Genomic DNA, 56,455 nt, shown 5'->3' with positions numbered 1-56,455 from the left:
GGCCTGGTCGATCGACCAGCCCTTGACCACACCGGACGGATCGAGGCGACCGGCGTAGCGGACGTCGAAGTACCCGCTGGTTCGATCCGCCAGCTCCGCACTCAGGTCGAGGATCCACGCCACCGTGTCGGGACACTCGTACGGGCTGATCTCCCCGCGGTCGAGCCGACTGATCGCGCTGTCGGACCGGTAGGTGCTGAACGTCGCGTCCACGGCGTGCAGCCACCGGGTCACGGCCGCGACCGCCTCGTCGCTGATCGACGGGTCGCGGACGTCGACGGTCACGACCGTGCCCATTACGTGCTCCACGTGGCGCGGGCCGCGCGGCCGGGCTTCGGACGTCACCTCAGACACCCGCCTGGTCGAGCGCCGACTGGAGCGACCGGATGTAGCCCTCACTGGTGTAGGTGGCGCCGGAGACCGAGTCGATCTGGGCGCTCTGCGCGGCGAGAGCTTCCTTGCGAAGCTCCGGAGCCGCGTACGACGCGATGTCCCTATCGCGCTGGTTGGCGTCCGGCAACCGCACCGCGGTGAGGTCGACGAGCTTCGTACCCTTCAGCGTCACCTTGACCTGCACGGGACCGTACTGCGTATCCACCAGCTCGCCCGTCACCGTCCGCTGGGGAATCTGCGTGGGGGTGGGACGCGGAGGGGTCGTTGGACGCCGCGTGGGGGTTGGCTTGCTGGTCGAGGTCGAGCGGTCTGTCAAGTGGGCCTTGCGGGTCGGGCTCGGGCTGCCGGTCGGGCTGGGGCTGCTGGTCGGGCTGGGACTGCTGGTCGGGCTGGGACTGCTGGTCTCGCTTGGAGTGCTGGTCTGGCTGGGGCTGGGGCCCACGGTCTGACTGGGGCTGATCGCCCGGCTGGGCCTGTTTGTCAGCGTTGGGTTGGCAGCCGGGGACTGGACGCCACTGGCGAGCGAGAGTCCACCACCCGTTCCCCCTTGGGTTTTGACGCCCAGCAGCAGGACCAGGCCGGCGATCGTCGACAGGACGGCCAGGGCGACGCGTCTCATCGCATGCTCCTCAGATTCATGGCGTACTCCTCAGATTCGCTTGCTAGAACGTGAAGTCCTCGTGGTGGATGCGTCGGATGGGTACGCCACACGTGCGAAGCGACTCGATGACCGTGTCCGTCATGCCGGACGGCCCGCAGATGTAGACGTCCCGCTCGGCGATGTCAGGGACGAGTTGACGCAACGAGCCCGGGTGGAACGGATCGCCGCGGTGTTCCTCCGACTGGCTCAGCAGGTAATGCACCGGCGCCTGCCGGGCGGCGGCCAGCTGATCGAGTTCGTGGCGGAATACCAGGTCGACCGGCGACGTCGCACGGTAGAGCAGGGTGAGCCGTCCTGGCGCGGCCGGCAACGACTCGAACAACGCGCGCAGAGGTGTGACCCCGACACCACCGGCCACCAGCAGGACACCGTGCCGGCTGCGGCGGCGGGCGGTGAGGGCGCCGTACGGTCCTTCGGCCAGCACCTTCGTCCCAGGACGGAGACCCTGCAACTGGCCGGTGTGGTCGCCGAGTGCCTTGATCGTGACGCGTAACCAGTGCGGGTTGGGCGCAGCAGACAGCGAGTACGGGTGCGACTGCCACCAGAAGCCCTTGCTCAGAAAGCGCAGTCGCAGGAACTGCCCGGCCTCGGCGTTCAACTCCGCGAGTCGAGACCCGGTGAGATAGACCGACACCACACCGGGCGCTTCGGCGCGTACGTCGGCGACGACCAACCGGTGCCGCCAGCTGTTCCGCAGGGGCACCACGACCCGGCACCACACCAGCAGCGCGGTCACCGCGGCGTACGCGGCGATCCATGCCAGCCGGGCAACCGGGTTCGTCACGAACTGCGCACCGGTTTCGATCTGGTGGAGGAACGCCAGGCCGATCCCGACGTACGTCAGCAGGTGCGGGAGGTACCACGCCTCGTAACTCATCCGGCTTCGCACGTTCCGGATCGAGAGCACCCCCACGAGCACGAACAACGCGCCACCGATGGCGGCCCACAGCACGTACGGGTAACCGGTGAGCAGGCTCAGCGCCTGGTGGACGAGCCCGGTGTGGCCGGTCGACGCGTACCCCACGAGGATCAGCAGCCCGTGTGCCACCACGAGGCTCACGACGTACCTTCCGGCCATGCCGTGCACCCGCGCCAACCGGTCGGCGCCAACCACCCGCTCGAGTACCGGAATCCGTGCCATCAGGGCGAGCAGGATGATGACGAGATAGCCGGCGTACAACCCGGTCAGCCGGCCGGCCTCGGTGAGCTCGCCGCCGACCGATCTTGGTGGGAGCGTGCTGCTCCACCACAACCACGTGATCGCGAGGCCGCCGACGATGATCAGGGCCCACAGGACGGACGGAGAGTGGCGGAGCAGGTACGCCCGGAGCTCGTGCCCGGGACCAGTCGCGAAGGGCGCCCGATGCCGGCGCCGCTTGACCGTGGACCTGCCGGCCACACCGGCGCTCGCAGTCTCACGCATGCTGCCAATCGTGTGGGTTTCGCCTGTGCGTACCCGGTGTCCAGCCTGTGGAGTTCCTGTGAAACAGGGACGGCCGCGTTCTTTCACAGCTCCCGCACAGCAAATCCACAGCGGCCGCTCAGAATCGGTACCCAAGGTGTTTCAGTAGGAACAGGCTGTCCACGGTGGGGCGCCGCTAGGAACCCTCACCGGAGATCTGGCAAACCTCGGGATCTCGGCCTTTCCATGAGGAGCAACAGGTGGCAATGGCGAGCAGCGACGAGCACGACATACGGGAATCAAACGGACGCGAGATTCTGGACGAAAACCTCGAAAAGGCCATCAGGATTCTCGTCATAGACGACGAGCGCTATCTCGCGGAGATGATCGCCTCCGCCTTGCGCTACGAAGGTTGGCAAACGGCCGTGGCCTCCGACGCGGACGAAGCGCTGCGGCAGGTACGCGAATTCGCACCGTCGGCCATCGTGCTCGACGTGATGCTTCCTGATATTGACGGATTCGAGCTCTTTTCTCTCATCCGGTCCAAAGGCGTCGATGCGCCGGTCATCTTCCTGACGGCGCGCGATGCCACCGAGGATCGGGTACGCGGCCTGACGATCGGTGGCGACGACTACGTGACCAAGCCGTTCAGCCTGGAGGAACTCGTCGCCCGGTTGCGCACCGTGATGCGACGTGCGACCGTCACGCCAGCCCGCGGGACCGGCATCCAGGTGGCCGATCTGGTGCTCGACGAGGACACCCGGGAGGTCCGCCGTGGTGACCGGCTGATCGAGTTGACGCCGACGGAGTTCGAGCTGCTGCGGTTCCTGATGCGCAACACCCGCACCGTGCTGTCGAAGGCGCAGATCCTCGACCGGGTGTGGAACTACGATTTCGGCGGCAACACCAACGTCGTCGAGCTCTACATCTCCTACCTTCGCCGCAAGGTTGACGTGGGTGCCGAACCCCTCATCCACACGGTCCGCGGCGTCGGTTACGTCCTGCGTCCATCCCTTTCCTGAGCCCTGACAGGTCAGCGGTGCGGGTTCTCGGACGGCGAAGTGGAGGCGACCCAGGTCGTCGGGCGTACCACTCGGTGCGCGCCCTCGTGGCGCGGCAACCCCTACGGCGGCGAGTACTCGCGCTCGTCCTGCTCCTTACCGCGGTCGTCCTCCTCGCCGGCGGGTTGGCGACGACGAACGCGCTGCAGACCTATCTGCTCAGGCGTACCGACCAGCAACTCTCGCAGCTCACCCACCAGACCGCGAGCGCACTGGAGCAAGGTGAGGTTGACGACGCCCGCCTGGGCCTGCCACCCGAAGGTGCACTGCGGTTCCTCGTCAGCGGCAACGGATCGACCTCCGCGCTACCGCCCACCTGGCGCGACCGGAAGGGGACGCCAGTCGAGCTTCCCACCGCGGATGCGCAGAAGATCGCGCGCGACCTCCCCGGGAGTGATCCCCAGACCCTCGACGTCGCGGCCCTTTGTGGGCCGTACCGCTTCGCGGCGATGACGTTGGGGGACGGTAGTCGCCTCGTGGTCGGCCTGCCGCTGCATGCCATGGAGGAAACCGTACGACGCCTGCTGATCATCGAGTTGGCTGTCGGCGAAGTGGGGCTCGTCGTGACGGCGGTCCTGGGATCGTTGCTGATCCGGGTGGGACTGTCACCACTCGCCAGGATCACCGCGACCACTGGCCGGATCGCAAGCGCGGATCTCACCGGTCCGGGTGCGGGTGTGCGCCTGCGGGTCCCGGAGTTCCCGCCGCAGACCGAGGTCGGCCAACTCGGCTCGGGCCTGAACCACATGCTGGATGCGATCGACGGGTCCTTCGATGCCCGCAACGAGGCTGAGAGCCAGCTGCGGCAGTTCATCGCCGATGCGTCGCACGAGCTTCGTACGCCACTCGCCACCATCCGCGGCTACGCCGAACTCTCCGAACGCTCACGCCGGAAGGGCGATCTCGACCTGGCGGAGATGTCGACGGCGATGCGCCGGATCGCCGACGAGTCGGCCCGGATGAGCCTGCTGGTCGACGATCTGCTCCTCCTCGCCCGGCTCGACCAGGGCCGGCCGCTGGCACACAACGAGGTCGACCTGTGCCGGCTCGCGGTCGACGCGGCCAACGACTTCCGGGTACGCGACGACCAGCGGCCCATCCGGCTTGACGTACCCGCGGAAGCCTTGATCGTCTCCGGGGATGAGGCTCGGCTCCGCCAGGTGCTCGCGAACCTCCTTGCGAACGTGCACTTCCACACTCCGCCTGGCACCGGTGTCGACCTGCGCGTCGTTCCCGATGATGGCGATGCGCTGGTGGCGGTCCACGACAACGGGCCGGGGGTACCCACGGCGTCGATGACCCACGTGTTCGACCGGTTCTACCGTGGCGACACCTCACGGAACCGCGCCAGCGGTGGGACCGGCCTCGGACTCGCCATCGTGCAAGCGGTGGTTGACGCCCATCACGGCTCGGTCGTGCTCGACTCGACACCTGGCTCGACCACCGTCAGCGTGCGGCTCCCCCTGGACCGCGCGGCCAGCCTGCCCTGACGCCCCGCCTTCCCCCACCCCCTTCTCGTGATCATGTTCGTTGTGGTGAAGGGTTTCGGGACGTATAGCCCTATCTGGCTTCATGATCACGGGACGGGGCCTGGCGGTGGGCGGCTGGCATCGCAGGGCGTGTCGTTCTGGGTCGGGGGCACCCTTGTACGGCTCTATTGGCCAAGGGCGCCCCCGATCCAAACGATGGCCCTATCGGATGGCGGATGCCCTTGTTTTGTTGGGCTTTCGGGACCGGGTCTTGTCGGTGGTCGCCGCTAGTGTTCGGGCATGGATTCGACCTCGGCGGATGCGGGCCGGCACCGGTTCTCGGTGTTGGTGGAGCGGATACGTGCCCGTCTCGCCGAGGAGTCCGGTGCGCTGTTGTGGTCGGTTCCCGGTGACGAACTCACCGACCTGCTCACGAGCCTGGAAGCTCTCTCGGCGCAGCTGGAGGCCCTCCAACTTCAGGTGATCCGCGAGGCGGACCGGCAAGACCTCGGCCGAACGGCCGGTGCGACCAGTACGGCTGCCTTGTTGTCGTCGCTGCTGCGGATGCGTCCCGAACACGCCCGGGCGGCGGTACGCCTGGCGAACGACCTCGACACTGCCCTGCCGTTGGTGCAGCTTGCGTTGAACGCGGGTGAGATCAGCGCCGACCACGCTCGGGTGATCGCGAAAAGCGATCCGTGATCTACCGAAGGAAGCCGGACAGGAAACCAGGGCTTAGGCCGAACAGGTGCTGGTGGAGCATGCCCGCGCGTTTGACCCGAAAGACCTTGCCGGTCTGGGCAAAGCCGTCTTGAACTCTGTCGACCCGGACCTTGCCGACAAGGTGCTTGCGAAGAAGCTCGCCGAGGAAGAAGCCAAGGCTGCCCGGCGGTGTGAGTTGTCGCTGTACGACGCCCCGGACGGCTCCGGCACCTATCTTCACGGGAAGCTCGACCCGATCGCGGCCGACCGGTTCCGCACCGCCATCGAACCACTCTCCAAACCACTCCCGACAACCGCCGACGGGTTGGACCCCCGAAGCGCCGCCCAACGCAGAGGCGAAGCGCTCGACGAACTCGTCCGCCGCTACCTCGACTCCGGGACGTCCCCATCGCAGGGTGGGGAGAAGCCCCACATCGTTGTCACCATCACCGACGAAAACCTGGTCAACGGCACCGGGTTGGGACGGCTGCTGCGTACCGGCACCTACGTCTCCGCCCGCACCGTCCAGGAATGGGCGTGTGATGCGAAGGTCAGCTGGTTCGGCAACCGCGACGGCGAAGTCGCCCTCTCCGACGGCACCAGATTCTTCACCGGCAGGCTCCGCAAGTTGTTGGAGCTACGGGATCGGGGCTGTTCGTTCCCCGGCTGCGATCGCCCACCCGCCTGGTGCCACGGCCACCACATTCGTTCATGGCTCAACGGCGGCCCGTGAGGTGCCCGGCGTTTCCTGGATACGAACGCAGATGAACTATATCAGGCCGCTATGTTCTTTGTGAACCATTCTTCGAGCACTTCGGATGGTGGCCGGTATCCGTTCGCGGAATGAAGTCTACGTGGATTGTAGAAGCCCTCGATGTATCTGATGATCTCACGCCTTGCCTCGGCGCGGGTGGCGAACGTTCGATGGTGGACGAACTCGGTTTTCAGTTTACCGAAGAACGATTCGGCCATGGCATTGTCGAAACATACCCCGGTCCGACCGACCGACTGGCGGATGTCGTATTCCGCGAGTTTCGTCGCGAAGTCGAAAGAGGTGTACTGGNCCGCCGCGACCAGTCCGGCCAGCGAGTCCCGCCCCAATCCAGGTAGTGGCTCGCTAGCGCCCCGGGCGCTCTTCACCCATCGGACGTTTCGGCATCAGGTCGCGCCGCAGGCCCTTGAGCGCCGACTCGTCGGCGATACGTAGGGCCGTCGCGGTGTCGCCACTCTCGCTCGCGACCACGCGGACCGTCGTGCCCTTCTTGACGGAGCCGATGCCGTCGCGGGTCGCGTTGACCACGGTGTCGGCCTTGACGGCGTAGGTCTTGGTGTAGCCGTCGTCGCTCTTCACGGTGATCGACGTGTCGCTGACGCTCTGGACCGCTCCCCGCTGGGTGAGCAGCGTCTGGTAGCCGCCGCCGTCCTTGGGGATGACGAACTCGCCGTGCAGGGCGCCACCCATGCCGATCCCGAACCCACCCTTGCGTTCCGCGAAGTGGCCACGCAGTCGAGCGTCCTTGACCTTGTCAGACGTCGAACCATCAGACTTGTCCGGTTGGGTGCTGGCCGTGGGTGTGGGTGCGGCCTGGGATCCCGTGCCGGCCGCGGCAAGGTTGTCGGCCAGCGCGATTCCCCCGATGGTCAGAGCTGTGATCGTAGCGGCGGACACGGACACGCCGACGACTGTCGAACGGCTGACCCATCGCCTCACTGGGCGCATGCTGCTTCTCCTTTCGACGCGCGTCTTCCAGATGGCATGCCTACCATCGCGCGTCGAACTGAGACCAGCCTGGGCGCCACCTGGAAATTCCCTGGGAGCCTGAGCGATGGTTGCTCAGCGCACGGTCGCCGGCCCAGTACGCCTCCACGGCCCCGAGGCAGCGAAGCGTCATCCGCAGGTCGAGCGGCGGCGTCGCCGGCAGGACCCCCGGGAGTCCGCGCAGCGCCGCGTCGTACCTCGCCAAGGTGTCGAAGTGCGCCGGCCATCCTCGTTCCGTCCCAGCGAGGAAGCGGATCGTGCCCGTCACGTGCTCGGCGAGTCCCGCCCACGCACGCGGCGGCGTCGCGCCCACCGACGCGACGCCGTTCGGGAAGAGGAGAACGTCGACGTCGTGGTACGGCGCACCCGCCGCCGCGGCGGCCTCGAGGTGGCGAGCGACAGCCTGGCGGGCCGGCTCGACTCCGAGAAGGGTCCAGTACGCCACGGAACCGCTGCGCGCCGCCGCCACCGGGTCGAGCAGCACCGACGACTCGACCAGCAACCGGTCACCGGGCGCGCCGGCCTTGCGCAGGCTGTCACGAAGCTGTGCCGCAACTGGTTCCGCCAACGCCTGCGGTGACGGGGTCCGTAACCGGATCAGCTCCTGCCCGGTCCTGCTCGTCCAGCGCGTCAACGCCTCCGCGAGCCCCGGGTCGAAGCCCCATTCGGCTTCCGGGCTGGTGCCGTCGGGCTCGGGTACGGCGAACGCGGTCAGAGTCGAACCCTGGGCCCGCAGGAACGCCGCGACCCGCTCCGAGCCGCGCAGGTACTCCTCGGCGGCGATCCCGCCAGGCGTTCCGGTCTGGAAGACGTGCCGTTCGGCAACTCGGGTCGTCGGCCAGGTGGAGGTGTCCTCGAGGAGCACGATCGGTGCGCCCGGCGCGAGGCAGTCGGCGAGGAACATCGCGTACGCCGCCGGCAGAGATGTCCACTTCAGCCGCAGGGACAGCGCCTGGCTGGTCCGCAGCCGGTCGTGGTTCGGGTCGTGCAGATGGTGGAGCTCGATGTCGGGGTGACGGTCGAGCAAGGGCGCCGCCGTCCGCGCACCGAACTCCATCGCACGGTCCGGCCGGTCAGGGTCGTTCCCCGGCCAGCGGACGGTGACTGGCAAGGTTTGCGGCAGCCACGGAACTCCCGCCGCCGCACACACGTGGAGCGCGGCGCCGTTGGCCGAGCCGATCACGACACCGGGGTACCTCCGATGGTCGTAGTGACCGACCACCCAGCGGGCCGCCGCCTCCAGGTCGAGTTCGGCGAGCCGGTCCGGTGGGAGACCAGTCCGGCCACCCAACACGGCGTACGCCTCCCGGCGGAGCTTCTCCGGCAGGGCGCCCGACGCGAGGACCGCGCGGGTACGAAGACCGCCGCCGCGAAGGTACGACACGCTCTGGTCCCGTAGCGCGGCAGAGGCGACCCGCAGCATCGCCGCGGTCGGGCCACCAGCACCGATCGCCTGCTGTAGGAGGGGATCCGCCGTGGAACTCATGGCACCTCTGCCCGGTCGCGGCGTACACCGTCAACCAACGCTTGCTTCACCTCCTGCGCCTACCCCACCGCCCCATCGGCAAACGGCCGCGGCGGCGTGGCCCGACCTCACCCGGACAGCGCTGAGTTGCAGCGATGAATTGTGCGGCCGGCATGCGTCATACCGATGACGGCAGGCCGACGGACACGGAGGGAGACCCGGCTCGTGAGCGGACGCGAGGACAAGCCCGCAAGGTCTGAGGCACTGGCGGACGACGGCGATGACCAGCAGCCGCGCATACTCGGCCGGCGCCCCGGTCCGGCGTTCACGACCAGGGTGACCACCCTTCCTCCCGGCGGTTCACTGGCGTACGACGAAACCGCCTGGCGGGACGCCCTCGTCATCGTGAGGTCGGGTGAGGTCGAGCTCGAGTGTGCGGCCGGCGGGCGGCGTACCTTCGCGGCGGGCGACCTTCTGTGGCTCACCGGTCTTGAGTTGCGGGTGCTCCACAACCACGGCGACCAGCCGGCCGTCCTGGTGGCGGTCGCCCGGCGGGGTCGGCGGCGCTCGCAGGCCTGACGGCGAGCCGCGTCCGCGAGCCGACCAACCCCCGCGGTGCGGCATGCTGCCCCTATGCGCGCGTTCCTCCTTCCGGGGTACGACAGTTGGGTCCGCTACCTCGAACTCCCGGGCTCTGCCCCCACCCACGTCTACCTCGCCGGCCTTGGTTCGGCCGCCACCGCGGACTTTCCCGCGCTGGTCACCAGCCCTGCCCTGCGGGGGCGTCGATCCCTGCTGATCGATCTGGTCGGCACCGGATGGAGTGACCCGGCCGAGTCGTTCGGGTACACCATCGAGGAGCACGCCGATGCCGTCGCGGCCGTCCTGGACTCCCACGACCTACGAGACTCGGTGGTCGTCGGTCACAGCCTGGGCGGCTCCGTCGCCATCGCGCTGGCCTTCCGCCGGCCCGACCTCGTGAGCCGCCTGGTGGTGTGCGAACCCAACCTCGACCCGGGCATCGGGACCCTCAGCCGGCACATCGCCAACCAGTCAGAGCACGCGTTCGTGAGTCGGGGGTACGACGCCCTGCGCGCCGTCGTCGACCGCGACGAACGCGCCGCGGGCTTCTCGGTCTTCCACGCGACCACCGGGCGCTGGTCGCCGCGGGGCATGTACCTCACCTCGGTGTCGCTGCTGGCTGACCGGACGCCGACCTTCCGCACGCAGCTCGCCGGGCTGGCGAAGCCCCGCGCGATCCTAGTCGGCGCCCGGTCCACCTACCTCGACCTGACCGGTCTGGTGCCCGCAGGCGTCACCGTGCTCCACGTCCCAGACGCCGGGCACGTCATGACGTACGACAATCCGCAAGGGTTCGCCGCCACGATCGCCGCGGCCACGGCCAGCGCCACCTCCGACGAACCCCGCGACCTCTCTCAGGCGGTTCGTGCCGGCGACTCGGCGTAGCGGCTGGACGGGCGCGGCAGGCCGTAGTGGTCGCGCAGCGTCGTTCCGGCGTACTCGGTCCGGAAGAGGCCGCGCCGCTGGAGCAGGGGCACCACCTGCTCGGTGAAGTCGGCCAGCCCACCGGGCAGGTACGGCGGCATGATGTTGAACCCGTCGGCCGCCCCCTGCGTGAACCACCGCTCGATGTGGTCGGCCACCTGCTCCGGCGTACCCGCGAAGACCCAGTGCCCCCGGCCGCCCGCGAGCCGGTGCAGCAACTGCCGGATGGTCGGCTTCTCCCGGTCGATGATGTCGAGGACCAGCACGAACCTGCTCTGCGCACCCTCCACCGACTCGACGTCACCGAAGGCGTCCGCGGGAACCGGCCCGTCGAGTGGGTGGGCGGAGAGGTCGACGCCGGTCAGTCCCTTGAGCTGGCGCAGGCCGTACGCCGGCACGGTCAGCTCGTTGAACTCCCGCTCCAGGGCGCGGGCCCCCTCCTCAGTACTGCCGATGAACGGGCTCAGGCCCGGCAACACCTTGACGTGTGCGGGATCGCGCCCGAGCGTCGCCACGCGCTGCTTGATGTCGGCGTAGAACTCCTGGGCACTCGCCAGGGTCTGGTGGGCGGTGAAGATCGCCTCCGCGTAGGTTGCCGCGAACCCGCGACCATCCTCGGAGGAACCCGCCTGCACCAGGACCGGATGTCCCTGAGGTGAGCGCGGCGCGTTCAGCGGACCCTTGACCTGGAACTCCGGTCCGACGTGTCCGACCTCATGGATCCGGCTGTCGTCGGCGTAGATCCCGGCTGCGGTGTCGTTGACGATCGCATCGTCCTCCCAGCTGTCCCAGAGCTTCAGGACGACGTCGACGAACTCCCGCGCCCGCTGGTAGCGGCTCTGGTGGGCGGGGATCGCGTCCAGGCCGAAGTTTTGGGCGGCGGCCAGACCCGCGGTTGTCACGATGTTCCAGCCCGCCCGGCCACCGCTGATGTGGTCGAGCGAAGAGAACAACCGGGCCAGGTTGTACGGCTCGTAGTAGCTCGTCGATGCCGTCGAGATCAGGCCGATCCGCTCGGTCGCGACGGCGACCGCGGTGAGCAGGGTGATCGGCTCGAACGCCGAATGGACCCGATGCCGTATGTCCTGGCGAAGCGCCGGGCCGTCGGCGAGAAACACCGCGTCGAGCTTGGCGCGTTCGGCGAGCTGGGCGAGTTCCTGGTAGTGCCGGATGTCATGCGCCCGCTCCGGCTGGGTCTTCGGGTAACGCCAGGACGCTTCGTGATGGCCCGTCGTCATGAGGAACGCGTTGAGGATCAGCATTCGGCATTCCCTTCGTCGTCTTGCGTAATACCGACTCCGAGCGCGGCGAGCAGGATCTCCCGGTGCTCGATGAAGCGCGGGTCGCGGTGCGCTCGCGGTGTGGGCAGGTTGTTGGGGCGATCCAGCACGATCCGGCCCTCGTCGAGGACCAGCACCCGGTCGGCGAGGACGACCGCCTCGTCGACGTCGTGGGTGACGAGGAGCACCGCGGGACGGTGGCGTTCGCAGAGTTCACGAAGCAGGCCGTGCATGCGGATCCTGGTGAGCGCGTCCAGGGCGCCGAAGGGTTCGTCGGCGAGGAGGAGTTCGGGCTCACGGACCAGGGAGCGGGCCAGCGCGACGCGTTGTTGTTCACCGCCGGAGAGCTCGGTGGGCCAGGCGCGCTCACGGCCGGCCAGTCCGACCTCGGCGAGTGCCGCGACGCCGCGTTGCCGTGCGCCGGGACCGCCGCTCAGGCCGAGGACGACGTTCGGCAGGACCCGCGCCCACGGCAGCAGCCGGGAGTCCTGGAAGACGACGGAACGGTTCTCGGGAACGTCGATGTCGCCTTCGCCCGCGACGTCGTGGTCGAGTTCGGCGAGCGCGCGGAGCAGGGTGCTCTTGCCCGAGCCGCTACGGCCGAGCAGGGCGACGAACTCCCCCGGCTCGATCGTCAGGTCCACCCGGTCCAGGACCGTCCGGTCGCCGAACCGCCGGGTCAGCCCGGTCGTCCGCACCGCGAGCCGGGCGATGTCGGGTGCTGGCGGTGCGCTCAGCCGGCCAGCGTACGTCGCCATGACAGCACCCGCCCTTCCACGAAACGTACGAACGTGTCGGAGGCGAGCCCGAACAGCGCGTACACCACCAGGCCGACCACGATCACGTCCGTCTGCCCGTAGTTGCGCGCCTGCGACATGAGATAGCCGATCCCGCTGGTGGCGTTGATCTGCTCCACGACCACCAGGGCGAGCCACGACACGGTGACGGAGATCCTTAGTCCGGTGAAGAAGCCCGGCAGGGATCCGGGCAGAGCCACCCGCCAGATGAACTCCCAGCGGCGCAGGCCAACGGTCTCGGCCAACTCGGCATAGCGGGAGTCGATTCCGCGCAGGCTCGCGTGCGTGTTGATGTAGACGGGTACGAAGACGCTGAGCACGATCATCGTGACCTTCATGCCTTCGCCGATGCCGAACCAGATGATGGCGAGCGGGATCAGCGCCAGTGACGGGATCGCGCGTTTGATCTGCACCGGACCGTCGATCAGGGCCTCACCGATCCGGCTGAGGCCTGCCGCCAGGGCAAGCACGACGCCGGCGGCCACGCCGATGACGAGGGCGATGACGGCCCGGGTCAGCGAGGTGGTCAGGTTCGACTGCAGCCGTCCGTCCGCGATGAGCTCACCGGCGGTCGTGACCACCGTCCACGGTGGTGAGAGCGTGCGCGCGTCGAGGATGCCGACCGCTGAGGTGACGACCCAGGCCGCCAGGAGGAGTACCGGTCCGAGCAGGCGGTAGCCGGGGATCGGGCGGCCGGGTGCGAGCCGTCGGCGGGTGCGCCGCCGCGTGGTCTGGCGCTGGTCGGCCTGAAGGTTGGTCGCGGCACCGGCGTTGGACTTCGTGGTGAGGTGGCGGGTGGATTCGGTCGAGGTCGCACTCATGGGTGGGCCTCCGTTGACGTCGGAACTCTCATGCTCAGCGCACATCCTTCGGCTCGGTGCGCGCACCGATGTCGGTCACGACCTTCTCGATCACGGGATCGAACCGCAGATCGAACTCCTTGGCGGCGTCGAGCGGTTTGGGGAGTTCACCGGCCGCTTTGATCAGGTCGATGGTGCGTTGCTGGGTTTTGACGAGATCAGCGAGTTTGGGAAATCCGGGAATGCCATTGGCGGCGACGATGCGATCCCCGTCGGCCTTGCTGATGTGTTGGTTGCGGACGTAGTAGGAGTCCACCCATTCCTTCGGGTGGTCGCTCACCCATTGCTGCGCGCGGATCCAGTGCTCGACGTACACCCGTACCGCGGCTGCCTTGGCGGGGTCTTCGAGCACCTGGCGCCGCGCGTAGACATAGCTGAGGCCGGTGGACAGGTCATGGGTCTCGCTTTCGGAAATCACCTCGCCTCCTTTTGCCTTGGTGGCTTCGATAAACCGGGTGAGGTTGGGTTCGCCGAGCGGAGCCACGTCGACCTGGCCGGTGCGGACCGCATCGAGGAAATCTCCGAGCTGGAGCCGGGTGAGCTCGACATCGGTCGTCGTCAACCCCGCCTTGTCAAGGGCGCGCAGGACGATCGCCTGCTGGGCCGTGCCTTCGGCGTACGCGATCCGCTTGTCCTTGAGGTCAGCCAGCGTGCGGACGTTCGCCCCGGGTGCCACCGCGAGCCGGGTGTTGCGGCTGGAACGCTGGACCGCGGCGACGATCGGCACGTCCTCACCAGAGGCCTGTGCCTGGATGGGTGGAGTGTCCCCGACGCCGGCCACGTCGGCCGCACCGGCACGGAACGCTTCGAGAATCGCCGGACCACCGGTGAAGTTGGCGAACTCCACGGTGAAAGGAAGTTTGTCGAGTTCCCCGGATGCCCGCAGCGCGCTCTGGGTGTTCTCGCTCTGGTCGGCCACCACCAGCTTCGTTCCCGCTGGCACCTTGCTGGGAAGTTCGCCGGCGCTGGGCACCGCTCGGGTGCCGTCGGGTTCGGTGGCCGCTCCGCTGTTCCCGCAGCCGGCCAGGGCCGCCAACGCCAGCGCGAGCACGGCCGACGGGATGGCGGCACGAAAGGTGCGCTTCATGTGAGGTCCTTGAGGTTCTTGGGATTCGTTCTTGGTCGTGCGTACGTCAGATCGGCTGGATACCGGCGTAGCTGCCGGAGTGGTACGCGAGCGGCGGATAGTCACGGTGCAACGTCACCTTGACGACGCGGGCGACAACGAGCGCGTGGTCCCCGGTGGGCTGGCGATGCTCGATCGCGGCAACGAGGTGACAGGGGACCTCGTCCAGCACCGGCTCGCCGCTTTGGAGCCGCGACCACCGCAGAGGCGCGGCGAACCTGTCGATCCCACTCGTCGCGAATCGTCGCGCGATGGGATGTTGGTCGACGCTGAGGAAGTTCACCACCACGGTGTCGGCCGCGGCCACGACTGGCCAACTCGACGCCGTCGTCGAGAGGGCGAACGCCAGCAGGGGCGGGTCCAACGACACTGACGCCAACGACGTGGCGGTGAATCCGGCCGGTCCGTTTCCGGCATCAGCGGTGATGACCACGACTCCGGCGGCGTGGCGCCTGAACGCTGATCGGAAGCCCTCGGTAGCCGAAGTGGTCTGAATGTGGGCGGTCGAAGCTACGGAAATCGTCATGCCAACCTCCTCCTGGGAAGGTGGAAAGACCGCAGGCAGACACAAGGCTTCGGGCCGCATGGAAACGACCCGTGCCTTCAGGTGAGCGTGGGGAATGTGGAGTCGGGGCACCCTTGCCCAGAAGAGCCGTTCATGGGGTGACCCAGACCCACGACGGCGAAGCGTCCGGCAGGTTCCCCCACCCGCGCGGCAACAGGATCAGAGGATCAAAGACACAGGTCGCTGGCGACGCGCTTGAAGTCAATCGCGCGGCGGGAGGTGAGAACGTCGACCCCGGGCATAGTCCTACTATTTCAATAGGAATTGGCTGGAGCCAGCGGCATCTTGCCATCCGGACAACGCGCGTCGCCCGGAGAACCGGACCTCAGGTGAGCTCAGGCCACAGCTCCCGCAGAGCCGAGGCCGCATGGAGGAAGCGGTGATATGTGTCGGCGAGTACCTCGCGCCGGCCCGGGTCCGGAGCATGCCGGCGGGCGATCGTCACCATCTCGGCCAGCTCGTCCAGCGAGGCGTACCACCCGACGCCGAGCCCGGCGAGCAGCGCGGCCCCGCGCGCACCTGTCTCCGCGCAGTCGGGGATCTCGACCTCCAGGTCGAGGGCGTCGGCGTACATCTGGGACCAGACCACGCTCCGGGCAACACCACCAGACAGCCGGGCCACGCCCGTCACCGCGAACTTCTCTCGCAGCGAGTCCACGTGCACCCGGTGGCCGAGGACCACGCCCTCCATCAGAGCGCGTACCAGGTCGCCGCGCTGGTGCCAGCCGCGTACGCCGAGGAACGCCGCACTGGCGGATTCGCCGTACGGCGAGCCGTAGAGGAACGGGTGGTAGAGCACCTGGCTGGGTCCGTCCAGGGCGGCCGCGGCCTCGCGTTCGAGTCCGGCATAGTCAGCGTCGTCGGCGCCCAGCCCGAACATCTTTCGCCACCAGTCAAGGTTTGTCGCCGAGGACGGGGACGTCGACATGTTGAGCCAGCGGCCAGGTTGGACGAAGCTGCGCGCCTGCCAGCGTTCGTCCACGACCACGGAGGTGCTCACGACCTGGTTGATGCTGAACGTCCCACCCACCAGGCTCAGTAGTCCGGGGTGGACGACGCCGGTGCCGACCGCCGTACCGTCGACGTCATGCGCGCCGGTCACGACCGGCGTGCCCGCGACGAGACCGGTCGCTCGAGCCGCCGCCTCGGTCACCTCACCGGCGATCGCGTGACTGGGCAGGATCGGCGGCAGCCGGTCGGCGAAGCGTTCCAGACCATAGAGAGCGAGGGCCTCCCCGGCGTAGTCCTGCGTGCGGACCGAGGTGAACGCCGAACTCGCCTCGCTCGCGTCCGTGGCGATCGCCCCGGTGAGCCGGAACCGCAACCAGTCCTTGCAGAACACCACCCACCTCGCGCGGTCGAGCACGTCCGGCTCGTAGCGCGCGAACCACGCCAGGAGCGCCGACGGTGAGCCCGCGAACGGCACCTGCCCGGTCAGCTCCAGCGCCCGCGCCCACATCGCCGAACGCCGCCACTCCGCGAGCACACCACCAGCCCGGGTGTCCATCGCGGTCACGGCGGGCCGCACCGGCGCGGCGTTCTCGTCCAGGAGGTACAAGCCGTCGTTGTGGCCGACGATCCCGGCCGCGGCGACCCTTTCACCCGTGACCTGCGCGGCCGCGAGCGCGCGGCGGATCGCGGTCGCGGTCGCCTGCCAGACCGCCTCCATGTCGCGTTCGACCCAGTGCGGCCGGGGAGTCGACAGCTCGACGCGGGCACTGCCGGCCCCGAGCTCACGCCCCTTGCGGTCGAAGACGCAGGCCTTCGTGACGGTCTGCCCCGCGTCGACGCCGAGCAGGAGGTCGCGGACTCCGCTGCCCATCGGCCTCAGGCCCAGCCGAGAGCGGGCGCGTTGACAGCGGTCGCGATCCGGCCGGTGCGGTCCAGCTCGGCGATGGCTTCGGCCACCAGCCGGGCCGAGCGAAGGTTGGTGGTTGTGGTGTCGCCGCCGAAGTGCGTCGTGATGGTCACGTTGTCGAGGGTGCGCCACGGGCTGTCGGGGGGCAAGGGTTCGGTGTCGAACACGTCGAGGGCCGCACCGGCGATCCGGCCCTCCGCGAGGACGGCGTACAACGCGTCGTAGTCGACCAGTCGGCTGCGCGAGGTGTTGACGAAGTACGCCGTGGGTTTCATCAACGCGAAGTGCTCGGCTTTGATGAACCGCTCGGTCTGCGGCGTCAGCCTGGCCAAGACATGAACGAAGTCCGACTCCCTGAACACAGTGTCAAGGTCGACTTGCGTCGCGTCGTACGACCGCAGGATGTCGGCGTCGACATACGGATCGCTGACAAGGAGGCGTACGTCGAAACCCCGCAGCCGGCGGGCCAGCTCGCGCCCGACATGACCGAAGCCGACCATGCCGACAGCGCTTCCGCCGACCTCATGGCCAGGCCCACCGAAGTCCTTACGCCATCCGCCGGCCTTCACCGACGCATCAGCACGGGCGATGTCGCGGGCCTCGCTCAGCATCAGGCCGATCGCGAGTTCGGCCACGGCCGAGGCGTTGCGGCCGTAGACCGGGACGACGGCGATGCCGCGGGCGGTGGCCGCTTCGACGTCGACGTTCTCCAGGCCGGTCCGGGCGAGGACGACCGCCCGCAGAGCCGCGCCAGCGTCGAGCACCGCGGCCGGGACCGGCGCGAAGTGCAACGCCAGCGCCTCCGCGTCGCTGACCGCCGCGACCACCTCCGCTGGGATGGGTACGGCATTCGGGCCCTGGTGCTCCATCACCTGCTGGGCCGCGTGCTGCTCCCCCTTGGCGCCGCGCCAGTCGACGGTGCGAACGTCGGCGGGCAACATGCCAAGGTCGACGAGCTGGTCGAGGTAGGCCGAAGCCGGGATGAAATGGTCACCGATCACCAGTGTGCGCATGGCGCCCTATTCTGCTGGCCTTCTCAGCCGTAGAGGCGTTCGGCGTACTGCGGGCCGTAGTAACGCTCGAGATCCTCAAGGCTCTCGTCCTTGCGGTCGAGAGCCTTGGAGATCCGGGCCCGAGACGGCACCGCCTCGGTGTCCCAGGTCTCCGGCTTCCACAACGCCGATCGCAGGAACGCCTTCGAGCAGTGGTGAAAGACCTCGTCGATCTCGACGACGAGCGCGAGTTGCGGCCGGTGGCCCTTGACGACCATCTGGTCAAAGAAGGGCGCGTCCCGCACCAGGCGGGCGCGGCCGTTGATTCGCAGGGTGTCACTTCGACCGGGGAGGATGTAGAGCAGGCCGACGTGTGGATTGGCCAGGATGTTGTGGAAGCCGTCGACGCGCCGGTTTCCGGGACGGTCGGGGATCGCGATCGTGGTGTCGTCAAGCACCAACGTGAAGCCGGCCGGGTCACCCTTGGGCGAGACGTCGCACGAACCATCCGCACCCGCCGTCGCCATCAGGCAGAACGGCGACTGTGCCAACCACTGCTTGTCAAGCTCGTGAAGGTACGTACGGACCTTGGTCGCGGCGTTCGGCTGGACCGGGCCCACCAGCTCCCGGAGTTCGCTTTCGGAGGTGATCTCCACCATGCCGTCGACCTGTGCCATCTCGCCCTCCCCTTACGCGAACCTCAGCGTTGATCCTACGGCACCCAGGGGTCAGCTGACTCAGAGCCGAACGCGGCGGCAGCGCTCCCAGCCGGCCCCACTTCCGTGATCATGATCTCGTTCATGGAGGGTTTCGGGACGTATTACCCTTTCTGCCTTCATGATCATGGAACGCGGGCCTGGCGGTGGGGCGGTGGGCGGTGGGCGGCTGGCATCGCGAGGCGTGCCGTTTTGGGTCGGGGGCACCCTTGTACGGCTCTATTGGCCAAGGGTGCCCCCGACCCAAAACGATGGCCCTGACGGATGGCGGATGCCCTTGTTTTGTTGGGCTTTCGGGACCGGGTCTTGTCGGTGGTCGCCGCTAGTGTTCGGGTATGGATTCGACCTCGGCGGACACGGGCCGGCACCGGTTCTCGGTGCTGGTGGAGCGGATACGTGCCCGCCTCGCTGAGGAGTCCGGTGCACTGTTCTGGTCGACTCCCGGCCAGGAACTGATCGACCTCCTGGTCAGTCTCGAAGCGGTCAAGGCCCAGCTCGACGCGCTCCAACTTCAGGTGATCCGCGAGGCGGACCGGCAAGACCTCGGCCGCACAGCCGGAGCGACCAGTACGGCCGCCTTGTTGTCGTCGCTGCTGCGGATGCGTCCCGAACACGCGCGGGCGGCGGTGAAGCTGGCCAACGATCTCGACACCGCCCTCCCGCTCGTGCAGCTTGCGTTGAACGCAGGCGAGATCAGCGCCGACCACGCACGCGTGATCGCGAAAGCGATCAGAGACCTGCCCAAAGAAGCCGGCCAGGAAACACGCGCCGAAGCCGAACAGGTCCTGGTCGAACACGCCCGCGTCTTCGACCCGAAAGACCTGGCCGGGCCTAGGCAAAGCCGTCTTGAACGCGGTCGACCCAGACCTGGCCGACAAGGTGCTTGCGAAGAAGCTCGCCGAAGAAGAAGCCAAGGCTGCCCGGCGGTGCGAACTGTCGCTGTACGACGCCCCAGACGGATCCGGCACCCACATCCGCGGGAAGCTCGACCCGATCGCGGCCGACCGATTCCGCACCGCCATCGAACCCCTCTCCAAACCGCTCCCCACCACCGCGGACGGGCTGGACCCCCGAAGCGCCGCCCAACGCAGAGGCAAAGCGCTCGACGAACTCATCCGCCGCTACCTCGACTCCGGGGAGTCCCCGTCGCAGGGTGGGGAGAAGCCGCACATCGTTGTGACGATCACCGACGAGGATCTGGGGAAGGGCACCGGGTTGGGACGGCTGCTGCGTACCGGCACCTACGTATCGGCACGCACGGTTCAGGAGTGGGCATGCGACGCCAAAGTCAGCTGGTTCGGCATCCGCGACGGCGAGGTCGCCCTCTGCGACGGCACCAGATTCTTCACCGGACGCCTCCGCAAACTCCTCGAACTACGAGACCGAGGCTGTGCGTTCCCCGGCTGCGACCGCCCACCAGCCTGGTGCCACGGCCACCACCTCAAATCCTGGCTCAACGGCGGACCCACCACCCTCGCCAACGGCACCCTCCTGTGCGGTTATCACCACCGCCTGATCCACCAAGGAGCCTGGAAAGTCCAGGTTGCGGCGGACGGCATACCCGAATTCACCCCACCCGAATGGATCGACCCCAACCGCAACCCCAACCGCAACCACCGACTCCGAACCTGACAGACCAGGAGCAGCAGAACTTCACCCGCCACCGGCCGGCGCGGCGGCACCCACGATGCGTCAGACCGCGCGGGACAGGTCGGGCCGTGGGTGAACCACGACCGAACGCCGGTCGTCCGGCGTGATCGGACGGGCCAGGCTGCGCTGTGACCGTACCGCCGCCGTGCCCCATGCGACCGCCTCCCGAACGCACGCGGCCCGGTCCCCCGCGCCGGCGAGGAACCCCGCGAGCAGGTTGTCGCCGGCCCCCACGCTGCTGCGTACCAGCACGGGCCCGCGTACCTCGGCATGCACCGGAGACTCGCCGTCGACCAGCACCGCGCCCGCGGACCCGAGGCTCACCAGCACCGCACCGCCGGTCGTGCCCCGGACCTCCTCTGCCGCCGCGATCACGTCGCCAAGAGTCGGCAGCGGCATCCTCGCCAACTCGGTGAGCTCGTCGAGGTTGGGCTTGACCAACCGGGGTTGCCCGTCCAGGCCGCGCCGCAACGCGTCCCCGCTGGTGTCCAGGACGAACCACCCGCCGGCGTGGCGTACCCGCGCACCCAACTCGGCGTAGAAGTCCGCGGCGACCGCGCCGGGCAGGCTCCCCGAGGCGACCACCCGATCGTTACGCCCCATCGTCGCGAGCACCGCCTCGACGAGCGCCTCGGCTTCGCCCCACGACAGCGCCGGGCCAGGTTCGTTGACCTTGGTGACGACACCTCCGCGGGTGGCGATGGAGATGTTGACCCGGACCGAGCCGGCGATGGGAACGGCGACGTAACTCACGCCCTCGTCATCGAGCAGGGAACGCAGCTGGCCGCCCTCCGCTCCACCAATCGGGAGAACCGCCGTCGACCGGACACCGTTGGCGGCCAGCGCCCTTGTGACGTTCACGCCCTTGCCACTGGGCTCGACATGGTGCGCCCGCGCGCGGTTGACGTCACCGAGCGCAAGGGTGGGTAGCTCGAGGGTACGGTCGATGCTGGGGTTCGGGGTGACCGTGATGATCACGCCCGGACCACCGCGGGTCCGCAGGACTCGATCTCGGCGACGGTGTCGTCGTCCACCTCGCTACCGGTTACCACGACGTCGAGCTCCTCGATACTGGCGAAGCGGCAGAAGCTGTCCCGACCGAACTTCGAGTGGTCGGCCAGCAGTACGCGTCTCTTACCGGCCCGCACCATAGCGGCCTTGACCGCGGCCTCGGTCGGCAGCGGCGTGGTGAGTCCGCGGGCGACACTCAGACCGTTCGTCCCGAGGAACGCCACCTCCACGGAGATGTCCTCCAGCTGCCGCCGGGCCCAGTCGTCGATCGTGCTGTGCGTCCGGGCGCGGACGAGACCGCCCAGGCTCCACACGGCGAGGTTCGGCTTGCCGGCGAGCAGCATGGCGATCGGCAGGGAGTTGGTGAGCACCGTGAGTTCGCGGTCGGTCGGCAGTCGCCGGGCGAGGGCTTCCGGAGTGGAGCCGCTGTCGAAGAGGATCGCCCCTTCGTCGGGCACCTCGGCCAGCGCGGCCGTGGCGATCCGGAGCTTCTCCGCGGTGCGTTGCTCCCGCCGGGTGGCGAGCTTCGGCTCGTAGTCCAGGCGTTCGACCGGGATCGCCCCACCGTGCACCCGCTTGAGCAGGCCGCGGCGTTCGAGGACGGTGAGGTCGCGGCGCACGGTCTCCTGGGTGACGTGCAGCTCCCCGGCCAGCCCCGCGACGTCGACCCGGCCCGCGGCACGCGCGCGGCTCAGGATCTCGAGCTGGCGTTCCTCGGCGTACATTTCCTGCCCGATCATTTCCGGCTCTGCCCGGCGCGGAGCTATCGGGCCAAGAATGGCAGCGCGATCGCGCGTTCCACAAGGAGTCCCCATCTTTGTTTCGCTCTGAATTTGACCGATTCTCTTGACTTACCTCAGTTGCTCATCCCGATCCGACGCCGCCGGTGGCTCGTCGCTGGACTGGTGACGGCGGAGCGGTGACAGGAGATTGACTTCTCCCCTCCCTAAAGGGAGGGGATTCTCGCCCTCGCGGGAGAGGTTTCCTGCTTCACAGCCGACTGCGGAAGGGCGGACCCTTGCCGTCTGACACCGGCTCCACAGGCATCACCCGGACCGCTCCGGGCTACGGCTTGACCAGCCGCAAGGATGTTCTTCGCCGCGTTGATGTCCCGGTCGTGCCGGGCGCGGCATCTCGGGCACGTCCAGTGCCGGGTGGAAAGGCTCAGCTCGGCGAGCAGGTTCCCACAGCTGGAGCAGGTCTTGGAGGACGGGTACCAACGGTCGATCACCACGAGGCGGCGTCCCGCACGTTCGCACTTGTACTCGAGCTGGCGCCGAAACTCGCCCCATCCCGCGTCACTGACGGAACGGGCGAGGAGCCGGTTCTTCACCATGCCGGACACGTTGAGGTCTTCGATCACGATCGTGTCAGCCTTGCGGACCAGGGCGCTGCTAGTGCGGTGCAGGAAGCCAGTGCGGGCGTTGCGGTGGGCGCGGGCGACTTTCCTCTTCGCCTTGCGCCGGTTCACGCTCCCGCGTTGGCAGCGGGCCATACGCCGCTGGTACCGGGCGAGGTTGCGTGCCCTACGTTCCAGCATCCGGGGGTTGGCGATCCGCTCCCCGTCCGAAGTGACGGCGAAGTCCTTCAGGCCCAGGTCGACGCCGATGGCGTGCCCGGCCTCCTCCAGAGGTTCGGGCGCTCCGGCGTCGACCGCAAATGTCACGTACCAGCGGCCGTCTGGGTCCCGAGAGATCACCACCGTGGTCGGATTAAGCGCGGCTACATCCACGTCATCCCATGTCCACACGAACCGCAAAGGGCTGGAAGTCTTAGCGACGAACAGCTTGCCGTCACGCATGCGGAACGCCGAGCGGGCGTAGTGCGCGGACTGCCGGGCGTTGCGGTTCTTGAACCGCGGGTACCGAGCCCGACCGACGAAGAAGTTCGCGAAGGCGGTGTGCTGATGCCGCAACGTCTGCTGCAACGGCACGGAAGAGACCTCGGACAGGAACGCCAGATCCTCGGTCTTCTTCCACACCGTCAGGGCTGCGTCGGTCTCCCTGTAGGAGGTCTTTTTGCCCTCGGCGTGCCAGGCGCGGTGCCGCTCAGCGAGCGTCTTGTTCCACACCAAGCGCACACACCCGAACGTACGGCTGAACATTGCCGATTGTTCGGGGTCCGGGTATGCCCGGCACTTGTACGCGCCGTCCTCATGATCCGCAGCTTACATACCGTATGGAGCTGTGTAAGGCTTCTGGCAGGCAGACAGCGAACTCCGTTCTGGGACCGCCCGGCTTCGCCGGACTGCTCCGTGCGGAGTCCGAATTCCTCCCCGGTCTGAAGACCGGGGCCTCCTTCGGAGAATCAGGTGACCTCGATGACGTCCGACTCGGTGTCCTCGACGATGCGGGTTCCGACCACCATGCGCGCCGCGGTCCTGCGCGGGGTGAAGGATCTGGTGCTCGAGGAGCGGCCGGTGCCGACGCCCGGGCCGCGGGAGGTGCTGATTCAGGTACGCGCGGTGGGCGTGTGTGGGTCTGACGTCCATTACTACCAGCACGGCCGGATCGGCGACTTCGTCGTCAACGCGCCCCTTGTACTCGGTCACGAGGCGAGCGGTGTCGTCGTCGCGTGCGGTCCGGACGTGACTCGGCACTCGCCCGGGCAGCGGGTGTCCCTCGAGCCGGGCGTCCCCTGTTTCACCTGCACCCAGTGCCGGCTCGGGCGCTACAACCTCTGCCCGGCCATGCGGTTCTTCGCGACGCCGCCGATTGACGGGGCGTTCTGTGAGTACGTCGTCCTGCACGAGGAGTTCGCGCACGCGGTGCCCGACACGCTCTCCGACGACGCCGCCGCGCTCCTCGAACCCCTTTCGGTCGGGGTGTGGAGCGCCCGCAAGGCACGGATCGCGCCCGGCACCCGGGTACTCATCACCGGGGCTGGACCGATCGGCCTCGTCGCGTTGCAGACCGCTCGGGCGTTCGGTGCGAGTGAGGTGGTGGTCACCGACGTACGCCCGCACCGCCTTGCCCTGGCTCGCGAACTCGGCGCCACCGCGACCGTCGACGTGAGTACGACATCCCTGGCCGAGGCGGGCGTGGAGGCGGACGTCCTGATCGAGTGCTCGGGCCATCCACCCGCGATCGGCGGGGCGATCCGGCGGGTCGGGCGGGCCGGACGCGTGGTGCTGGTCGGCATGGGCGGTGACGAGATCCCGCTGCCGCTGGCGCACGTGCAGGGGTACGAGATCGAGGTGACCGGGACCTTCCGGTACGCCAACACCTGGCCGGCCGCGATCGCGCTGGCCGCCTCGGGTCAGGTTGACCTCGACCGCCTGGTCTCCCACCACTTCGGTCTCGCTGACAGCGAGCGTTCCCTCACGGCGGCCGTCGAGGACGCCACCACCATCAAGCCGGTCGTCCGGCCTCAGGAATGATCGACGCGTAAAGGGCCGTCATGTACGCGAGAGAAGGGGATTCACGGTGAAGGCTGCCGTCATCAGCGCACCCGGCGAGGTCAGTGTCGAGAGCGTTCCCGACCCGACGCCCGGGCCGCGCGACGTGGTCGTGAAGGTTGCCGCCTGCGGGCTGTGCGGCACCGACCTGCACATCCTCGAGGGCGAGTTCGCACCCACCCTGCCGGTGGTGCCCGGCCATGAGTTCGCCGGCGAGGTCGTCGCGGTCGGCTCGGGCGTCACCGAGGTACGGGCCGGCGACCAGGTAGCCGTCGACCCGTCCCTGCACTGCGGCGAGTGCCACTACTGTCGCCGGGCACGCGGCAACCTCTGCGAGAACTGGGCGGCGATCGGGGTCACCACGTCGGGCGGCGCGGCGGAGTACGCTCTCGCCCCGGTCAAGAACTGCTACCGGCTCCCCGAGGGCATCTCCACCGCCGACGCCGCGCTGATCGAGCCGCTCTCCTGCGCGGTCCGCGGCTTCGACGTACTCCCCCGCATCCTCGCCGACCACTACCTCATCTACGGCGCCGGCACGATGGGGCTGATGATGATGGAGCTGGCCAAGCGGTCGGGCGCGGGCAGTGTCAGCGTCGTCGACCTCAACCCCGCTCGGCTCGAGACCGCGCGCGAGCTGGGGTGCTCGGCGACCGCGACCAGTGCGGACGACCTGGCGGGCGCCTACCCGCGTGGCTGGGACGTCGTGATCGACTGCACCGGAGTCGCGGCGGCGATCCGTGACGGGCTCACCCGCGTCGGCCGGGGTGGGACCTTCCTGCAGTTCGGCGTCGCCAACTACGACGCGCGGGTCGAGATCGCGCCGTACACGATCTACAACCAGGAGATCACCATCACCGGCTCGATGGCGGTGCTGCACAGCTTCGAACGCGCCGGTGACCTCTTCGTCAACGGCGTACTCCGGCCCGAGGTGATGATCAGCGACCGGTTCCCGCTGGCTGACTACGCCACCGCCCTCGCGCAGTTCAAGGCTGGAGTCGGCCGCAAGATCCAGGTCATCCCCTGACCCAACGGCCGCACCTCGTTACCTCGAAGGCACCGCACGTGATGATCTTCGCTGGTACCGTCCGGCAGTAGGCGCGTGAGAAACCACCGCAGTCCCTACTACGGAGGTAAACCAATGGCATTCACGGGCATCAGAAAGGTCGCCGCCGTCGGCGCGGTCGCGGCGGGACTCGTGGCCATGACACCGGCCGCGGCGAACGCCGGGATCTACACGTGGAAGTTCTACAAGACCTACCCCACGTCGGCCGAGTGCCACGCAGCCGGTCAGGAGTTCGTTACCAGCGGAGAGGCGGACACCTACCGCTGCACCGGGACGTCCGCAAGCGACCTCTACGTCGGCTACATCTGGTAGGAGCCGGCAAGAAGCGGGTGGAGGGCTGCCGATCCCCCCGGGCACCGACAGCCCTCCGCCGCGCCGCGATCGAGAGTGCCGGACAGGGGCTAACAATCGGCTTACGGCCACCTTCGCGTCGCCCCACCACTCACGCAGTTGTCATAGGTTTCTCGGCCAAGAGGCCGAGAAACCTATGACAGCTTGGGGTTACCCCCTTCGTGGGGGGATGCCGTTGGCGCAGCGGAGCACCGGCGCGCCACTCACCTCTTCGACCGTCAAGGGTCGGTTGACACCCTCGACCCGGAACGTCTGGCTCTCCCCCGGCAGCAGGGTGACCAGCATGTCGTCGACGCTGGCGGCGGGATCAAGCCGGTCGGCGAAGAGCGCGAGATCGCGCACCAGCGTCCGGGCAGTCACCTGGACCTCCTGCGCGGACCCAGCGGGCCTGACCTCCACCTCGAACTCCGGCGCGGGGTAGTCGAGATCCTTGTCCTCGGCGTAGAACCAGGTGGTACGACGATCCCCGGCGGTAACGACCAACATCTCGAGGTCGGCACCGGTCGTGCCCGCCACGTCGACCGGGATCCGGACCGACGCCGCCTCGCGGGCCGCCACCTCGACCGTGGTCGTCCACTGCGCGAAGACCTCGCCGGTGAAGGTCCGGCGTTCGACGACCACGTCAGTCGCCCAGCTCTCCACGCTGTCGTTGACCGCCACGAACGCGAGGCCACCGTCGCGCGGCTGGACGGTGAGCAGGCGCTCGTCGTAGACCTTGCGCAGGGCGTACCACAGCGGCTTGCGCCGCGCGTCACCGTCGACCGCCGCCCAGGAGGTCACCGGCCAGCAGTCGTTCAGCTGCCACACCACGGTCCCCATGCAGCGCCCCCGGTGGGACCGGAAGTGCTCGATGCCGACGGTCAACGCCCTGGCCTGGTTGAGCTGGGTGAGCCAGTGCCAGTCCTCCACCGTGGCCGGCTCGGCGAAGTGCGCCGCGAGTCCCTTGGCGAGTTTCGTGTTGCCGTCGGTGGCCTTCTGGTGGCTGAGGACGCCCGGCGAGTCCGGCGCGAGTGGGTCGTCGTGAACGGCGCGGGTGAGGGTCGCCCAGGTCGGCGGGCCCTGGTAACCGAACTCCGCGACGAACCGCGGGACGTAGGCGCGGTAGAGCGTGTAGTCCTCGGCGTTCCACACGTCCCAGACGTGCTTGCAACCGTAGTCATCAGCGTTCGGATGGATGTCGAACGAACCGGAGTACGGGCTGCCGGGCCAGTACGGCCGCGTCGGGTCGATCTCGCTGACGATGCGCGGCAGCAGGTCGACGTAGTAGCCCTTCCCCCACGTGCGGTCGCCGACCGTGGGCTGCCAACCCCAGTCGAACCAACCCCAGATGTTCTCGTTGTTGCCGTTCCACAGGACGAGGCTCGGATGCGGCATCAGGCGGGCGACGTTCTCCCGCGCCTCGGCCTCGACCTCGTCCGCGAGCGGTGACTCTTCGGGGTAGGCGGCGCAGGCGAAGAGGAAGTCCTGCCAGACAAGAATGCCGAGTTCGTCGGCCGCGTCGTAGAACTCCTCCTTCTCGTACAGCCCGCCACCCCACACCCGGAGCAGGTCCATGTTCGCGTCTTTTGCCTGCTGGAGCCGCGCGCGGTAGCGGTCGGCGCCGACCCGGCTGGGGAAACAGTCGTCAGGAATCCAGTTGGCGCCGCGGGCGAAGATCGGTACGCCGTTGACGACGATGGTGAACGCCGATCCGGTCCCTGACTCGTCAGGGGTGGTGTCAAGCTCGACCTGACGGAAGCCGATCCGCCTCGACCAGGCATCAAGTGCGGCTCCCCCGGCGTCAGTCAGATCCACCTCGAGGTCGTACAACGGCTGCTCGCCGTACCCGTGCGGCCACCACAGCGCCGGATCCGCGACCTCGAGCTCCAGCGTGCCGGTCGTCTCGCCGGCTGCGATGTCAACCGTGGCTTGCACGCCTGCGACCCGGGCGGTGAGCTTGACCGGAGCAGCCGGCGATCCGCCGTTCGATCCTTCGACATCGACGAGGACCTCGACGGTGCCGACACCCTCGCCCACCTGGACCAGCGGCCGGACGCGGGCCAGCCGGGCAGCGTTCCAGCTGTGCAACCTGATCGGCTTCCAGATGCCCGCCGTGACCAGGACGGGTCCCCAGTCCCAGCCGAAGTTGCAGGCCATCTTGCGGATGAAGTTGAACGGCTCGGGGGTCGCGGAGTTGGGACCTGGCAGGTCGCCGAGTCGGTCCCGCATCTTCTCGGCGTACTCCTGCGCTGATCCGAAGGTCACGACCAGTTCGTTGTCGCCGTCGCGCAGGGCCGAGCGCGCATCGAAACGGTAGGACCGGTGCATGTTCTGGGCCGTGCCAAGCTGGACGCCATTGAGCTCGACCGTCGCCACGGTGTCGAGCCCGTCGCAGACGAGATCCATGCGGTCGTGGTCGCCGGCCCGCCACTCGAACGTCGTGGCGTAACGCCAGCGGGTACGCCCGATCCAGCGCAGGTCATGCTCGTTGCGGTCGAGATAGGGATCGGGTATCAGGCTCGAGTCGAGCAGGTCGGTGTGCACGCAGCCGGGCACCGTCGCCGGCACCAGCGCCGACGCGACCGCACTCGGCACTCCCTCCGCGTCACCCGCCACGCTCAGCACCCAGCCGTCGTGCAGATCGCGCCACTCGCCCATGTCCTTCTCCCTGCGCCCTGTCGGCTTCACCGCACCATGCTGGTACGTCATTGGTACGTCGGTACGTCGACCGGGCCTACCTTCCCGCACTGGCCACGGTGACACCCACGCTGGGTACTTGCGCGCCGGTGTCGGCCAGCGCATTATTGTGTCAACTGGTCGATACAAAAGGGGGGATGGCGGTGCCCGCTATCGGCATGACAGAGCTGGTGATGGTCGGCATCTTCGGACTGCTCGTCGCGATCTTCGTGGTCAGGGCGCTCAGACCCACCCCGAAGCGCGGTCAGGCGGTCCTGCGCGTGTGGGGTATTCCGGAGCCCACCCAGGCCCAGGGCGAAGCAGCGGCGGGTTATCTCCGTGAGCGTCGTCGGTTGTACCCGGTCGTCCTGCTCGTGGTCACGGTGGGTATCGCCGGCGCCTTCGCTCTGGCTGGCCAACCAGTCGAGGACTGGGGCGGCGGTGTCCTCGGCGCTGTGATCGCCACCCTCCTTCTGGCCGAACTCGTCGCGATGCTCCGCCGGCCGAAGCAGCCCACCCGGGTCGCGCTGCTGGTACGGCGGAGCCTTCGGGATCTCGTTCCCAGGCTGGGTCTGGTCGTGTACGGACTGGTGGCGGCACTCGGACTCGCGGCTGCCGCCACCGCCCTCTCCGCCCAGGCGTGGGCCCATCGCATAGGCGCGTGGCACACCCGTCACGCCGACCTGATCGGGCCCAACAGTCCAATCGGAGTCGAGAGCCTTGGTCGACCACCCCAGGGTTGGGGGCCAGTGTGGCTTGCTCTCTGCATGCTCCTTCTCGTCGTCGGTGCGACCGGCGCGGTTGTGTGGCTCACTCTCGCGCGAGGTCCGATCGACTCCGATCCGCAGGTGGACTCGGCACTTCGGATCCGGACCGCTCGGGTGGCGGTCGGTGTCAGCATGGTGCTGATTGTCGGGCTGTACCAAAGGCTGTACGAACGGGTCTTCCTCATCGCCGGCTTTCATGGCGATCCCGACGGAACGTCGCTGGCGAGGCTCCCTGACGTACTCATCGGGGACTTCCCTCCCCCGCCCGGCTGGCTCCCCATCGCCAATATCGCTCTAGGCTACGTCGCGATGTTCTTGTTCCTCGGGGCGCTCGTGTCTTGGGCGGCGCTGATGATGCCGTTCCGCCGGCTGCGGCTTGTGGAGGCGAGCAGGTGACCGCAGCATCCCGGATCGTCGTCGACGTCGGCAGCGGCGTCCCGCCCTGGCGACAGGTCCGCGACCAGATCATCGGGCTGGTCGAACGCGGCCAGCTACCCATCGGCGCCAAGCTGCCCGCGATCCGCCAACTGGCGGGCGATCTCGGTTTGGCACCCGGCACCGTGGCCCGGGCGTACAAGGAACTCGAAGCAGACGGCATCCTCGAAACCGCCCGCCGGCATGGCACCGTCGTCGCGGCCGCTCCGGCTGGCGCCGCGGATCCGCTCCGGACCGCCGCCGAGGAGTACGTCAGGACGGCCCGCGATCTGGGCGTCGACGTGCGCACCGCGACGGCCATGGTGCAAAGGATCTACGACCGCCCCGAAACCTCAGGTTGACAGTCACGCCCGGAAGTCGACGCCCAGGTTGTGCTGCAGGTGCGCGATGGTGGCGTCCTCGAAGGGCTGCGGCCACGTCGCGCCGGTGCGTACGGCAAGTGCCTTCCCGCGACGGGTGAACTCCCGGGTGAGTACGCGAACGGCGTCGCTGATGGCGGCGGTCGAGGTCGCCGCGGCCGGGATGGCTTCGAGGAATGCTCGTTGCTCCTCTGACAGGAAGGGGTTGAGCCGCTTGTTGCCGCCGGAGCGGTGGATGCCGCGCTCGGCCAGCATCAGCTGGATGAGGCAGTTGCGAAGCGTCGATGCCGCCGTGCGCGACCACGAGCTCGCGACGTCCGAAGGTCACCACAAGATTGCCGAGGAAGTAGAAGTAGTGGTTGACCGCCGACGTGGGGAAGTACGGCTCGCCCTGCGCCGGCGCACGCGGCACCACGTCCGTCGGGAGCAGTTCGCCGGTGGAGTCGTACAACAGGCTGAGGCCACGCACCTCTCGCGGGTCGAACTCTGAGCGCGGGTGAAGGATCAGGTCGAGGTGCAGCCAGTCCTCGGTGAGGGCCACCCCGCCCAGGAGGCCGGGCAAAGCATCAGCGAGCACCAGCGGGCCGGCGATCCGGGTGGCGACCTCAGACCAGTGCCGCCGGAACCACTCCACGCTCTCGTCCGTGATCAGGCAGTGCAGGTCGACATCGCTGTAGGCGTCGGCTTCTCCGGTCGCGAAGCTGCCGATGAGCCAGGCGGCAAGGATCCGGTCATCCGCGGCGACTATGGCCCGCGCGCGTTCGATGAGCATCCGCTGCGGCTCGTCGCTGACCTTCATGACGTCAGACCTTGCCACATTGTGCTTGGCGCAAGGTTGCGTCGCGGCTTGTTGGGTTGTCGCGCCCCTGGGGCAGACTGTCCGCCGTGACCGAACTCCGCCAGACGGCCCCGGCCCTGCACGCCCTGGAGCCCTCGCTCGCCCCGATCCCTGGCACCGTCTCGGTGTGGTGCGGCCGGCCCGGCAGCCCACCGGCGTACTCCCGTGACCCCCACGCGACCCACTACGCCGCGAGCACGATGAAGGCGGCCGTCATGGCGGCGGCCTACCGGCTCGCCGAGCTTGGTCAACTCGACCTTGACGCCGAGGTCCCGGTCCACGACGAGTTCGCGTCGGCGATCGGCGGAGGCGCCACTTACCACTCGACCGCCGACTACGACAGCGACCCCGAACCCTGGGACCGGCTCGGCCAGAAGGCACCCCTGCGCTGGCTGATCCGCCGAATGATCGTCCGGTCGAGCAACCTCGCCACGAACCTCGTCCTCGAGCAGACCGGTCTCGCCCCCGTCGCCGAGGTGTGGGCGCTGGCCGGAGCGCAGCGGTCGATCGTCGCCCGTGGCATCCAGGATTACGTGGCCGACGAGGCCGGCCGGTCCAACCTTGTCACCGCAGCGGACCTCGCCGCGCTCCTCACCGCGATCCAGGTCGGAGCGGCCGGCGCGAGTAGCCCCGACGGGAGGCCGGCGCTCGCGTCGGCCTCCGCCTGCCAGGAAATGCTGGACGTGCTTCTTGCCCAGGAGATGGACCAGGATGTCGTCCAGGGTCTCCCGGCGGGTACGCCGGTGGCACACAAGAACGGCTGGGTCGAGGGCGTCCGGCACAGCGCCGCGCTGATCCTGTCGGGCGATGCTCCGGCGTACGTCCTGGTGACCTGCGTGAGCGCGCCGCTCGACGAGGCAGCGGGGTGCGCGGTCGTCGCTCGCGTGGCTGCCGCGAGTTGGGCGGACCGGCACACGTTCGACAGCTGAATCGAGCCGCTTACCCGGCCGACGATGTCGCTAATCGTGATCAAACCGATTCACAAAGATATGCCAATGCCATTGCGCACCTTCGTGCACTGTTGGTAGTCGTATGTGCACGAACAGTGTGCAAGACACCAGCAGAGGGGGCATCTGTGGGTGGCGCACCACACGACGGCACGGACCTTCGCTCACGGGACGGTGGCCAACGACGGCCACGCGACGTCCGTTAGGTGTGCGCGATGACGATGCACCGAGAGGGTGTGACGCCAGTGCCGCACAAGGGCGATCTGGCCGCCATCGTGTACCACCTGCTCGCGTGCACCAAGGGCCGGCGGTGGCGGGTCCGCACGGGTACGCGGTGGCACACGGCTCTCCCTCCGGAGACCGGCGGCCTGTCCTCAGAACACCACCATCGACGCCAGGGCTGGCAGATCCAGCTCTCGGCCACACCGAGATCCGCCGAAACTCTGGTCACCCGGGTCGTCCCCATCCTTCGCGACCACCAGGTGCCGTTCACGTTCGCACCCACGTCAGAGGTCGTTCGCTGGCTTGGTAGCCGGGCCTGTGGCCGCGTCGACGCCGGCAAGGTCCTCACCGCGTACCCACGTGACGACCTCGGGTTCATCCGGCTTGCCCGGGAACTCTCCGCCGCCACCCGGGGCCTCGCCGGACCACGCATCCTCTCCGCACGCCAGTCCCAGCCGGGAAGTGTCGTGCACTACGGGTACGGCAGCTTCGACGGCGACCGCGACGGCTTCGACACGCTCGACAACGACGGCCTCGCCCGCAAGCTTCTCGTCGCTCCCGACGGCACGACGGTGTACGAACGCCGCGAGCCGTGGTTCACCCCGGCCCCGTGGGCACCGGCGCCGCCAGCCGACGACGAACGCGCCGCCGCGGTGCCGCCGAGCTACGACCGGGCAGCGGTGCGGCTCCACGATCGTTACGTCGTACGCCAGGCGCTGGCGCACGGTGCTACCGGTGGCACCTACCTCGCGCGCGAGGAGCGGGCGGGTACGACCCCTGGTCCGGACGTGGTGATCAAGCATGCCCGGGCCCACACCGACACCGACCCCGACGGTGCTGACGCGCGGACCCGGCTGCTGGACGAGGCGCACCTGCTGCGCCTGATGGACCAACGGCTGCCGACTCCACGGCCATTCGGCGTCTTCGCCCAGGCCGGTGACCTCTTCCTCGTCGAGGAACGCCTCGCCGGCCAATCCCTGCGGCACTGGGTCGGACACCAGACGGGCGCCGGCGCCGGCGTACCCCTGGAGCCGGCCCTCGCCATGGCCCGACGGCTGCGCGACCTGATCGCCCGCGCCCACCAGGCTGGCCTCGTCCTGCGCGGCCTCGATCCGGCGAGCATCCTCGTCACCGCCGACGGCTACCCAGTGCTCACAGGCCTACGTGCCGCCGCACCGATCGGACAGCCTGGCCGCCGGCCCCATCCCTCCAGCTACACCGCACCCGAACTCCATGCCGGCCAGCTGCCGATCGCTGCGGCCACCGCCGAGGACGCGTACACCCTCGGCGCCCTGATGTTCCTGCTTGCCACGGGGAACGATCCGGTGCTTCCGGACGACGACCCGCTCGATGCCCGTCCGGCACGCGAACGACTCGCCGCCTGGCTTGCCATCGTCGCCCGCTACGGCGACTCGGCCAGAGCGCTCGGTCCGGCGATCATGACCCTGCTGGCCGACCACCCGCGCGAACGCGGCGACCTGGCGCTGGTCGAGCGGCTCCTGGCCGCCGAGGAACCCCGGCCCGCCGGTCTCGCGGCCGGCCAGCCGACCGGCGAGGAGTTGCTCGCCGACGGTCTGGAGCACCTGATGGCCACGATGCGCCCCGACGACGAGCGCCTGTGGCGGCCCGGCACGTACGGCGCGAGGACCGACTCCCGCAACGTCCAGCACGGTGCCGCCGGCGTGCTCGCGGTTCTCCTGCGTGCGCACGCCAGCGGCGAGCCGTCCGACGTTCCGTGGGGTGCCGTCGACGCGGCCGCGCGGAAGGCGGCCGGCTGGTTGTCTGACCGCTGCGAACGCGGGGACCGGGTCCTGCCCGGCCTTCACTTCGGGCGCGCCGGCGTGGCATGGGTGCTCGCGGACGCGGCCGTCGCGCTCGGAGAGCCGCACCTGCTCGAGCAGGCCGAGCGTCTCGCGCTGGCGCTGCCCACCAGCTGGCCCAATCCCGACATCGCGCACGGGCTGGCCGGCGCCGCCCTCACCCACCTCCACGTGGGCCAACTCGCCGGTCATCGCGGTGATGCCGAAGACCGAGGCGACGCCCGCCGGCGAGACGCCCGCCGGGGAGATGCGGGCCGCCGCGGGGACGGGCCCTACCTCGAACGAGCGGCTGAGTACGCCGCGGCCCTGCGAGCGGCGGCGGTGCCCGGCGCGAACGGACCCACCTGGCCGATTCCCGCGACCTTCGACTCACAGTTGGCCGGTGCCACCCACTACGGCTTCGCGCACGGCGTCGCCGGCATCGGCTACGCCCTCCTCGCTCTGGGCACGGCGCTCGGCGAGCAGGCGTACGTCGACCTGGCGAGTGAGGCTGGGTACACGCTGTGCCGCGCGGCGCGTACCGACGACGGCGGCGCGGCCTGGTGGCCGGTTGGCCCGGCAGACGCCACCCGCCTGCCGCACTGGTGCAGTGGTTCGTCCGGTGTCGGGACCTTCCTGCTCCGACTGTTTGCCGTAACCGGTGAGCAACGCTTCGGCGAGTACGCCCGCGCGGCGGCGGGTGCCGTCCATCGCGCGCGCTGGCAGTCTTCCCCGGCCGTGTGCCATGGCCTGGCCGGCGACGGCGAATTCCTCCTCGACGCCGCCGAGATCCTCGCCGACCCGACCTACCGCGCCTGGGCGGAGGACCTGGTGCCGCTGATCGCCGTACGGCACTGCCGGATGGGCGGGCGAGCGCTGATCCCTGACGAGACCCTGCGGTCCGTGGTCGCGGACTACAACGTCGGCCTGTCGGGAGTGCTGGCGTACCTCATGCGGCTGCGGTACGGCGGCGCCCGACTCTTCCTCGTCGACGACCTGTTCATCGAGGAAGCCCAGGCCGAGCCCCGAACCCTCCCCGCCGACTGGCGACCGGACCCGCACGTACGTGGCGTGGGGTAGCGTCCTGCCGTGCCGAGCATCACGCAGGTCCGCTGCCATCCAGTCCGCGCGTCATTGCACACGCCGTTCGTCACCGCGCTCCGCCGGGCGGATGCCGTCGAGTCATTGCTCGTCGAGGTCGTCGACGATGCTGGCCACAGCGGTTGGGGTGAGGCGCCGCAGGTGTGGCGGGTGACCGGCGAGTCCATCGCCGGAGCGCAGGCCTGCGTGTCAGGACCCCTCCAGGACGTCGTACTCGGCCGCGATCCCGACGACCTCGCCGCGCGCCTGCGTGAGGTCGCGACGGCGGTGGTCGGAAACCTCAACGCCAAGGCGGCGCTCGACGTCGCACTCCACGACCTGGCCGCTCGCCGGCTCGGCGTGCCGCTGGCACGGCTCCTCGGGGGTACGGCCCGCGAGGTCCACACCGACGTCACGCTGTCCGCCGGCGAGGCCGCGGACCTGGCCGCCGCCGCCAAGGCACGGGTCGGCGAGGGGTTCGACGTCCTCAAGGTCAAGGTCGGCGTCCGGTCAGAGGCCGGGGCCGCGGCCGACATCGCACGCGTGAAGGCGGTCCGCGAGGCCTCCGGTCAAGACGTACGCATCCGCCTGGACGCCAACCAGGGCTGGACTCCACGCGAGGCGGTGCGGGTGATCCGCGCCCTGGAGGACGCCGACCTGCGGATCGAACTCGTCGAGCAGCCGGTCGCCGCGGCCGATCTGGACGGACTCGCCTGGGTCTCCGAGCGGGTCGACACGCCGATCCTCGCCGACGAGAGCGTCTACGGCATCCGGGACCTCGTCGAGGTGATCCGCCGCCGGGCCGCCGACCTCGTGAACGTCAAGCTCGCCAAGTGCGGCGGGCTGGGACCCGCGCGTACCCTCCTCGACCTGGCAGACGCCTACGGCCTCGGCACCATGGTCGGCTCGATGATGGAAGGCCCCGTCGGAGTCGGAGCCGCGGCCAGCCTGGTGGCCGCCAGGGGGACCACGCTGGTGAACGATCTCGACGCGGCCTGGTGGCTGGCTGACTCGCCCGTGCGCGGTGGCCTCGCCTACCACGGCGCGACAGTCGTCCTGCCCGACGCGCCAGGGTTGGGCGTTACCGGCCCCGCCGACTGATCCCCGGAGGTAATGCGGCGGAGGGTGCTGCGGCGGAGCACGATGTCACGGATCCGCCGCGGGTCCCGTCTACACGGGTGAAAGCCTCGCTCCCGACCGGCCGAAAGGGATGCCAGCATGCCACTCGAAGGCTCGCCGTTCGCGCGGTTCACCGACCAGAAGACCGTTCTCCTCACGACCTTTCGCAGGGACGGCACCCCGGTGCCGACTCCGGTCCACATCGTCGTCAACGGCGACCACGCCTATTTCCGTACGTACGACCGGGCGGGCAAGACGAAGCGCCTCCGCCGGAACCCCCTGGTGGAACTCACCCCGTCAACTTTTGGAGGCACGCCTCAAGGGGTGAGCATGCGGGCCCAGGCGCGACTGCTGCCAGACGCAGAGGCCCGTTGGGTGCGCGGCGCCCTCGCCGGCAAGTACCCCTTCCTCCAGCGCCGACTGGTCCCGCTCTTCCATCGGCTGAAGAAGTACAAGACGCTGCACTACGAGCTGACCGCCGAGCGCTGACCGGGCGCCGCGCCCGCGTGGTGTGCTGGAGGTTATGGGCACGACGGATCGAGGATGGCCGGTGGACCCCGAGGAACTCGCCGCCGTCCAGCGCGAGGTCGCTGCCCTCACCGCTGAGCCCTGGCGGCCGCCGACTGACGGGCCGGTCCGGATCGGTGGTTGCTTCTGCTGCTTCGAACGCGGCATCGAGGGACCGGGCAGCGCCGGCGACCAGGTCTGGGTGGCCGCGGTGACCGTGCGATCGAGTGGACGCCGGGTGGCGTCGACGGTACGCCACACGGTGGCTGGCGCGTCGTACGCGGCCGGGCTGCTCGCGCTGAGGGAAGGCCCCCTGCTGGAGGAGGCGGTTCGAGGGCTCGGCGTCGTACCCGACGTCCTGCTCGTGAACGCGACCGGCCGCGACCATCCCCGGCGGGCCGGCCTCGCCCTCCACCTGGGCGCCGTTCTCGACCTGCCCACCGTTGGTGTCACCCACCGGCCCCTGCGCGCCGAGGGCCCGTGGCCGCCGGACGTCGCCGGAGCGGCCAGCCCGATCCGGCTGCCCGGCGGTGATCAGGACCGTGATCTTGAGGAGAACGGCGAGGTCGTGGGCGCGTGGCTGCGGACCCGTGCCGGCCGCCGCCCGCTCGTCGTGCACGCCGGCTGGCGGACCGACCCGGAATCCGCCGTCGAGGTCGTACGCCAGGCGACGGGCCGGGCGCGCACGCCGATTCCGCTGCGCGAGGCCCGCCGACTGGCCCGGCAGGCTCGCTCGGCCGCGACCCGGGACTGACCTCAACCGTTACCCGGTCGTGACCCCAGCCAGCGGCGTAGCGTCGATGGAAGTACAGAAAATCACCCGGCACGAGGGGGGGAACCAATGTTCATCCAGGTCATCCAAGGACATGTCGACAACCCCAACGCTCTGTACACGGCGGTAGACCGCTGGATGCGGGATCTCGCTTCGGGAGCGCCGGGCTGGCTGGGCGCGACGTGCGGGGTCGGATCCGACGGCACGGCGATCATGCTGGCGAGGTTTGAGTCAAAGCAGGCGGCCGTGGCCAACAGAGAACGGCCCGAACGCACCGCCTGGTGGCGGGAGACCGAGAAGCTCTACACCGGAGACGTGAAGCTTTACGAGTGCAGCGAGGTAATGACCCTTATGGCCGGAGGTTCCGACCAGGCCGGCTTCGTCCAGATCATCCAGGGCCGCATCGCCGACCCGATCCAGGCGCGGGCGCTCCTGGCCGAGAGCGAGGACGTACTCCGCAACGAGCGTCCCGACGTCATCGGCGGGTTGCTCGCCGTCCACGACGAGGATCCGTCGCGGTTCACCCAGGCGGTCTACTTCACCAACGAGGAGGCCGCGCGCGCCGGTGAGCGCAAGGGGCCGTCCGCCGAGGTGAGGAACCTGCTCGAGCGCGAGAAGGCGCTGTTCACGGACCTGAGGTACATCGACGTGCGCCAACCACGGTTGCTGTCACCCGGCTGAGAGGTCGCGGGCGCGATCTCTTTGGCCCTGGGCACGGTCGGGTGGCGGGCCCTGTCGCCAGGCCCCGGTCGGCGGGCTCCGCTACGGTGACGCCATGCCCGCTCCTGACCTGTCCAGCCCAACCACCTCGGCGATCTGTGTCAGCGCCACCACGTTGTGGACCGATCCCGAGGCTCCGCGGGAGATCGACGGACCCATCCTTGGTGCGGTTCCGGATCCGCGCCGCTGGCCGGCCGTCCTCGACGTCGAGGCCCGCCTTGACCTCACGAACCGGATCCTCACCCAACTCCTGCTCGGGGAGCCGGTCGAGGTGGTGGAGGAACGCGGCGACTGGCTGCACGTCATCGCGTTGTGGCAGCCGTCGGAGCGGCACCCGCGGGGCTACCCCGGATGGGTGCCGCGGGCGCATGTCGCGGCAGGGGCCGCACCAGCCGAACGCGAGGCGGTCATCGCCGTCGAGGCCGCACCATTGCGGGCGGAGGCCGGGCCCGAGGCCGCCGTGACCGGCGAGGTGTCGTACGCCACGATCCTGCCTGTCCTCGACGAGTCCGCGGCGGGTGTGCGGGTCGGCCTCCCGGGCGGACGCTCCGGTTGGCTGGACCCGTCGTCCTGCGTCGTACGCGCGACGGGCGCCGACCATCCGGTCGACGGCCACGCCGTGCTGTCCGCCGCCCGCCGCTTTGTCGGACTCGACTATCTCTGGGGCGGGATGAACGCCTTCGGCCTCGACTGCTCCGGGATCGTGCACCTCTCGTTCCGGGCGCTCGGCCGGGTCGTCCCCCGCGACGCCCACGATCAGGCGGCCGCCGCTGCCCGCCTCCCGGTGGCGGAGGCGAAGGCGGGCGACCTGCTGTTCTTCGCGCGTCCCGGTAAGTCGATCCACCATGTCGGCTTCGCGACCGGCAAGGAACGCTGGATCCTGCACGCACCGAAAACCGGCCGGCAGGTGAGCGAGGAGCCCATGGACGACGACCGCGACACGACCCTCGTCGACCTCGCCGGCCGGCTCGCCGACTGACCTTCCGCCACTGAGGCGTCCAGGCGGCCTGGAGCCTCCGGCCTACAGATCTGCCCGCGATATGAGACCGGGCCCTCCGGGCTTGCCGGGTTGGCGCCTGGTTTCGCAGCATCCGAAACAGTCAGGTGTGCGCCCTAGTGTGTCTTGGCGGGCTGCTCGTCCTTCTGTGTCCGCCGGCTCTTCAGCAGGCTGGCGACCGTCGTGACCACCAATGTCCCGATGATGACGGTCAGCGAGAACGTGATCCCGATGTCGGGCACCCCCTTGAGGGGCTCACCGCCGTTGATGAACGGCAGGTTGTTCTCGTGCAGGGCGTGCAAGATCAGCTTGACACCGATGAACCCGAGGATGACCGCCAACCCCGCGGAGAGGTAGACCAACCGGGTGATCAGTCCGCCGAGCAGGAAGTAGAGCTGGCGTAGGCCCATCAGCGCGAAGACGTTGGCGGTGAAGACGAGGTACGGCTCCTTGGTGAGGCCGTAGATCGCGGGGATCGAGTCGAGGGCGAAGAGCAGGTCGGTGGTGCCCAGAGCGATCATCACCAGCAGCATCGGGGTGACGAGGCGCTTGCCGTTCTCGACGATGGTGAGCTTCACGCCGTTGTAGGTGTCCGTCGCCGGGAGGTTGTTCTTGGCCCAGCGGATCAGGGCGTTCTCCTTGTACTCGGAGTCCTCCTGCTCGCTGTTGCGGACGAACTGGATCGCCGTGTAGATGAGGATCGCGCCGAAGATGTAGAAGACCCAGGCGAAGGCGTTGATCGCGGCCGCACCGACGGCGATGAACACCGCCCGCATGATCAGCGCGAGGATGATGCCGATCAGGAGCGCCGTCTGTTGATATTTCCGCGGCACCCCGAACCTCGTGAGGATCACGAGGAAGACGAACAGGTTGTCGACTGACAGGCTGTACTCGGTGATCCAACCCGCGTAGAACTCCCCGGCGAACTGCGGGCCGGAGAAGATCAACACGCCGATGCCGAAGAGCACCGCGAGACTGACGTAGAAACTGATCCACAACGCGCTCTCGCGCATGGACGGCTCGTGCGGCCGCCGCCCGATGATGAGGATGTCGATGGCAAGGATCGCCACGAGGACGGCAACGGTGACAAGCCACAGCCACGGGGCAATGTTCACTGAGTAACCTCCGAGAGAAGATAGCGGACTTCCCCGGAGGTCTCTTCCGCCTCAGATCAGAGGCCGACGGCACCGGGCGCACGGGCTAGTAACCCGGCATCCGTGATGACGGCGCCGCCGCGAAGGAATACTCCCCTCCACAGTGCCGGATCATTGTCACCTATCCCCTGGCCGCCTGCCTACCCGGGTCGAGGTCGATCAGTCAGTCGATGCCGACGCTGCGTGGCCCGGAGGGTGCGGCGCCGGCGTCGTGACCGGGACCTTCCGCCGAACACCGCCTAAGGTGAGTTCATGGTCGCTACCTTGCTCGAGCTCGACCTCAGCGTTCCTCTTCTGGAAGCGCCGCCGCAGGATCCGCTCGGTGCCGCCCTCGCCCGGCGCCGCCCGCTCATTCGTACCCTCATCGACGGCCTCCGCCTCGCGGCCTTCGATCCGGACGTCGCGGGACTTGTCGCCCACATCGGTGGACACACACCCACGCTCGCCCAGGCACAGGAGCTGCGCAGCGCCGTACGCCTCTTCGCGACCAGCGGCAAGCCGACTGTGGCCTGGACGGAGACCTTCGGGGAGTTCGGGCCGGGCACCGTGCCCTATTACCTCGCGACGGCGTTCGACGAGATCTGGCTGCAGCCCTCCGGCGACGTCGGCCTCACCGGGATCGTCGCGGAGGCGGTGTTCGTCAAGGACGCGTTGGCGAAGCTCGGTGTGGTTCCGGAGATGTCGCGCCGGTATGAGTACAAAAACGCCGCCGACACTTTCCTTGCCAGCCAGATGAGCGACGCGCACCGGGAGGCGGCGGGCCGGCTGGCCGAGTCCGCGATGGAGAGCGTCGTGGCCGGGATCGCCGAGGGGCGCCGACTCGCCCCCGAGGACATCCGCGCCCTTGTCGACCAGGCACCCCTGTCCGCGGACGACGCCAGAGAGGCCGGCCTGGTCGACCGGCTCGGCTACCGCGACGAGGTCTACGCCGACCTGCGCCGCCGGCTTGGCGAGGTACGCCTGCGTTTTGTCCACCGTTACCGCCGGGCGAAACTGCTCGAACCCCGCCATGCCCTCGCGCGGTTCGCCAAGGGGCCCGCCGTCGCGGTCGTCCACGGTGCCGGAGACATCCACCTCGGTCGCTCCGGCCGCAGGGGCTTCGGCGCCACGTCGATCGGGTCCGACACTCTCAGCGCGGGGCTCCGCGCGGCCGCCGCCGACCGGGACGTCCGAGCCGTGGTGCTCCGTATCGACAGTCCCGGCGGCTCCTACGTCGCCTCCGACGCGATCCGGCGCGAGGTCATCCGGGTCCGCGAGACGGGCAAACCGGTGATCGTCTCGATGGGAAGCGTGGCCGCCTCCGGTGGCTACTTCGTGTCGATGGCCGCCGACACGATCGTCGCCGAGCCGGGCACCCTGACCGGTTCGATCGGGGTGCTTGGCGGCAAGGCGGTGGTCCGGGATCTGATGACCCGCCTCGGCGTCACCCGCGACGGTGTCGCCGAGGGGCGCAACGCGTGGATGTTCTCGGCGTACCGAGGGTTCTCCGAGGAGGAGTGGCAGCGCCTCGAAAGCTGGCTCGACCGGGTGTACGACGACTTCACCGGCAAGGTCGCCGCCGACCGCGGGCTCACCCGCGACCATGTCGAGGCGGCGGCCCGGGGACGCGTGTGGACCGGCGCCGACGCACAGGGACGCGGCCTGCTCGACGAACTCGGCGGCTTCGAGCGGGCGGTCGAGATCGCCTGCGCCCGGGTCGGTGTCGATCGTGAGGAGGCGGAGATCCGCACGGTGCCCCGGCTCGGCCTGGTCGAACGCCTGCGCAGCCCCGAGTCCAGCGAAGACCTGCCGGCCGCGGCGGCCGGAGCGGCGTTCGGCCTGGCCGGGATCCGCGGGCCGGCCGAGTTGCTCGCCACCGCCTTGGGACTGCCACGGCAGGCGGGAGTCCTCACCACTCCCGTCCTGTGGCAGCTGCGCTGAAGAGGGTTCCCGCCAACCAGGACTGACCGCAAGGATGGTGGCATGGGCCCGGTCATAGATGCCGAGGCGGACTATGCGGCCAGTGTCTTCGGCCTGGCACGCTCGATCAGCGGCGATATCTCAGATGGGGACTGGACACTCCCTGTGAGAAAGGCCGCCGAACTCGCCAGCCGCTTCGACCATGCCGACGCCGATACCAGGAGGCGCATGATCGCCGCCGACCCTGGCACGACTGGAGATCCACGAGGGGACGCATTCGTCGCAGCGCTCGCAGAGTGGCGGGCGGCCCGGACCGGCATCATCGCGCCCGAATGGACCTACGGTCCGGATCGCTACCTCGACCACGGGTGGTGGGTCACGCCGATGGTTGGCATGCGCGCGTGGGAATACGCCGGCAGCCCGGCGTCCTTCCAGCTCCGCGGCATTTACCTTCACCGAGACTCTCTCATCAACGTCTAGGCGGAGCCACGCTCACTCGCGAACGAATCCTCAGGCCTGTTCGGGAGCTCAACGAGGAGCTACGCCAGGAAGGCATACGAGGCGACCTATTCACCGTGGGCGGTGCCGCCATGGCGATCGCGTACGACGCGCGCCCTGCCACCCGTGACGTAGATGCGATCTGGAAACCCTCTACGGAGATCCGCGCCGCCGCTACCCGGGTCGCAGCTCGCCACGACGATCTCGACGAAGCGTGGCTCAACGACGGAGTCAAGGCGTTCCTGCCGGGCAGCGGTCACCACCAGAGGGTGGTGGAACTCGTACGCCGCCACTTTCCGAATCGACCGATCGAGGCGAAGGTTCAGTTCTATCTGGAAGAGTTGCTCGCCAGCCGCGCCACCGAGCGTGGGCTGCGGGGTCGTGGCCAGAGCTGACCCGTGCGTCGGCGCGTCGTGGGCGTCCGGGAGGATTACCAGCATGGCTACGCGCTCAGACCTTCGCAACGTCGCGATCATCGCCCACGTCGACCACGGCAAGACCACCCTGGTCGACTCGATGCTGTGGCAATCCGGGGTCTTCCGGGAAAATCAGGACGTCGCCGAGCGCGTGATGGACTCGATGGACCTCGAACGCGAGAAGGGCATCACGATTCTCGCGAAGAACACCGCGGTCCGCTGGCAGAGCCCTGACGGGCCGGTCACGCTCAACATCGTCGACACGCCCGGCCACGCCGACTTCGGCGGTGAGGTCGAGCGCGCTCTGGAGATGGTCGACGGCGTACTCCTGCTGGTCGACGCCTCCGAGGGTCCGCTCCCCCAGACCCGGTTCGTGCTGCGCAAGGCCCTGCGCAAGCACCTGCCAGTCGTCCTCGTCATCAACAAGGTCGACCGGTCTGACAGCCGGATCGCCGAGGTCGTTGATCAGGCGTACGAGCTGTTCATGGACCTCCTCGACGACCCGTCGGCCGACGCCTCCGCGCTCGACTTCCCGATCGTGTACGCCTCGGCCCGCGCCGGCCGCGCCACCCTCGAGCAACCCGCCGACGGCACCCTGCCCGACAACGCCGACCTGCGCCCGTTGTTCGAGACGATCCTCGCGACCGTGCCGGCACCGTCGTACGACGAAGACGCGCCACTGCAGGCGCACGTCACGAACCTCGACGCGTCGCCGTACCTCGGCCGGCTCGCGCTGTGCCGGGTCCACCAGGGCGAGCTGACCCGGGGCGCGACCGTCGCCTGGTGCCGCGCGAACGGCGAGGTCGAACGCGTCCGCGTCACCGACCTGCTGATGACCGAGGCGCTGGAACGCATACCCGCCGACAAGGCCGGCCCGGGCGACTTGGTAGCGATCGCCGGCATTCCCGACATCACGATCGGTGAGACTCTGGCCGACATCGACGACCCGCGCCCGCTGCCGGTGATCCGGGTCGACGAGCCGTCGATCTCCGTCACGATCGGCATCAACACCTCGCCGTTGTCGGGCGTGAGCGGCGACAAGCTCACCGCCCGCCTGGTGAAGTCGCGCCTGGACGCCGAGACGATCGGCAACGTGTCGATCCGGGTCCAGGCCACGGAGCGGCCCGACACCTGGGAGGTCCAGGGCCGCGGCGAGCTCCAGCTGGCAGTCCTGGTCGAGCTCATGCGCCGGGAGGGCTTCGAGCTCACGGTCGGCAAGCCGCAGGTCGTCACCCAGGAGATCGACGGCAAGCTGCAGGAGCCGGTCGAGCGGGTCACGATCGACGTGCCGGAGGAGTACGTCGGTGTCGTCACCCAGATGCTGGGCCTGCGGCGTGGCCGCCTGGAGCAGATGGTCAACCACGGCACCGGGTGGGTACGCCTGGACTACCTGGTGCCCGCCCGCGGCCTGATCGGGTTCCGCACGGAGTTTCTCACCGAGACCCGGGGCACCGGGTTGATCCACCACGTCTTCGAGGGGTACGAGCCGTGGGCGGGTGAGATGCGGACGCGTCCCAGGGGGTCGCTGGTCGCCGACCGGCGCGGGGCCGTGACCGCGTACGCCTGCTTCAACCTGCAGGAACGCGGGACGCTGTTCGTCAAGCCGGGCGTCGAGGTCTACGAAGGCATGATCGTCGGCGAGAACTCCCGCCCGGATGACATGGACGTCAACGCCGGCCGGGAGAAGAAGCTCACGAACGTGCGTTCCTCCACCGCCGAGGAACTCGAGCGCCTCGTGCCGCCGAGGGAGATGGGCCTCGAACAGGCGCTGGAGTTCTGCCGCGAGGACGAGTGCGTCGAGGTGACGCCGACCGCGATCCGGATCCGCAAGGCGATCCTGTCGCAGACCGACCGGGAGAAGCAGCGCGCCCGCGCCCGCCGGGGCTGATCCGGCTCAGCCGGGCGTGATCGCGCTCAGGACGCCGCCACCTGGCGCTCCGCGGTCGGTGCGCCCTCGAAGATGAGGACCGTCGCGGACGCCCACGCCCGGGTCACCGGGATGAGGGCCGCGCGGACCACCGTTCTGAGCTGCTCGCGGACAGCCGGCGGCGGGACCCGGCCGGCGAACTCCAGGTGCACGTCGACCACGCCGCGCCGGGTCGTCACGTCCACGCGGAACGGCCCGGCCAGCCCGCGCGGCCGGAGTACGGCGTTGACCGCCGTGGCGATCCGGTGCCGGACCGTACGGCTGGTCGGGAGGGTCGCCTCGTCGACCGCCTCGAGGATGCCTTCGGGCGCACACCGGACGTCAGCGCGCCGCCAGATGCCCACCGGCCCTGAATCCGGTCCTGAATCCCGGCCAGCTCCCTCGACGGGCGGCCCGGGCGTCTCCGCCCCTCTGGCCGACTCCATCTGGGGAATCGGCCCGCAGACGACGGTGGGTACCCCCGCGAGGATCCCGCACACCAACGGCTGCTCATGCACGGTGAAAGGCTCGGGCCGGGCGCGTACGTCCACCACGACGTCGACCGCCTCGTCCACCAGAGGGCAGTGCCCGGCACCGACGAGGGAACAATCGATCCCGCCCGGGCAGGTCACGGTCGCATGACCGGCAGCTTCCAGACGCTCGCGTACCCCGCCTCCGGCGCCGGGTGTCGACTCGACCAGTAGGACACGCATGGGCTCACCCTTCTAGGAGCGTGGCGCCGACCGGGCCGTACCGGCCACGGACGCGCTCGCCTCCGAGACGACGATGATCGGGCAACGACCGTGGTGGAGCAGGGACTGGCTGACCGAACCAAGCAGCATGCCCGTGAACCCACCCCGGCCGCGGGCGCCGACGACGACGGCGGCAGCCCGGTCGGACAGGTCGGTCAGGGCACCGGCCGCATGCCCCGACAGGACCCGCTCCTCGATCGACAGGTCCGGATACTTCTCTCGCCAGCCAGCCAGCGCCTCGTTGAGCAACCTGACCCCCGCACTCGTGTCGGTGGCTCCGAAGCGCACGGAAAGCCCGTGGCGTACGACGTGCACGGCGAGCAGGCGACCGTGCCGGCGCGCCGCCTCCTCCACACCGACCTCGACCGCGGCCGCGCCGAGCGGGGACCCGTCGACCCCCACCACCACGAGCTGGTCGGCTTCCTCCGGCGTGGGCGTACCCCGCACCACGACCACCGGTGCGTGGGCCCGCGCGACAAGCTCCACGGTCATGGAGCCCGCGAGTGCTTCGGCGAAGGCGCCTCGGCCCGTCGTACCCACGACGACGTACGTCGCTCCCCGGCTCTCCTCGACCAGCAACGGCAACGGGAAGTCGGTCACGACGGCGGTGCTGATCTCCAGGCTCGGCGCGGTCGCCCGGGCGGTCTGCACGGCCTCCTCGAGCAACTCCTCGGCGTGCGCGCGTAGGCCGCCCTCTGGCCCCATCCGCCACAGGGCGGCCGGCACGTGCAGCAGGGTCCACGCGAACGCATGGACGATCCGCAAGGGCACCTTGCGCAGCGCGGCCTCGGCCGCCGCCCACGCGACGGCGTCGATGGCGCCGTCAGACCCGTCGGTCCCTACGACGATCGGTCGTCCTGCTGGCACTGCCATTTCCTCACCGGCCCTCTGCTGGAAGCGCGTCGTCGTCGGCGAGGACGAACTCCTCCGCCGGACGCCGCGGGGTCGGGAGCACCTCGGGTCCGTAGCCGAACCGAAGGACCGCCTGCGCCATGCTCCAGCCGGCGCGCGGGTCGCGGACGAGCCAGCGCAGGTCGGTGTGTTCGAGAGGCTGGTTGAGCAGCGATGCCGCCACTCCCTGGGTGGTGGCCACGAGGAGGACCCGTTCCAGGGCCTGACCAGCGGCCAGCCAGTCTCGTGGCTGGTCGCTCACGGTCCACAGCACCGCGAGGTTGGGCCGCGGCTCGAACCTCCCAGGGCTTCGCAGCCGGTCCGCGGGATCGATCGCGAGGTCGCGTACCGGCCCGGACGGCTCGTACGAACGCGGCCCAAACGCGCTCGATGGCACCCCGTCACGAGTGCGCTCGCCACCGACCCAGCGCTGGCGTTCGACGAGCCGCCGGGGGTCGTCGGCCTCGGCGATGGCGGCCTCCGTCGCGAGTTCCAGCAGCCAGCGGACCCGGTCGGGCTGGTCGATCCACTCCAGCATCGCGCCCTCCTCGTGGGCGGCCTGCGCGAGTTGGTCGCGGACCTCGGTCGGGAGCGCGCGATCGGCGAACGGATGCCGGTTGGTACGACGGTGGGCGAGGTAGGGGTACAACGCCGCCGGTCCGGAGACGTCGACCGGTTGCGACCCGACGATCACCTCCGCCACGAGGGTGGGGCGGTGCGTGTCAGGCAGGGGTACGACGGACGCCGAGTGGCCAAGGCAGGCGGCCGCGACGCGGAGATTGAAGACCGCGGCGCCGACACCGATCACCGTCATCCGGCCTTCCGGGTCCTCAGCGCCAAGGGCCCGAGTCGGGTCGCAGTACACCTCCACCGTGCGGTGACGGAAATGAAACTTCCACGGTTGGGTGTTGTGCATCGAGGGCGCGAGGATCGCCGCTTTCACGAGGATGTCGCGCTCGATCGGGTCGAGCTCCTGGACGAGCACGATCACCTCCACCAGCGGGTCGTCTCCTCCCTGCGGCTGGGCTGACGACACGACGTCCTGACGTTTGTCCATCGTCGCGCCACCTGTTGCCGATCAACGACCGGCAACAGTCCTCCGGCCGCCCCGCGAAGGTCCCGAGGTGGGTGAGCGGTGCCCCGGCCGCGATGGCAAGGCGGACGACGACGCCGATACCGGGTTTACCGCTCAGAGGCGGTGGCCGACGTATTCGGCGAGGTCTGCCAACCGGTTGGAGTAACCCCATTCGTTGTCGTACCAGCCGAACACCTTCGCGAGTTCGCCGTTCACCTGCGTCAGGGACATGTCGAAGACGCACGAGGCGGGCTCGCCCACGATGTCGCGGGACACGATGGGGTCGCTGGTCACCCGGACGATGCCGGAGAGGCTCTCGTCGGCCGCCCGGCGGAAGACCGCGTTCACCTCGCCCACGCTGACGGGGCGTTCGAGGATCACGGTGAGGTCGGTGAGGGAGCCGTCCTCCACAGGGACGCGAAGCGCCACACCGTCGAGGCGGCCGTCGAGTTCGGGCAGCATCACGCCAATCGAACGGGCCGCTCCGGTGCTGGTCGGGATGATGTTGACCGCACCCGAACGCGCCCGGTGCAGGTCCTTGTGTGGGGCGTCGAGGAGCACCTGGTCGTTGGTGTAGCCGTGCACGGTCGACATGAACCCCTTGACCACCCCGAACGCCTCGTGTAGCACCTTCACCATGGGGACGACGCAGTTGGTGGTGCAGGACGCATTGGAGATCACGTCGTGACGCCCGTCGTCGTACTCCCCCTCGTTCACACCGAACACGACGGTGAGGTCCACATCCTTGCCCGGCGCGGAGATGAGGACCTTCCTCGCGCCTGCCTTCAGGTGGCCCGCGGCATCGTCGCGGGCGCGGAACCTGCCGGTCGACTCGATCACCACGTCGACGCCGAGTTCGCCCCACGACAGCCGGGCCGGATCGGGATTGGCCGAGACGGCGATCGGCGTCCGGTCGACGTAGATCGCCTTGTCGTCATGGCGGACCGGAAAGTGCAGCCGGCCGTAGGTCGAGTCGTACGCCAGCAGGTGGGCGAGGACGTTGATCGGTGCGACGTCATTGATCGCGACGACCTCCATGTCGCGTTCGAGCGCGCAGCGCAGGAAATTGCGACCGATCCGGCCGAAGCCGTTCACCCCTACCCGCACAGGCATAACCCCTCCCGGACCCCGCTGGAGTGGACGTTCCTCAGCCTGGTCTGTACGCCCGAACAGGGCAGCAGGCGAAGGTCCTTGCGGGGCTATGACCGAAGCCTCTTCGCCGCTCCTTGGCGGGACAACGAACGTGGGAGAAGTCCCCCGTTGGTCGTGTCCCACGTGAGTAGGTGTTGTCCGCCCGGGCCAGCACGTGAAAGTAGCCAATGGTTTACAACTGTCCGACCCTCCACCTCGACCGCATCGATGCGGTGGTGTTCGACACCGATGACGTCGTGGTCGACACCGCACGCCTGCACTCCGCCGCGTGGAAGCGGACATTCGACGACTTCCTACACCGCCATGGCGAGCACACAGGGGTTCTCCTGCCGCCGTTCGAGCCGCCGGCGGACTACCTGCGCGCCGCCGACGGGCAGTCGGGCATCGAGGGCGTACGCCGGTTCCTCTCCAACCGCGGCATCTCCATCCCGGAGTTCTCCACCGACCCCGCCGCCGAGACCGTGCAGTCCCTGGCGGCCACCAAGGACGCGTGGTTCCTGGAGGAGGTACGCCGGTTAAGGATCACGCCCTATCCGTCGACGGTGGAGCTTCTCCGCGAGCTTCGCGCCCGCGGGACTCGGACCGCCGCCGTCTCAGAGAGCCGCAACAGTTCGCAGGTCCTCGCCGCCGCTGGCGTCGCGGACCTGTTTGACGTCCAGGTGGACGGCGTTGACGCGGCCGTTCTCGGACTGCCGTCGCGACCCGACCCCGCCCTGCTGCTCGAGGCGACCCGCCGGCTGGGTGTCTCACCCCGGCGCAGCGCGGCACTCACCAGCAGCCTCGCCGGCGTCGAGGCGGCCTGGAGCGGCTGCTTCGAGCCGATCATGGGCGTCGACCGGCATGGCGAAAAGAGCAATCTGTACCGCCTCGGCGCCCACGTCGTCGTCGCCGATCTGGCTGAGCTCACCGTCTCCGGCGAACGCCAGCCGCAGGTGCTGACCCACCGCTGAGCCCACGCGCTCCTCTTTGTGGCGCTGTCCCTTTGTGGCGCTGTCCCTTTGTCCGGCACTGTCCGACCCCGCCCGGACCCAGATCAAAGTGTGGGGTTATCTGGCACGCCTCCTCAGGTGGAGAAGTGGCTACAGCGGGTATGAGGCCGGCTGCCGACCCGTGCGACGTCGTAGGGAGTCGTCGATGACATCCGAGCAACCTGCCCTTGACGTGGACCGGATCAGCGCGGTGATCTTCGACACCGACGGCGTGATCACCGACACGGCCCGCGTCCACGCGGCCGCCTGGAAGCGGTGCTTCGACGAGTTCCTCCGCCGGCGTGGCCGCGCGCTCGGCAGGACGCTGCCACCGTTCGACGTGCGGCAGGACTATCTGGATTACGTCGACGGAAAACCCCGGCTCAACGGCGTACGTGACTTCCTCGCCGCCCGCGGCATCACGCTGCCCGAGGGTTCGGACGCCGACGAGGGTGCGTCCACCGACGGCACCGAGAGCGCCGACACCGTGCACGCGCTCGCGGCCCGCAAGAACCGCTACTTCCTGGAGGAGATCGGCAGGTACGGCGTCGCCGCGTTCCCCTCCACGGTCGCGCTGGTCCGTGAACTCCGCGACCGCGGCGCCCGGACCGCGGCCGTCTCCGCCAGCCGGAACTGCGCGAGGGTACTCACCGCCGCACACGTACAGAAGCTGTTCGACGTCCGTGTGGACGGGATCGACGCCGATGAGTTGGGCCTGCCGGGCAAGCCTGATCCGGCGTTGTTCCTGGAGACCGCCCGCAGGTTGCGGGCCAAGCCAGCGCAGGCGGCGGTCATCGAGGACACCCTCGCCGGGGTCGAAGCCGCCCACCGAGGCGGTTTCGGCCTGATCGTGGCGGTCGACCGCGGCCGCCAAGCGGCGGAGTTACGCCGGCTGGGCGCGCACATCGTGGTCGAGGATCTGGGCGAGCTCACAGTATCGGGGCGGCGGCGTGACTCCATGGTCGTGGACCTATGACACGTTCGATCCCGCGGCCGAAGGGCTGCGGGAGGCGCTCTGCACCCTGGCCAACGGCTACCTCGCCACCCGGGGAGCCGCACCGGAGTCCCGCGCTGATGGCGTCCACTATCCCGGGACGTATCTCGCCGGCTGCTACGACCGGCTCGACTCCGAGGTCGCCGGGCGCACCGTCTCGAACGAGGACCTGGTCAACGTACCGAACTGGCTGCCTCTCACCTTCCGGGCGCAGGACGGTGAGTGGTTCGACGCCAGCCGGGTGGACCTTCTCGACTATCACCAGGAGCTCGACACCCGGCACGGCGCACTGAACCGTCGGCTGCGGTTTCGCGACCAAGCCGGTCGTACGTCGGTCATCACCGAACGGCGCCTGGTCTCCATGGACGATCCACACCTTGCCGTCCTGCAGACGGCGATCCTGCCGGAGGACTGGTCGGGTCGGCTGTGGGTGCGCGCGGCGCTCGACGGTCAGGTCACGAACGGCGGGGTCGAGAGGTACCACGGCCTGCGCGGCGATCACCTCAGACCAGGCACCGAGGGGTACGACGGCCAGGACATCCTGTGGCTGCAGGTGGAGACCGCGACCTCCCGGATCCGGATCGCCGAGGCTGCCCGGGTGCGGATCAGCGGGGCGAGCGGGCCGATCAGGCGGACGTTCGAGCGGACCGACCGGTGCGCCAGCCTGGAGATCGAACTCGACGTCCGCGCTGGGGTGCCACTCGTGGTGGAGAAGACCATCGCGGTCTACACGTCCATGGACCGGGCGATCTCGGAGAGCCTCCCCGCCGCCCTCGCCGCCGTCCAGCGTGCTGGCCGGTTCGACCAGCTGCACGCCCGGCACGTCGTCGCGTGGGACCGGCTGTGGCGGACCTGCCGGATCTCGGTCGACGGCGAGGCGCAGCCCACCCTCAACCTGTACGTCTTCCATCTGCTGCAGACGCTGTCGGAGCACATCGTGGACCTCGACGTGGGCGTACCCGCCCGTGGCCTGCACGGTGAGGCGTACCGCGGGCACGTGTTCTGGGACGAGCTGTTCGTCTTTCCGTTCCTCACCCTGCGGTTGCCGGACGTGGCCCGGGCGCTCCTGATGTACCGCTGGCGGCGGCTCCCCCAGGCCCGCTGGGCCGCGCGGTCAGCCGGCTACCGGGGAGCGATGTATCCCTGGCAGAGCGGCAGTGACGGGCGCGACGAGACCCAGCGCCTGCACCTCAACCCGCGCTCGGGCCGGTGGCTGCCCGACCACTCGCACCTGCAGCGGCACGTCGGGATCGCGGTGGCGTACGACATCTGGCAGTACTACCAGGCGACGGGCGACCTCGCGTTCCTCAGCGCGTACGGCGCGGAGATGCTGGTGGAGATCGCGCGGTTCTGGAGTTCGCTCGCGACCTACAACGACGCGCTCGGGCGCTATGAGATCCGCGGCGTGATGGGACCCGATGAGTACCACGACAGCTATCCCGGAGCGTCCCGGCCGGGCATCGACAACAACGCCTACACCAACGTCATGGCCGCCTGGGTGATCCGCCGCGCGCTGGACGCTCTCGAGATGCTCCCGGAGTACCGCCGTACGGAGCTACGGGAACGGCTCGGCCTGCGGCCCGAGGAGCGCGAGCGGTTCGAGAACGTGAGCCGGCGGATGCGGGTCGCCTTTCACGGCACGGGGATCCTCAGCCAGTTCGAGGGGTACGACGAACTCGCCGAACTCGACTGGGCCGCCTACCGCCGCAGGTACGCCGATATCCGCCGACTGGACCGGATCCTCGAAGCCGAAGGCGATTCGATCAACCGCTACCAGGTCTCCAAGCAGGCCGACGCGCTCATGCTCTTCTTCCTGCTGAGCAAGGATGAGTTGACAGAGACCCTCGCCCGGCTCGGCTACACCGTCTCGACGGACACCATCCTGCGGACGATCGAGTACTACCTACCCCGCACGTCGCACGGGTCCAGCCTGAGCGCCGTGGTCCACGCCTGGGTGCTCGCGCGAACCGACCGCCACACCTCGTGGCAGTTCTTCCTGCAAGCACTCAGAAGCGATGTCGCGGACGTGCCCGGGAGTACGACGTCCGAAGGCATCCACCTGGGTGCGATGGCCGGCTGTGTGGACCTTCTCCAGCGCTGCTACACCGGCATCGAGATGCGTGCGGACGTCCTGGCGCTGAATCCACGCCTCCCCCGCGAGCTCGGCGAACTCGAGCTGGCACTGCGCTATCGCGGACACTGGGGCATCACGGTGCACTGCACGCAGGACCGGCTGCGGATCGGGCTGCGCCACGCCGAAGCCGCACCCATCGCGGTGGCGTTCGACGGCCAGGCAAGGACGTTGCACCCCGGCGAGGCCTGGCAGGTAGGCCTTCCGCGGCGTTCAGGTGAGCAGATCCAGTAGGCGATGGGCCTGGCGGACCAGCGTGCCTGGCGGGTTGCGGGGATGGGCCGGATCCTCCCGGGCGAGAAGGAACAACCAGACCAGCGCGAGCAGTCGACGGCAGTCCCGAAGCCGCGCCCGCTCGGCGTCCGACAGCTCGAAATAGCTCAGGAAGGCCTCGACGTCGAGTGCGCCGTCCACCCACGCCGACACGTGCTCGGTGATCTCCGCGAGTTCGAACGCCCGGTCGCTTCGGCCAGAATCCTCGAAATCCACGAGGCGAACCCGGGAGCCGTCCCACAGATAGTTGGCCAGGTTGCCATCGCCGTGACCGAAGACGGGGACCACTCCAGCGGCTGGTTTCGCCTCCAGTCCCGCCCGGGCAAGCCAGGCGAGCCCGGCCCTCACTGCCTCGACAACGACCGGCGGTGCGCCTCTGCCGGGCCCGTCCGCGGACCAGGCGCGGAGCCGCGCGATCACTTCCTCCTGCTGCCATCTGCGCACCGGTAGGTCACTCATGAGGCCCGGCGGGATCGCCGACTCCTGCAGCCTGGTGACGGCGCTTACCATCCCTTCGAGTTGGGCAGTGCTGACGGGCTTGCCGCGAAGAGGCTCGCCGGTCAGGCGCGCCATCACCACCGTCGGGGTCTCGCTGACGAGATCAGCCTTGACCGGCATCGGCGCGATTCCGGGCGCACGGGCGGCGAGCAAAGACAGGGCGCGCCATTCACGGATCGCCTGGCCCGCGTCTCCCGGCCGGAACCGCTTGATCACCACGTCGTGGCGCATCTCGATCCCGTGGGTGTTCCAGGGGTTGGTCACGTACGCCTCTCCCGTCGAAGCGCCAGGGCTCCGGACAGTAGCCCGTGGAGCTTCTCAAAACGGCTGCCGGGTCAGCGAAGGACCCACATGTCTCAGCATCCGAAACCGTTGGGTGTACGCCATGTGAGACGGACCCGACCTCACGCGCCATGTCCCCACGAAGCACGCCCAATTTGCCTTGCATGGTGACGACTTGCCGCGCAAGGACCCCCGCTGTCTGACATCGTGGCTTATTCAAAACCTCTGGCGTCGGAGAGGTTGCCGGATCTGATTGAGCGGGAACCGGACCATGATCAACTTGCAGAAATCGCCCACGTTTCGCGCGAAATCTGGGCGATTTCTGCAAGTTGATCATGAACCGGGCCGCCAGCAGTCCGGCCTGTGAGACGACCGGCGGCTCGCCGCGAAGGCTTACCAAACCTCACCTGTGGCGGCGGAGCTTCGGCGCACCCGGCGGACGTTCTGAGATAGGGCCTCACGGCATCGCCCCACGAGCTGTTCCTCCCCGGCAGCGTGCACCCGCCAGGCGCTTCCGGATCAGGACATCGGCCGCTACTAGCAGCAAACGCACCAACGCGCTGCGATTCGCGCGTTCCGCTCCGGGGAATCCTGGGCGGGGGCCCAGACGTTAGGGCCATCGAGGTCCATACACGATGGAGGGGGATGGAGGCATTATGTCGGAGCGCGCACTGAGAGGCTCCCGGCTTGGCGCCGCGAGCTATGAGGATGATCGGGAGATCGCTCCCGCACCGCGGCAGTTGGTCGGGTATGACTGCCCGCACTCCCACCACTTTGATCTTCCCTTCGCCGCGGACGCCGAAGTCCCGTCGGTTTGGGAATGCCCTCGCTGCGGGGGTGAAGCGGTACGCGTCGACGGTGACCGTCCCGAGCCCAAGCACGTCAAGCCGCCGCGCACCCACTGGGACATGCTCCTCGAGCGGCGCAGCATCGACGAGCTCGAGGAACTGCTCTCCGAGCGGCTGGAGCTGTTGCGTTCGGGACAGATCGGCCCTGACCACCTCCACCGGGACGAGCCCCCGAAGACACCCAAGACACCCCGCCAACGCAGCGCGTAACGGCTCATCCAATGCACACCCCCTGAGCCATTCCCCGATCCCGAGCCGCGTCGCATCCCGTGCGACGCGGCTCGATCATGTCCGGCGAGCGTCGCGGCGATCGGCTCGCGCGACGTCCGGTCAAGAATCGTCGAAAAAATCTTGGCCCTGATGTCGAGACCGCGTCCTCTCGTTCGAAGCCCCAGAGAAGGCCCGGCCAACCGTGGCCGGCCCAGTCTGGAAAAGGAGAGGACGATGCCCAAGAGGACGATCGTCGCGGACCTGCCGGCGACCACCGAGCGGACCAGGATGACGGCCGGGCTGCTGCGTTGCGGTGCGATCGCGGGCCCGACCTATGTCGCGGTCTCCCTCGCCCAGGCACTCACGCGGGACGGCTTCAACCTCGCCCGCCACCCCTGGAGTGTGCTCGCCAACGGCGACCTCGGCTGGATCCAGATCAGCAACCTGGTGCTGGCCGGGGTGCTGACCGTCACGTTCGCGATCGGAGTACGACGGGTGCTGCGCTCGGGGCGGGGAACGACGTGGGCACCTCGACTGCTCGGGCTCTACGGCCTGGGTCTGGTCGCGGGCGGCGTGTTCGTCGCGGATCCGATGCCCGGGTTCCCGCAGGGGACGACCGCTGACGAGGCCCAGGTCAGCTGGCACGGCATGCTGCACTTCGTCGCCGGCGGCATCGGTTTCGCTGGCCTGATCGCCGCCTGCCTGGTGCTCGGCGCCCGGTTCGCGGCCGAAGACAGCCCGGGGTGGGCGTGGTTCTCCCGGGTCACAGGGGTGCTCTTCGCCGTCGGATTCATCGGTGTCGGCGCCGGAGCGGGCAGCGCCGCGACCAATGTGGCGTTCGGTATCACCGTCGTACTCGCCTGGGCCTGGCTCACGGCGCTCGCGGCGCGGCTCGGCCGCCAGTTGAGCACGTGAGGCGGCAGGTCGATATCTGAGGCCTCCGTTCGAAGTGTGTGCAGGACCCCCGGTCGGCCGGACCGGGCACGAGCTCGGAAGAGAGAAGGAGAAGACCATGCGTTATCTGGTGATCGGCAAGGGAACTCAGCCCGACACCCCACCTCCGCCGGCGTTGATGGAGGCGATCATGAAGCTCGGGGAGGATGCCGCGAAGGCCGGTGCGCTGCTCGATACCGGCGGACTCGCACCCAGCGCGGCCGCCAAGCTCCAGGTCAGCGGCGGGGAGCTGGATGTCACCGACGGTCCGTTC

Annotated in this window: 55 protein-coding genes and 3 pseudogenes (2 of these 58 running past the window's edge); 32 read left to right on the top strand and 26 right to left on the bottom strand. The window is 69.1% G+C overall.

Annotated features, from left to right (window positions below; genetic code table 11):
- A protein-coding gene (locus B141_RS0104360) for an FAD:protein FMN transferase (protein WP_020573954.1) crosses the window boundary here: on the bottom strand, positions 1–297 show its 5' portion. 447 nt of this gene lie to the left of the window's left edge; only the first 297 of its 744 coding nucleotides appear in the window; its start codon is at positions 295–297; the stop codon falls past the left edge of the window.
- 49 nt (positions 298–346) lie between these two features.
- The gene (locus tag B141_RS48985) at positions 347–613 is read right to left on the bottom strand and encodes an FMN-binding protein (protein ID WP_020573953.1); all 267 of its coding nucleotides are present in this window, start codon (positions 611–613) and stop codon (positions 347–349) included.
- A gap of 55 nt (positions 614–668) precedes the next feature.
- Here B141_RS48985 and B141_RS50210 point away from each other — a divergent pair, with 55 nt between their 5' ends.
- Positions 669–842: a hypothetical protein gene (locus tag B141_RS50210; protein WP_020573952.1), complete on the top strand. Its 174-nt coding sequence runs from the start codon at positions 669–671 to the stop codon at positions 840–842.
- A 213-nt stretch (positions 843–1,055) separates the two neighbouring features.
- Here the strand turns inward: B141_RS50210 and B141_RS0104350 are convergent, their stop codons facing one another.
- Positions 1,056–2,477: a ferredoxin reductase family protein gene (locus B141_RS0104350; RefSeq protein WP_020573951.1), complete on the bottom strand. Its 1,422-nt coding sequence runs from the start codon at positions 2,475–2,477 to the stop codon at positions 1,056–1,058.
- Positions 2,478–2,722: 245 nt separating this feature from the next.
- Between B141_RS0104350 and B141_RS0104345 the strand changes: the two genes are divergently transcribed.
- The 4 genes from B141_RS0104345 (at position 2,723) to B141_RS52130 (ending at position 6,421) form a co-directional block, all read left to right on the top strand.
- Positions 2,723–3,478: a response regulator transcription factor gene (locus tag B141_RS0104345; RefSeq protein ID WP_020573950.1), complete on the top strand. Its 756-nt coding sequence runs from the start codon at positions 2,723–2,725 to the stop codon at positions 3,476–3,478.
- Between the two features lie 74 nt (positions 3,479–3,552).
- On the top strand, positions 3,553–5,007 hold the full coding sequence (locus B141_RS0104340; protein ID WP_020573949.1) for a sensor histidine kinase: 1,455 nt from the start codon (positions 3,553–3,555) through the stop codon (positions 5,005–5,007).
- Positions 5,008–5,286: 279 nt separating this feature from the next.
- A complete protein-coding gene (locus tag B141_RS52135) occupies positions 5,287–5,688 on the top strand; it encodes a DUF222 domain-containing protein (RefSeq protein WP_026256899.1) in 402 nt (133 codons plus the stop codon).
- A 46-nt stretch (positions 5,689–5,734) separates the two neighbouring features.
- On the top strand, positions 5,735–6,421 hold the full coding sequence (locus tag B141_RS52130) for an HNH endonuclease signature motif containing protein (RefSeq protein WP_026256898.1): 687 nt from the start codon (positions 5,735–5,737) through the stop codon (positions 6,419–6,421).
- 41 nt (positions 6,422–6,462) lie between these two features.
- Here the strand turns inward: B141_RS52130 and B141_RS38830 are convergent, their stop codons facing one another.
- The 3 genes from B141_RS38830 to B141_RS38825 are packed head-to-tail and all read right to left on the bottom strand — an operon-like array spanning position 6,463 to position 8,933.
- Positions 6,463–6,828, bottom strand: a complete 366-nt coding sequence (locus B141_RS38830; RefSeq protein WP_084678082.1) for an integrase core domain-containing protein — start codon at positions 6,826–6,828, stop codon at positions 6,463–6,465.
- A complete protein-coding gene (locus B141_RS0104320) occupies positions 6,806–7,408 on the bottom strand; it encodes a hypothetical protein (protein WP_026256897.1) in 603 nt (200 codons plus the stop codon). Before B141_RS0104320 ends, B141_RS38830 begins: the two co-directional genes overlap by 23 nt.
- A 40-nt stretch (positions 7,409–7,448) precedes the next feature.
- Positions 7,449–8,933: a hypothetical protein gene (locus B141_RS38825; RefSeq protein ID WP_020573946.1), complete on the bottom strand. Its 1,485-nt coding sequence runs from the start codon at positions 8,931–8,933 to the stop codon at positions 7,449–7,451.
- 204 nt (positions 8,934–9,137) lie between these two features.
- On the opposite strand from B141_RS38825, the gene B141_RS0104310 reads away from it, so the two are divergent.
- Positions 9,138–9,491, top strand: a complete 354-nt coding sequence (locus tag B141_RS0104310; protein ID WP_020573945.1) for a cupin domain-containing protein — start codon at positions 9,138–9,140, stop codon at positions 9,489–9,491.
- 54 nt (positions 9,492–9,545) lie between these two features.
- Entirely contained in the window at positions 9,546–10,379 is an 834-nt protein-coding gene (locus tag B141_RS38820) for an alpha/beta fold hydrolase (protein ID WP_020573944.1), read from the top strand.
- Here the strand turns inward: B141_RS38820 and B141_RS0104300 are convergent.
- From B141_RS0104300 to B141_RS0104265, 8 genes are all read right to left on the bottom strand, one after another.
- A complete protein-coding gene (locus B141_RS0104300) occupies positions 10,349–11,680 on the bottom strand; it encodes an LLM class flavin-dependent oxidoreductase (RefSeq protein ID WP_020573943.1) in 1,332 nt (443 codons plus the stop codon). The two genes, B141_RS38820 and B141_RS0104300, sit on opposite strands and share 31 nt — an antisense overlap.
- Positions 11,674–12,456 carry an ABC transporter ATP-binding protein gene (locus B141_RS0104295; RefSeq protein WP_020573942.1) on the bottom strand — a complete coding sequence of 261 codons (783 nt, stop codon included), beginning with the start codon at positions 12,454–12,456 and terminating at the stop codon, positions 11,674–11,676. The genes B141_RS0104300 and B141_RS0104295 overlap by 7 nt, the downstream gene beginning before the upstream one ends.
- On the bottom strand, positions 12,432–13,316 hold the full coding sequence (locus B141_RS0104290; RefSeq protein ID WP_020573941.1) for an ABC transporter permease: 885 nt from the start codon (positions 13,314–13,316) through the stop codon (positions 12,432–12,434). Before B141_RS0104290 ends, B141_RS0104295 begins: the two co-directional genes overlap by 25 nt.
- Positions 13,317–13,350: 34 nt before the next feature.
- A complete protein-coding gene (locus B141_RS38815) occupies positions 13,351–14,442 on the bottom strand; it encodes an ABC transporter substrate-binding protein (protein WP_020573940.1) in 1,092 nt (363 codons plus the stop codon).
- Positions 14,443–14,488: 46 nt separating this feature from the next.
- On the bottom strand, positions 14,489–15,007 hold the full coding sequence (locus tag B141_RS0104280; RefSeq protein WP_020573939.1) for a flavin reductase family protein: 519 nt from the start codon (positions 15,005–15,007) through the stop codon (positions 14,489–14,491).
- 364 nt (positions 15,008–15,371) lie between these two features.
- Positions 15,372–16,868: an FGGY-family carbohydrate kinase gene (locus tag B141_RS0104275; protein ID WP_020573938.1), complete on the bottom strand. Its 1,497-nt coding sequence runs from the start codon at positions 16,866–16,868 to the stop codon at positions 15,372–15,374.
- Between the two features lie 5 nt (positions 16,869–16,873).
- Positions 16,874–17,917 carry a 2-hydroxyacid dehydrogenase gene (locus tag B141_RS0104270; protein ID WP_020573937.1) on the bottom strand — a complete coding sequence of 348 codons (1,044 nt, stop codon included), beginning with the start codon at positions 17,915–17,917 and terminating at the stop codon, positions 16,874–16,876.
- 23 nt (positions 17,918–17,940) lie between these two features.
- Positions 17,941–18,573, bottom strand: a complete 633-nt coding sequence (locus B141_RS0104265; protein ID WP_020573936.1) for a pyridoxamine 5'-phosphate oxidase family protein — start codon at positions 18,571–18,573, stop codon at positions 17,941–17,943.
- 374 nt (positions 18,574–18,947) lie between these two features.
- Between B141_RS0104265 and B141_RS52675 the strand changes: the two are divergent.
- Together B141_RS52675 and B141_RS51210 are read left to right on the top strand one after the other, a co-directional pair.
- Positions 18,948–19,427, top strand: a pseudogene (locus B141_RS52675) (DUF222 domain-containing protein); the annotation flags it as partial.
- 31 nt (positions 19,428–19,458) lie between these two features.
- Positions 19,459–20,244: an HNH endonuclease signature motif containing protein gene (locus B141_RS51210; RefSeq protein WP_020573935.1), complete on the top strand. Its 786-nt coding sequence runs from the start codon at positions 19,459–19,461 to the stop codon at positions 20,242–20,244.
- A 60-nt stretch (positions 20,245–20,304) separates the two neighbouring features.
- Here the strand turns inward: B141_RS51210 and B141_RS38810 are convergent, their stop codons facing one another.
- The 3 genes and pseudogenes from B141_RS38810 to B141_RS0104245 all read right to left on the bottom strand — a co-directional run.
- Complete coding sequence (locus B141_RS38810) at positions 20,305–21,240, bottom strand: 1-phosphofructokinase family hexose kinase (RefSeq protein ID WP_020573934.1); 936 nt, start codon at positions 21,238–21,240, stop codon at positions 20,305–20,307.
- Positions 21,237–22,013 carry a DeoR/GlpR family DNA-binding transcription regulator gene (locus tag B141_RS0104250; RefSeq protein WP_237742610.1) on the bottom strand — a complete coding sequence of 259 codons (777 nt, stop codon included), beginning with the start codon at positions 22,011–22,013 and terminating at the stop codon, positions 21,237–21,239. The genes B141_RS38810 and B141_RS0104250 overlap by 4 nt, the downstream gene beginning before the upstream one ends.
- Before the next feature lie 206 nt (positions 22,014–22,219).
- A pseudogene (locus tag B141_RS0104245) lies at positions 22,220–23,407 on the bottom strand (RNA-guided endonuclease InsQ/TnpB family protein); the annotation flags it as partial.
- 186 nt (positions 23,408–23,593) lie between these two features.
- On the opposite strand from B141_RS0104245, the gene B141_RS0104240 reads away from it, so the two are divergent.
- The 3 genes from B141_RS0104240 (at position 23,594) to B141_RS0104230 (ending at position 26,045) form a co-directional block, all read left to right on the top strand.
- Positions 23,594–24,652, top strand: a complete 1,059-nt coding sequence (locus B141_RS0104240) for an NAD(P)-dependent alcohol dehydrogenase (protein ID WP_020573931.1) — start codon at positions 23,594–23,596, stop codon at positions 24,650–24,652.
- Positions 24,653–24,698: 46 nt separating this feature from the next.
- On the top strand, positions 24,699–25,694 hold the full coding sequence (locus B141_RS0104235; RefSeq protein ID WP_020573930.1) for a zinc-dependent alcohol dehydrogenase family protein: 996 nt from the start codon (positions 24,699–24,701) through the stop codon (positions 25,692–25,694).
- Between the two features lie 114 nt (positions 25,695–25,808).
- Entirely contained in the window at positions 25,809–26,045 is a 237-nt protein-coding gene (locus B141_RS0104230) for a hypothetical protein (protein ID WP_020573929.1), read from the top strand.
- Between the two features lie 189 nt (positions 26,046–26,234).
- On the opposite strand, the gene B141_RS0104225 is transcribed toward B141_RS0104230, so the two are convergent.
- A complete protein-coding gene (locus B141_RS0104225; protein WP_020573928.1) occupies positions 26,235–28,772 on the bottom strand; it encodes a glycoside hydrolase family 2 protein in 2,538 nt (845 codons plus the stop codon).
- Between the two features lie 125 nt (positions 28,773–28,897).
- Between B141_RS0104225 and B141_RS0104220 the strand changes: the two genes are divergently transcribed.
- The gene (locus B141_RS0104220; RefSeq protein ID WP_020573927.1) at positions 28,898–29,902 is read left to right on the top strand and encodes a hypothetical protein; all 1,005 of its coding nucleotides are present in this window, start codon (positions 28,898–28,900) and stop codon (positions 29,900–29,902) included.
- Positions 29,899–30,282, top strand: a complete 384-nt coding sequence (locus tag B141_RS0104215) for a GntR family transcriptional regulator (protein ID WP_020573926.1) — start codon at positions 29,899–29,901, stop codon at positions 30,280–30,282. Before B141_RS0104220 ends, B141_RS0104215 begins: the two co-directional genes overlap by 4 nt.
- A gap of 3 nt (positions 30,283–30,285) precedes the next feature.
- Here B141_RS0104215 and B141_RS0104210 read toward each other — a convergent pair whose 3' ends face one another.
- Positions 30,286–30,555 carry a hypothetical protein gene (locus tag B141_RS0104210; protein ID WP_020573925.1) on the bottom strand — a complete coding sequence of 90 codons (270 nt, stop codon included), beginning with the start codon at positions 30,553–30,555 and terminating at the stop codon, positions 30,286–30,288.
- A gap of 7 nt (positions 30,556–30,562) precedes the next feature.
- On the opposite strand from B141_RS0104210, the gene B141_RS0104205 reads away from it, so the two are divergent.
- Complete coding sequence (locus B141_RS0104205) at positions 30,563–30,790, top strand: hypothetical protein (RefSeq protein ID WP_157180780.1); 228 nt, start codon at positions 30,563–30,565, stop codon at positions 30,788–30,790.
- 159 nt (positions 30,791–30,949) lie between these two features.
- Here B141_RS0104205 and B141_RS52670 read toward each other — a convergent pair.
- A pseudogene (locus B141_RS52670) lies at positions 30,950–31,072 on the bottom strand (nucleotidyltransferase domain-containing protein); the annotation flags it as partial.
- Positions 31,073–31,185: 113 nt separating this feature from the next.
- Here B141_RS52670 and B141_RS0104195 point away from each other — a divergent pair.
- From B141_RS0104195 to B141_RS38800, 7 genes are all read left to right on the top strand, one after another.
- Positions 31,186–32,067, top strand: a complete 882-nt coding sequence (locus B141_RS0104195; RefSeq protein ID WP_020573922.1) for a serine hydrolase — start codon at positions 31,186–31,188, stop codon at positions 32,065–32,067.
- Between the two features lie 233 nt (positions 32,068–32,300).
- Positions 32,301–35,186 (top strand): class IV lanthionine synthetase LanL, encoded by a 2,886-nt coding sequence (gene lanL / locus B141_RS38805; protein ID WP_020573921.1) that lies wholly within the window; start codon positions 32,301–32,303, stop codon positions 35,184–35,186.
- A 9-nt stretch (positions 35,187–35,195) separates the two neighbouring features.
- The gene (locus B141_RS0104185; protein ID WP_020573920.1) at positions 35,196–36,287 is read left to right on the top strand and encodes a mandelate racemase/muconate lactonizing enzyme family protein; all 1,092 of its coding nucleotides are present in this window, start codon (positions 35,196–35,198) and stop codon (positions 36,285–36,287) included.
- A gap of 117 nt (positions 36,288–36,404) precedes the next feature.
- Positions 36,405–36,794, top strand: coding sequence for a PPOX class F420-dependent oxidoreductase (locus B141_RS0104180; RefSeq protein WP_020573919.1), 390 nt, complete (start codon positions 36,405–36,407; stop codon positions 36,792–36,794).
- A 61-nt stretch (positions 36,795–36,855) separates the two neighbouring features.
- Positions 36,856–37,566, top strand: a complete 711-nt coding sequence (locus B141_RS0104175) for an endonuclease V (protein WP_020573918.1) — start codon at positions 36,856–36,858, stop codon at positions 37,564–37,566.
- An 87-nt stretch (positions 37,567–37,653) separates the two neighbouring features.
- A complete protein-coding gene (locus B141_RS0104170; RefSeq protein WP_020573917.1) occupies positions 37,654–38,265 on the top strand; it encodes a hypothetical protein in 612 nt (203 codons plus the stop codon).
- A gap of 94 nt (positions 38,266–38,359) precedes the next feature.
- Complete coding sequence (locus tag B141_RS38800; RefSeq protein ID WP_020573916.1) at positions 38,360–39,283, top strand: C40 family peptidase; 924 nt, start codon at positions 38,360–38,362, stop codon at positions 39,281–39,283.
- Between the two features lie 134 nt (positions 39,284–39,417).
- Here the strand turns inward: B141_RS38800 and B141_RS0104160 are convergent, their stop codons facing one another.
- Positions 39,418–40,416 (bottom strand): TerC family protein, encoded by a 999-nt coding sequence (locus tag B141_RS0104160; RefSeq protein ID WP_020573915.1) that lies wholly within the window; start codon positions 40,414–40,416, stop codon positions 39,418–39,420.
- Between the two features lie 291 nt (positions 40,417–40,707).
- Between B141_RS0104160 and sppA the strand changes: the two genes are divergently transcribed.
- The 4 genes from sppA to typA all read left to right on the top strand — a co-directional run bounded on the left by sppA (position 40,708) and on the right by typA (position 45,156).
- Positions 40,708–42,375: a signal peptide peptidase SppA gene (gene sppA / locus B141_RS0104155; protein ID WP_020573914.1), complete on the top strand. Its 1,668-nt coding sequence runs from the start codon at positions 40,708–40,710 to the stop codon at positions 42,373–42,375.
- A gap of 42 nt (positions 42,376–42,417) precedes the next feature.
- The gene (locus B141_RS0104150; protein WP_020573913.1) at positions 42,418–42,834 is read left to right on the top strand and encodes a hypothetical protein; all 417 of its coding nucleotides are present in this window, start codon (positions 42,418–42,420) and stop codon (positions 42,832–42,834) included.
- 110 nt (positions 42,835–42,944) lie between these two features.
- Positions 42,945–43,247, top strand: coding sequence for a hypothetical protein (locus B141_RS45250; RefSeq protein WP_202805647.1), 303 nt, complete (start codon positions 42,945–42,947; stop codon positions 43,245–43,247).
- Positions 43,248–43,290: 43 nt separating this feature from the next.
- Positions 43,291–45,156, top strand: coding sequence for a translational GTPase TypA (gene typA, locus B141_RS0104140; protein ID WP_020573911.1), 1,866 nt, complete (start codon positions 43,291–43,293; stop codon positions 45,154–45,156).
- Positions 45,157–45,182: 26 nt separating this feature from the next.
- On the opposite strand, the gene B141_RS38790 is transcribed toward typA, so the two are convergent.
- From B141_RS38790 to gap, 4 genes are all read right to left on the bottom strand, one after another.
- Positions 45,183–45,887, bottom strand: a complete 705-nt coding sequence (locus tag B141_RS38790) for a hypothetical protein (protein ID WP_020573910.1) — start codon at positions 45,885–45,887, stop codon at positions 45,183–45,185.
- Positions 45,888–45,899: 12 nt separating this feature from the next.
- Complete coding sequence (locus B141_RS38785) at positions 45,900–46,793, bottom strand: universal stress protein (RefSeq protein ID WP_020573909.1); 894 nt, start codon at positions 46,791–46,793, stop codon at positions 45,900–45,902.
- Between the two features lie 10 nt (positions 46,794–46,803).
- A complete protein-coding gene (locus B141_RS38780) occupies positions 46,804–47,874 on the bottom strand; it encodes an Acg family FMN-binding oxidoreductase (protein ID WP_020573908.1) in 1,071 nt (356 codons plus the stop codon).
- Positions 47,875–48,006: 132 nt separating this feature from the next.
- A complete protein-coding gene (gene gap, locus B141_RS0104115) occupies positions 48,007–49,005 on the bottom strand; it encodes a type I glyceraldehyde-3-phosphate dehydrogenase (RefSeq protein WP_020573907.1) in 999 nt (332 codons plus the stop codon).
- A gap of 206 nt (positions 49,006–49,211) precedes the next feature.
- Here gap and B141_RS0104110 point away from each other — a divergent pair, with 206 nt between their 5' ends.
- The 3 genes from B141_RS0104110 (at position 49,212) to B141_RS0104100 (ending at position 53,371) form a co-directional block, all read left to right on the top strand.
- Positions 49,212–49,994, top strand: coding sequence for an HAD family hydrolase (locus B141_RS0104110; protein ID WP_020573906.1), 783 nt, complete (start codon positions 49,212–49,214; stop codon positions 49,992–49,994).
- Between the two features lie 184 nt (positions 49,995–50,178).
- Positions 50,179–50,988 carry an HAD family hydrolase gene (locus tag B141_RS0104105; RefSeq protein WP_020573905.1) on the top strand — a complete coding sequence of 270 codons (810 nt, stop codon included), beginning with the start codon at positions 50,179–50,181 and terminating at the stop codon, positions 50,986–50,988.
- On the top strand, positions 50,963–53,371 hold the full coding sequence (locus tag B141_RS0104100) for a glycoside hydrolase family 65 protein (protein ID WP_020573904.1): 2,409 nt from the start codon (positions 50,963–50,965) through the stop codon (positions 53,369–53,371). The genes B141_RS0104105 and B141_RS0104100 overlap by 26 nt, the downstream gene beginning before the upstream one ends.
- Here the strand turns inward: B141_RS0104100 and B141_RS0104095 are convergent.
- Positions 53,351–54,172 (bottom strand): aminoglycoside phosphotransferase family protein, encoded by an 822-nt coding sequence (locus tag B141_RS0104095; RefSeq protein WP_020573903.1) that lies wholly within the window; start codon positions 54,170–54,172, stop codon positions 53,351–53,353. The two genes, B141_RS0104100 and B141_RS0104095, sit on opposite strands and share 21 nt — an antisense overlap.
- Positions 54,173–54,846: 674 nt before the next feature.
- On the opposite strand from B141_RS0104095, the gene B141_RS0104090 reads away from it, so the two are divergent.
- The 3 genes from B141_RS0104090 to B141_RS0104080 form a co-directional block, all read left to right on the top strand.
- On the top strand, positions 54,847–55,248 hold the full coding sequence (locus tag B141_RS0104090) for an RNA polymerase-binding protein RbpA (RefSeq protein ID WP_020573902.1): 402 nt from the start codon (positions 54,847–54,849) through the stop codon (positions 55,246–55,248).
- 234 nt (positions 55,249–55,482) lie between these two features.
- Entirely contained in the window at positions 55,483–56,163 is a 681-nt protein-coding gene (locus B141_RS0104085) for a DUF998 domain-containing protein (protein WP_020573901.1), read from the top strand.
- A gap of 97 nt (positions 56,164–56,260) precedes the next feature.
- Positions 56,261–56,455, top strand: partial view of a YciI family protein gene (locus B141_RS0104080; RefSeq protein ID WP_020573900.1) — the 5' portion only. The gene runs 174 nt beyond the window's last position; only the first 195 of its 369 coding nucleotides appear in the window; its start codon is at positions 56,261–56,263; its stop codon lies beyond the right edge, outside the window.

It is taken from the genome of Actinopolymorpha alba DSM 45243 (assembly GCF_000373925.1).
In the GTDB taxonomy this organism is placed as follows: domain Bacteria; phylum Actinomycetota; class Actinomycetes; order Propionibacteriales; family Actinopolymorphaceae; genus Actinopolymorpha; species Actinopolymorpha alba.
This window is presented reverse-complemented; position numbering and strand designations above follow the sequence as displayed.

What these genes read in the sequence shown, in the direction of transcription:
- B141_RS0104350 (WP_020573951.1), bottom strand. Translation starts at nt 2,477, where the DNA reads ATGCGTGAGACTGCGAGCGCCGGTGTGGCCGGCAGGTCCACGGTCAAG.
- B141_RS0104345 (WP_020573950.1), top strand. Translation starts at nt 2,723, where the DNA reads ATGGCGAGCAGCGACGAGCACGACATACGGGAATCAAACGGACGCGAG.
- B141_RS52135 (WP_026256899.1), top strand. Translation starts at nt 5,287, where the DNA reads ATGGATTCGACCTCGGCGGATGCGGGCCGGCACCGGTTCTCGGTGTTG.
- B141_RS0104320 (WP_026256897.1), bottom strand. Translation starts at nt 7,408, where the DNA reads ATGCGCCCAGTGAGGCGATGGGTCAGCCGTTCGACAGTCGTCGGCGTG.
- B141_RS38825 (WP_020573946.1), bottom strand. Translation starts at nt 8,933, where the DNA reads ATGAGTTCCACGGCGGATCCCCTCCTACAGCAGGCGATCGGTGCTGGT.
- B141_RS38820 (WP_020573944.1), top strand. Translation starts at nt 9,546, where the DNA reads ATGCGCGCGTTCCTCCTTCCGGGGTACGACAGTTGGGTCCGCTACCTC.
- B141_RS0104300 (WP_020573943.1), bottom strand. Translation starts at nt 11,680, where the DNA reads ATGCTGATCCTCAACGCGTTCCTCATGACGACGGGCCATCACGAAGCG.
- B141_RS0104295 (WP_020573942.1), bottom strand. Translation starts at nt 12,456, where the DNA reads ATGGCGACGTACGCTGGCCGGCTGAGCGCACCGCCAGCACCCGACATC.
- B141_RS0104290 (WP_020573941.1), bottom strand. Translation starts at nt 13,316, where the DNA reads ATGAGTGCGACCTCGACCGAATCCACCCGCCACCTCACCACGAAGTCC.
- B141_RS38815 (WP_020573940.1), bottom strand. Translation starts at nt 14,442, where the DNA reads ATGAAGCGCACCTTTCGTGCCGCCATCCCGTCGGCCGTGCTCGCGCTG.
- B141_RS0104280 (WP_020573939.1), bottom strand. Translation starts at nt 15,007, where the DNA reads ATGACGATTTCCGTAGCTTCGACCGCCCACATTCAGACCACTTCGGCT.
- B141_RS0104275 (WP_020573938.1), bottom strand. Translation starts at nt 16,868, where the DNA reads ATGGGCAGCGGAGTCCGCGACCTCCTGCTCGGCGTCGACGCGGGGCAG.
- B141_RS0104270 (WP_020573937.1), bottom strand. Translation starts at nt 17,917, where the DNA reads ATGCGCACACTGGTGATCGGTGACCATTTCATCCCGGCTTCGGCCTAC.
- B141_RS0104265 (WP_020573936.1), bottom strand. Translation starts at nt 18,573, where the DNA reads ATGGCACAGGTCGACGGCATGGTGGAGATCACCTCCGAAAGCGAACTC.
- B141_RS0104250 (WP_237742610.1), bottom strand. Translation starts at nt 22,013, where the DNA reads ATGATCGGGCAGGAAATGTACGCCGAGGAACGCCAGCTCGAGATCCTG.
- B141_RS0104240 (WP_020573931.1), top strand. Translation starts at nt 23,594, where the DNA reads ATGACGTCCGACTCGGTGTCCTCGACGATGCGGGTTCCGACCACCATG.
- B141_RS0104230 (WP_020573929.1), top strand. Translation starts at nt 25,809, where the DNA reads ATGGCATTCACGGGCATCAGAAAGGTCGCCGCCGTCGGCGCGGTCGCG.
- B141_RS0104225 (WP_020573928.1), bottom strand. Translation starts at nt 28,772, where the DNA reads ATGACGTACCAGCATGGTGCGGTGAAGCCGACAGGGCGCAGGGAGAAG.
- B141_RS0104220 (WP_020573927.1), top strand. Translation starts at nt 28,898, where the DNA reads ATGGCGGTGCCCGCTATCGGCATGACAGAGCTGGTGATGGTCGGCATC.
- B141_RS0104210 (WP_020573925.1), bottom strand. Translation starts at nt 30,555, where the DNA reads ATGCTGGCCGAGCGCGGCATCCACCGCTCCGGCGGCAACAAGCGGCTC.
- B141_RS0104205 (WP_157180780.1), top strand. Translation starts at nt 30,563, where the DNA reads ATGAGGCAGTTGCGAAGCGTCGATGCCGCCGTGCGCGACCACGAGCTC.
- lanL (WP_020573921.1), top strand. Translation starts at nt 32,301, where the DNA reads ATGACGATGCACCGAGAGGGTGTGACGCCAGTGCCGCACAAGGGCGAT.
- B141_RS0104180 (WP_020573919.1), top strand. Translation starts at nt 36,405, where the DNA reads ATGCCACTCGAAGGCTCGCCGTTCGCGCGGTTCACCGACCAGAAGACC.
- B141_RS0104170 (WP_020573917.1), top strand. Translation starts at nt 37,654, where the DNA reads ATGTTCATCCAGGTCATCCAAGGACATGTCGACAACCCCAACGCTCTG.
- B141_RS38800 (WP_020573916.1), top strand. Translation starts at nt 38,360, where the DNA reads ATGCCCGCTCCTGACCTGTCCAGCCCAACCACCTCGGCGATCTGTGTC.
- sppA (WP_020573914.1), top strand. Translation starts at nt 40,708, where the DNA reads ATGGTCGCTACCTTGCTCGAGCTCGACCTCAGCGTTCCTCTTCTGGAA.
- B141_RS0104150 (WP_020573913.1), top strand. Translation starts at nt 42,418, where the DNA reads ATGGGCCCGGTCATAGATGCCGAGGCGGACTATGCGGCCAGTGTCTTC.
- B141_RS45250 (WP_202805647.1), top strand. Translation starts at nt 42,945, where the DNA reads ATGGCGATCGCGTACGACGCGCGCCCTGCCACCCGTGACGTAGATGCG.
- typA (WP_020573911.1), top strand. Translation starts at nt 43,291, where the DNA reads ATGGCTACGCGCTCAGACCTTCGCAACGTCGCGATCATCGCCCACGTC.
- B141_RS38790 (WP_020573910.1), bottom strand. Translation starts at nt 45,887, where the DNA reads ATGCGTGTCCTACTGGTCGAGTCGACACCCGGCGCCGGAGGCGGGGTA.
- B141_RS38780 (WP_020573908.1), bottom strand. Translation starts at nt 47,874, where the DNA reads ATGGACAAACGTCAGGACGTCGTGTCGTCAGCCCAGCCGCAGGGAGGA.
- gap (WP_020573907.1), bottom strand. Translation starts at nt 49,005, where the DNA reads ATGCCTGTGCGGGTAGGGGTGAACGGCTTCGGCCGGATCGGTCGCAAT.
- B141_RS0104110 (WP_020573906.1), top strand. Translation starts at nt 49,212, where the DNA reads ATGGTTTACAACTGTCCGACCCTCCACCTCGACCGCATCGATGCGGTG.
- B141_RS0104105 (WP_020573905.1), top strand. Translation starts at nt 50,179, where the DNA reads ATGACATCCGAGCAACCTGCCCTTGACGTGGACCGGATCAGCGCGGTG.
- B141_RS0104090 (WP_020573902.1), top strand. Translation starts at nt 54,847, where the DNA reads ATGTCGGAGCGCGCACTGAGAGGCTCCCGGCTTGGCGCCGCGAGCTAT.
- B141_RS0104085 (WP_020573901.1), top strand. Translation starts at nt 55,483, where the DNA reads ATGCCCAAGAGGACGATCGTCGCGGACCTGCCGGCGACCACCGAGCGG.